A 41,253-nucleotide genomic window follows, 5' to 3' on the forward strand; every position below is an offset into this window, starting at 1 on the left:
TTAGGATCATTCGTGCGAAGCATAAAAACACCGCGCTTTCTATGGAATGGTTTCTACCCTCATTATACCATATTAACGCGGTGATTTATTGAAGTTTTTGAATTTCTCAACAGCCTGACAGATTGCATCATTTATTAAACGCAGGTCCGCGAAACGTACCTGCAGCGCGGAACGCGCACCCGCCAGCGCCTACTGGCGTATCTTTTTTTGCATGGGAAAAACCTTGGAATCAACTTCCAATTGTTGGTCGAAAATGGAATTAAAAATTGATGAATCTACCATGGCTGAATATGCTATATTAGTCTCAACGACAAGAAAACGGAGATTAACGTTTAGTCGAAGGGGAGTCAACCATGCTGCTCTTTTTCAAAGAATTTTTATTTAACATTGTCATTATTTCGTCTCCGTTTGTCATGTACCCCTATTTGCATCGGTTCAGGGAAAAGGTTGCTTTGTATCGCGCGTTTCTGCTCCTGCTATGCTCAATGGCGATTATGGCGACGATGAGCTTCCCTGTCAATCTAAACGGGCTTAACTATGATTTCCGTTCCGTTCCGCTGGTCATCGGATCGTTGTACGGCGGATGGGCCGTGGCTCTGGTCTTGTACGGGACCGTCATCATCGGCAGGTATATAACCGGCATGCCCGAGGTACTGCTGTACGTTTTTGCGATTATGCCGACTTATGTCATCACGTGGTTCGCGATCAAATATTTCGAGGTTTCATCGTTGCTCGGCCGAATGATTATCGCCGTTCTGGCCTGCGCGCTAATCAAGCTGATTACGTTCACGTTATTCTTGGCAAGCTTGGACGAGCTTCAAAAGTTTGCGATCAAGCCGCTGGAGACGATCGTCACTTATTTGCTCCAAAGCCTGATCGTCGCGATCGGCGTCTATCTGATCGAATTTTTAAGAAGGTACAATCGCATCCAGGATGAAGTCGTGAAGACGGAGAAGATGAAGCTCGTCAGCGAGATCGCGGCGTCCGTCGCCCACGAGATTCGCAATCCGCTAACCGCTGTAAGGGGATTCATCCACCTGCTCGGCACGACGGAGCTTACGGCGGAGAAGAAGGAGCAGTACAAAGGTATCTGTTTTGCGGAGCTCGACCGCGCGGAGCATATTATTTCGGACTACTTGTCGCTCGCTAGAACCGACCCGGATCACGTCGAGGAGATCAATCTGAACGCGGAGCTCGGCTATATGTCCAACTTGCTGCTCAATTACGCGAATTTCAACAATATCCAGCTGAACGTTGCGTTCGACGAAGAGCGCAGGCTGGTCACGATGGGGGACAAACATAAGTTCAGGCAGGCGCTGCTCAATATCGGGAAAAACGCGATCGAAGCGATGCCGGACGGCGGCGAGCTTGCGCTGGCAAGCGAGAAGCAGGGGGACGCGGTCGTCATCCGGATCTCGGATACGGGAGTAGGCATGACGGCCGAGCAGGTCAAGCGTCTCGGCACGCCTTACTACTCCACGAAGGATAAGGGTACGGGGTTAGGCACGATGGTATCGTTTAATATCATTAAAAAAATGGGCGGCACGATTCACATACATAGCGAGCTAAACAAAGGGACGACATTTACGATTCGGTTCTCTAGCAATTCGACGTAAAATGACATTTTCGTAAAAACTATTGACGACTCTATTTAAATCCGATAGGATTACTTGTATTAAAGAGATTCTATTTGGATTTAGGGAGAGAAACGTTTATGAGAAACAAGAAGCTGCAAGCATTGTTGATCCTGCTGCTTGTCATTGTTGTCGCGGCAACGGGCTGCGGAGTGGATACAGGCAAGAAAGGCGGGTCCGTGCAGGACGTCGAGAGCGTTCCGGCCTCGCTGAAGGACAAAGGCGAAATCAATATTAAAGTCATCCGCAAAATCGGCGGGGACGATCACACGGCCCAATTTTTGGCCGGTGCGAAGCAAGAAGGCGAAGCGCTGGGCTTCAACGTGGACACGTTCTCCGCGGACGGCGACACGGCGAAGTTCCTGGATGCGATCGACCAAGCGGCCGAAGGTGACGTGGACGCGGTTATTTTGTCGCACGGCGACGATCCCGCAACCGTCGAAGCGGCGCAGAAGCTGAGAGACAAAGGCATCGAAGTTGTGGCATTCGACTCCACCGGCGATCTGTCAGCGGTTGAAGGCGTAACGCTGACGGCGCAGAAGGACGAAGCGCTTGCGCAGTATGCGCTCGACCAGCTGGTCCAAGAGCAAGGACCGGACGCGAACATCGTATACTTATGGGTAGACGGCTTCCCGCCGATGGTTCGCCGCAACGCGGTTTACGAAGAAGTGCTGGGGAACAATCCCGGCATCAAAGAAGTGGAACGGTTCGGCGTAGCGAACGAGAACACGTCCGTCGAAACACAGAACGCGGTGGCGGCGATGTTGTCCAAGTATCCGAAGGGCGAGCTGGACGCGATCTTCGCGACATGGGACGCGTTCGCGATCGGCGCGGCGCGCGCGCTGATCGAGGCGGGACGCACCGAAGTGAAGATTTACGGGATCGACGTATCGAACGCCGACCTGCAAGTGATGCAAGAGAAAGATAGCCCATGGGCGGCAACTGCGGCCGTCGATCCGAAGCTGATCGGCGCGGTGACGGTTCGTCTCGCGGCGAAGAAGCTTGCAGGCGAAGAGACGCCGGCTACGTACGATCTGGATGCGGCGCTTATTACGCAGGAGTCGCTGGGCAAGTCCGACAAAGCCGTCAACATGCAGACGCTGGCCGACATCATTCCGGGCTGGGGCACGTCGGATGCTTTCGAAGAAGCTTGGATGAAGGACCTCAAGGCGGCGAACGGCAAATAATCGGCTGATTCTATGATATACTCATAGCATTGAAATTCGGCGCTCTTATCCGTTGGATAAGGGCGCTCTATCCTGTTCGGAGAGGAAGGTGCGCCCCGTGGCGAATAAGCAAGCAGGCCGGCTGGAGATGAAGGGGATCTCGATCTCCTTCCCGGGCGTCAACGCGCTCTCGAACGTGGATTTTACCGCGGGCGCGGGCAGGGCGCATGCCTTGATCGGAGCGAATGGCGCCGGCAAATCCACGCTTATGAAGGTATTGTCCGGCGCGTACGACCATTATACGGGCGAGATTCGGATTGACGGAACGGGGGCAAATATTCGCAGCCCGAAGGACGCGAAGGATTACGGCATCCAGATCGTTTACCAGGAAGTCGATACGGCTCTCATCCCGAATCTGAGCGTCGGCGAGAATATTATGTTGGAGCAGACCGTACACGGCATGAAGGGCAAGCACTTGATTCGCTGGAAGGAGCTTCATGCCGCCGCCCAAGCGGTCATGGACCGGCTGAACGTAAGCATTCCGACCCGCAAGCTGGTGCAGGAGCTGACGCTCGCGGAGAAGCAGATGGTGCTGATCGCCCGTTCGGTTTCCATGCAGTGCCGTTATCTGGTACTGGACGAGCCTACGGCTCCGCTTAGCAGCAGCGAGACGGAAGGTCTGTTCCGGCTCATTCGACTGCTGAAGTCGGAAGGGGTAGGCATTATATTTATCTCTCACCGGCTTCCGGAGCTCTACGAGATTTGCGACGACATCACGATCATGCGCGACGGGAGGCTGGTCGTCCGCGACGAAATCGCGAACCTGTCCCAGGAGCAAGTGGTGGAGCATATGCTCGGCGCGAAGCTGGAAGGGCAGTTCCCGAGCCGGGTTCGGAATGTCGGGGAGGTGCTGTTCGAAGCGATCGGCATTCAAGATGAAGGCAAGGTGGAGGACGTATCGATCCAAGTACGCCGCGGCGAGATCGTCGGCATCGCCGGGCTGGTCGGCGCCGGCAAGACGGAGCTGTGCCGGGCGCTCTTCGGCGCTTCCGAGTCGGCTCGAGGGGAGCTGCGGCTTGGCGGAGAGAAGATCGCGATGAACGATCCGCATCAAGCGGTCCGGAACGGCCTTGCGCTCGTTCCGGAGGAGCGGCGCAGGGAAGGCGTATTCGTCGATGAATCGGTAGGCGTCAATCTGACGGCCACAAGCTTGTCGCGGTACGTTAGGAAAGGAATCGGCTCGTGGCTTAGCGCGTCGAGGGAGAAGGAAGCCGCGGAAGGTATTATTCGAAGTCTCGGCGTCAAAACGCCGAATGCGGCGGCCAAGGTGCGGAACCTGTCCGGCGGCAATCAACAGAAGATCGCGATCGGCAAGTGGCTGCTGATGGATGCGGAGGTCTATCTGTTCGACGAACCGACCAAAGGCGTGGACGTCGGCGCGAAACGAGACATTTACGAATTGGTGGCCGAGCTTGCGGCTAGAGGCAAGTGCATCCTGTACGCCTCGAGCGAGCTGTCCGAGATCATGGGCATCACCGACCGGATGTACGTCATGTACGACGGCGCGATCATGAAGGAGCTGCGGACAAGCGATACGAACGAAGAAGAAATCATGCTGTACAGCACGGGAGGTCAACGAACATGAACGCGGCGGGAACGAAGCGGGGGGCGGGCAGCGCCTTCGAGGTTCTTTATAAATACGGAACGTTAATCACGATCTTGCTGCTTATCGTGGTATTCGGGACGATGACGGACAACTTCTTGAACTATACAAACATCATAAATATTTTGCGTTCGATCTCGATCGTGACGATTATCGCGACGGGGCTCACGGTATCGCTCGCGGTAGGCGGCTTCGATCTGTCCGTCGGCTCGACGGCGTCGCTCGCGAACGCGCTTGTCATCTCGATTTTCGTGTGGCATGGCGGCCAGATCGGCGTCAGCTTGATCGTCACGATTATTTTCTGCCTGCTCGTCGGGCTCGTGAACGCGTTCCTGGTCATTAATTTCAAAATCCAAGACATGCTGATGACGCTGGCGACCATGTTCGTCTTCCAAGGGATTGCGCTGACGTACACGCGCGGCGCCACCGTCTCGGAGAACATGATTCTGCCGAGCGGCGATTATGCCACGGGCGAAATTCCGGCCGTATTCGGCCAGCTCGGCAAAGTACCATGGATCATTGTCGTCATGCTGCTTGTCGTCCTTGCGGTGCATCTGTTCTTGACGTACACGAAGCATGGACGTTACATGTACATGATCGGAGGCAATCCGGAAGCGGCGAAGCTGTCGGGTATCGCGGTCAGCAAGTACCGGCTGGCGGCTTATCTGATCTCGGCGCTGTTCGCGGGCATCGGCGGGATCATCCTCGGCGCGCGAGTTATGACCGCGGAAGTGAACTCCGGCGCTCCCTATCTCATGGATGCAGTAGCCGCCGCGTTCATCGGCTATTCCGTCCTCGGCGCGGGCAAGCCGAACGCGTTCGGCACATTCGTCGGCGCGGTGCTCATCGGTATCTTGTCCAACGGGCTCATCATGTTGTCCGTGCCGTATTACGCAATGGATATCGTGAAGGGTTCGGTGCTCGCGCTGGCTCTCGCGATTACGTATTATAAGCGGAAACATTAACGCCGCAAACCAAAAAACTCCGGAAGGTCCGCGTAGGACTTTTCGGAGTTTTCAGCTTTTATCAGCTCTCGGCTTCCATCTCGACAAAATCGTTTTTGAACCGTTCGTAGTCGGCGAGGCTGCATTCGATCATCATGCGGGTGCCTTCGGCCTCGTAGCTGGTCGACATAACATGGGCATGTTCGTTGAAGTAGGAGACGAGACGGCCTTGGTTGAACGGGATCAGAATATCTTTCTTGACGTAGTTCCCGAAAATATGGGCGCGAACGACTTCCACAAGCTCGGCTAATCCTTGGCCTTCCTTGACCGACATATAGACCGAATTGCCCGATTTGACGGGATACGGATGATCGGTCAGGTCGCATTTGTTATAGGCGTAGATTGTCGGAATGCCATCGGCGCCTAACTCGCCGAGCGTCTCGTTCGTGACGGCGACCAATTGCTCGTAATCTTCATGGGCGTAGTCGACGACATGAATGAGCAGGTCGGCTTCCGTTACTTCCTCCAGCGTGGACCGGAACGCCTTGATCAAGTGGTGGGGCAGCTGGCTGACGAAACCGACGGTATCCGTCAACAGGAACGACTTGTTGTCCGGCAGATCGATGCTGCGCACCGACGTTTCGAGCGTGGCGAACAGCATATCCTTCGCGAATACCTGCTTCGTCGTCTCGGGGTCGTACGTCTCGAGCATTGCGTTCATGAGGCTGGACTTGCCGGTATTCGTGTATCCGACCAAACAGACGACGGGCATCTCGTTTTTCTTGCGTTTCTTCCGCTGGATCTGGCGCGTGGCTACCAGCTTCTCAAGCTCGGCTTGCAAAGCGGTAATCCGCTCCTCGATTCTCCGGCGGTCCAGCTCCAGCTTCGTCTCGCCCGCGCCTCTGTTCTTCAGGCCGGAGCCTCCGCCTTGGCGTCCGAGCGATGCGCGAAGGCCGACGAGCCGCGGCAGCGAATATTGCAGTCGCGCCACTTCCACTTGCAGCTGAGCTTCCCGCGTTTTCGCCCGTTCGGCGAAGATGTCGAGAATGAGGATCGTGCGGTCGATGACCGTGCAATCGAGGTCGGACTCCAGATTGCGAATTTGGGATGGGGACAGCTCGTCGTTGAAGATGACCAGCTCGCATTCATGCGCCTCCATTAAGGCGCGCAGCTCCTGGATTTTGCCCGTTCCGATATAATGCGACGGGTTGATGCGGTCGGCCTTCTGGCTCAGCTCGTCGACCACGTCGATATAACAGGCATCCGATAAATTGCGAAGCTCCATCATGGCGTATTCGAAGTCGGATCCGTTCTTGAGCTGAACGCCGACGATAATGGCTTTCTGTCTTGCTTGTTGAGGTTCCATCATGGTTATATCATCCTCCGGAATAGTATTGGGGTACAAAAAAACACAGGCATGCCTGCCCGTGCCCGACGATATACAACCTGAGGAGATAGGAAGGGTTCGGTCCCTGCAGCCGGCGGCCGCACATGGGCGAATACATCCGGAATGGATGGATTTCCGTATCGGCATGCGGCAAGCTCGCGCCGAACCCATGAAGAACGTTTCTTCATGCACCGGCTGCTGCAGCGAAATAAAGCTTCATGTGGACAGACCTATCCTGAGTCCTCTGCGTACGGGCAGAGCTTAAGCGTCGTTTGCAATTAGCCGCGCAAAGACCTAACTCGGATGAAATCTATCACACGAAACCCTCCGTTCCTTGGAATGAGAACAGTGTAGCACAATCGCGAGGGGAGGATCAACCAACCGTTCCCTTATAAGCAACTATTGGGCTTCGCCGGTACTTCGTCCGGATGAATCCATTGCTCGGCCCAGTCGGTGATGTCGGCGAACAGCGGGGACAAGGCGCGGCCTTTGTCGGTCAACGAATATTCGATGCGAACGGGCATCTCCGGGTAGACAACGCGGCGAATCAACCCTTCGGCTTCAAGCTCCTTCAGACGATCGGACAACACTTTGCCGCTTAAATTCGGCAACCCTTGTTCGATGTCGGAGAAGCGCTTGGGACCAGGCAATAAAATATAAACGATAAGCGCGACCCAACGTTTGCTGAGCAGCTCGACCGCTTTCTCGAACCTGACGCACATTCGTTTCTGTTCCATGCGGACTCATCCTCTCTTTGGTCTTATTATAGTACCATAGACGTATACAGAAAAGGGGAATATTGCCCGCTGTCTTTGCTCCGAAAATAGGCGGAACGAAGGGGCGCCGACGAAACTTTTCCTTGACGGGAATCGTCTAATTCCATGAGGGGATGAACGAAAAACGATGATGAAGGAGTGTGCGTCCATGCGTCTACTTCCCGGGGACGGAAGCGCGAAATGGTGGGGGATTGCCGGTATTTCGGCCGTATTGCTAAGCGCGGCGCTAATCGCCGTTCGATTCGGATTCATCGGCCAGGCTTGGAGCGCGACGCATGCCTTGCGATTCGTCATGCTTGCCGTCGTCGCGTCCTTGGTCGTGAGTGTGGCGGGGTGGTTTGGCGCCAAGTGGATCTGGTTATGCTCGAACATCGGACTGTTTGCCGGTCTCGTGCTCATGGCGGCTTATGGCCGCGATCTGACGGGATGGGGCGACTTGGTCGGCTTCATCATGTTCATGATGACGTCCGCCGCCGGTTTCGTCGCGGGGGTTGTCATCGAAGGGATTGCCGCATTAATGAGGCGGCTCAATCGATCATCTTAAGCTAATATTGGTATAGGGCAGCGCTCGGCGGGCAAGGAAGACGCCGAGGCTGCCTTTTTGTGTTTAGTGCAGTATACGGCCGAGCGGCGCTCGACTGCCGTTCAATAGCTAAGCATTTTGGCTTCCGCTTTGGCGATCGTATCGGCGATTCGTCCTTCGTAGGCGTGGATGTTGACCTTCTGGATCAGAATTTGACGCTGGTAGTCGATCATGCGGGTGAAGGAGCCGGCCGTAGCGGTCGCGTCGCCGCCCCGCACCGCGCTGCCGAGCACCTTGGCTTCCGTCGCAAACAGCTTCTTATAAGTGCCGGCGGCGCTTTTGGCTGCTTTGATTTTTGCTACCGTCGCATCATTCGCGCCCAGCATGTCCCGGATTTGCTTCATCTTGGCGGTTGCCGCGGACTTCGCCTGCTTGATCTCGGCCTCCTTGGCAGCGAGCTTCTTCTTGGCCGCTTGCACGGCAGCCTTCGTCGCTTCGACCTGCATGTTCATGATGGCGGTAAGCTCCTTGTTCTTAAACGATTTGGCTAAGCTGAGCTGCGTCTTCTGGGTGTCGTAAAGCTCGAATAACGGTTCGTATTGTTTCTTCAGCGCGGCGGAAGCCTCCGCGAGCGACGTGATCTTTGCTGCATCGATTTCCCGAATCCGTTTCTGCAGCTTGCCTTCGTTCTCTTCGTTCTGGTAGCGAAGGGAGGCGATCTCGGCATCCCATCCGAGATCCTGCTGCTGCAGGGTCTGCAGCTCGGCATGCTGTTTCTTAAGCCCGGCGGCGACCGATGCCGGTGAGGCTTCGATCATTCGATCGAAGGCGGCTTTGGCGGTAACCGAAAATTCGAACGGCGCCGCGAAAGCGGCCGTCGTTACGGTCAGCGACAGCGCGATCGCAAGACCGGCCATCCCGACTCGCAACCAGTTGTAATCCATTCTCATGTGTAGAACCTCCTAAGGATCGGCCGGACAAGAACGAAAAAAAGCACCTGCAAGGGCAGACGCTTCACGTCTATCCTTGCGGGTGCTTCCCGCGTGTCCGAGCCATATTTTTCCTAACTATATCGCATTTGTCTTGATTAGGTCAACACCTGCGAATGATGCGCTACTTGGTTTGGCCGCTGACCCCGGAGTAATCTTCCGGCGTCTTGCCGATCATTGTTTTGAACGACTTGATGAAATGGGATTGATCGTAGAAGCCGAGCTCCGCGCCCAGCGCCGCCGGGCTGCCGCCATACCCCTTATCCAGCGTTTCCGCGGCGTTCTGCAGCCGGTAGAGCTGGATGACCCACTTCGGACTGACGCCGACGTACTTGCTGAAGAGCCGCTGCAATGTGCGGACGCCGATCCCGAAGGTCTTGCTGGTTTGTTCCACGCTTGAGACTTCCCGGTTCGCCTGAATGTAGTCAATGATCGCGTTCAGCAGCTCGACGGCAGGATCCGGTTCGGGCAGCCGTTCGATCAGCAGTCGCTCGGTTAGTTGGATCAGGCGCTCCGGAGGTTCGCCCGACCGAAGGGCGTCCGTTAATTCGACGCTTCCCGAACGGAAGGCTTCCTCGAAGGACAGGGATCCGTCCGTCAGCCTTGACATCGGCGTCGACACGTACGGATAGAAGCCGCCCGGCCGGAACTTGACGCCGTACGCGCGTCCTCGGCCGGACAGACGCTTCGTGTATTTGCGGCTGGGGACGCCGTAAACGGCGCTGCCGGAGCTTTCCGCGACAAGGTTGACGCAAGGGTTCGGAATGACGTCCTGGCAGAAAAGCTCATGATCCGGCAAATCCCAACTGACGATCCAGTGGTGTTTGACGAACTGCACTAGACGATCGTCGGGAGGAAAACGGTGCAGTTGGAATTTTTTTAACGCCTCGGGGGCTTGAAGGACGCCCATGCTGGCGGTTTGCAGCGGAGATGGTTTCATGCGGGAAACTCCTTTCGGCGGCTGTCGCGTTTTTACAATACATGGATGATGTTTCTCTATTATACTTTTGCTAGGCTAACCAAATCCAGATTATAGGAGCGTGTAATGAACATGGAACATAAATTCATTACTTATATCGGAGCGGATCAAGAGAAGGTTTGGAATACCCTCATTCAGCCGGAAGGAACGCGTTCGATCTTCTTCGGCAGCGTGTTTCAAACCGATCTTCTTCCGGGCAGCAAGTTCGCCTACATAGGCCCCGGCAACGACGGCGAGGAGACGGTGCATGTGTATGGGGAAATCATCGAGATCGATCCGGGACGCATGATGCAGGTTATCGAGCATCCGGGGCCGTCGTATTACGAGAATCATGCCGAGCTCACTTCCCGCATAACTTACACCCTCGAACCTGCAGGGGAATGCACGAAGTTGACGCTGGTCAACGACCGGTTCACGGAGAACCATCCGAGCTTCGAGCGATCCGAGGATTCCTGGGCGATCATCCTTAGCAATTTGAAGACTTTGTGCGAAACTGGCCGAACGTTAAACTTTGGCTGGTAGAGAAGGCTGGCGGTACGCTCTCCTATTCTTTATACTTAAAAGAAAAATAGGATGGGAGAAACGCATAATGAGCTACAAAATCGTGTTTTTTGATATCGACGGCACGCTGGTTAACGAGCAGAAGGAAATTCCCGAGGATACGGTGTCGGCGATTCGGGAGCTGAAGGAGCAGGGAGTGGAGCCCGTAATCGCGACAGGGAGGGCGCCTTATTTTATTAAGCCGCTCGCCGAGAAGCTCGGCATCGATTCCTTCGTATGTATGAACGGCGGGTACGTCGTCTATAAGGGTCAGCCGTTATATCGGCGGGAAATTGGCCGGGAAGAGCTGGGACGGCTGGTAGAGTTGGCCGCGCGGCACGGGCATGGCCTCGTATTCGAGGGCGAGCACGCCTTCTGCGCGGACCGCGAGAATCATCCGTTTATCGAAGAAGCCGTGCTCTCGCTGAAGGTGGATTTGCCGGGCTTCAATCCGGAATTTTGGCGGACGGACGACATTTTCCAAGTGTTCCTGCATTGCGAGAGCCATGACGAGCATCTGTACGAAGAGCTGAAGTCCGACTTCACGCTGATCCGTTGGCATCGCACGGCGATGGATGTGCTGCCAGCCGGCGGCTCCAAAGCGCAAGGCATTGCGGCGCTGCTGGAGAAGCTTGGGTTAACGGCTGCCGAAGCGGCTGCTTTCGGAGACGGTCTGAACGACAAGGAAATGCTCGAATACGTCGGCTTCGGCGTCGCCATGGGCAATTCCCATCCGGAGCTGCTGCCGTTCGCGAACTTCGTCACGACGCATGTGGACGAGAAGGGCATCCGTAACGGGCTTATCAAGGCGGGTCTGCTGCCGGCCGGCGAGGTTGCGGTAGGGTAATTCCGGGTCACCAATCCGGATGCGTACACGTACTATAACCTAATCCATCATACTGGTTTGGGGGAAACAATCGTGATCGTAATTTCGGACGGAAGCAACCCGGGCTCGATCCCGCCTCGGATGCTGACGACGCTGGAGCGGAAAACGTTGGTCAAGAAAATGAACAGTCCGATGATGTACAGCTATCCGTCGCTTGAGGCGCTTATCTTCGAGCTGAAGATGCGTTCGCATATCGTGGAAGCGGCCAAGGCGATGTACGCGAGCGGGGTCAGCTTTGCGACCTTCAGAACTTCGCGCTGCAACGAGCAGTATTGGACCCGTACGCCGGAGGGCGGGTTTTTATTGAAACCGGGTGTGGCGCCTTCCGTCGCGGTTAACGATATTTTCGCGAACGGCCACTTGTACGGCTTCGAATGCGCGGGCGCCATCATTATTATCTTGTACAAAGCCGTACTCGATACGATCGGCGAAGCGGCGTTCAATCGGCATTTCCGCAATTTGTACTTGATCAGTTGGGAGACGGATCGCGATCTTCAGTTGAAAGCGACGTATAATTTGAACGAGACGTATTATGGCGACACGATGTATTTCAAAAATCCCGATTATGACCGCTCGACGCCGGAGTGGCAAGGCGAGAACGCCGTCCTGCTCGACGACAACTTGTTCTTCGGCCACGGCATCGGCATCGGCTCCGCTGGGGATATGATCGAAAAGCTGAACCGGGCGAGAATGCCGGGAAGCATGACGTCCGCCTACTTGGATAATCTGATTCTGACGCCGAATTTCGAATTCGTGCGCCAGCTCACCTACCGCGAAGAGGCAGGGGTGCTGTAAGGCGGCTGGGCGTTTCGCGAACCTTCAGGCAACAAAACAGAGCTGCACAGATTACTGTGCAGCTCTGTTTTGTTGTGCCGGGTTTTCTCGAGCGAGCATTATTCCGCCACTTTCACCGGAGGGTCGAAGGTCATGCCTTTGATGTCGACCGTTACCTTTTTCATGGAAAGCGGGGTGAGCGGTTTGTCGTTCGAGTCGCGTTCCTGGGCAACGATCTCGTCCACCGTCTCGATGCCTTCGATAACTTTGCCGAATGCGGCGTACAGGTTGTCCAGGGAAGGGTAGTCCTCCGCCATGATAAAAAATTGCGAGCCGGCAGAGTCAGGCATCTGGGAGCGCGCCATGGAGATGACGCCGCGCGTATGCTTCAGCTTGTTGTCGAAGCCGTTCTCCTTGAACTCGCCTGCGATGGAATAGCCGGGCCCGCCCATTCCCGTTCCATCGGGGTCGCCGCCCTGGATCATGAAGCCCGGGATGACGCGATGGAAGATGAGGCCGTCGTAGTAACCCGACTGAGCGAGCGCGATAAAGTTGTTCACCGTATTCGGCGCTACCTCGGGGTACAGCTCGATCTTGATTAGCTTGCCGTTGCTCATCTCGATCGTAACTTCGGGATGTTTCTCGGGCCCGAGCAGCTCGGGTCCTTCCTCGGCAGGCGCTTCCGTAGCCGTGGCCGTTGGAGAAGGAGAAGGTTCGCTGGTAGCTTGTCCGCCTCCCGCGGAGCCTTGTTCGTTCGTCGTTTTGCCTTGGTTGACGCCGCAGCCGGCGGCAACGATCAGGAGAACGGCGAGCGCAAGCATAAGCAGAGAATGGCGATAGTGGCGTTTCGTGCGATTCATTTCGTCAATAAACCTCCTTCGCGAATGTCCAGTTTCCATATTAACACAGTCGGATCGGACTTTGCGAATGCGAAAGGGGAGGGTGTTCTCGGCGCTACGACTCGTCCGCGTCGATCCTGCGAGAGCAGCTCTTCATGCGATCGAGCAGCATGTTCATTTGTCCTAACAGCGCTGCGCCTTCCTCTGGGGTGGCGTTCAGCTGGCAGACGATCTGCCCTGGAATGTCGAGTGCCTTCTCGCGCAGCGCTTCGCCGGCCTCCGTCAGCGTGACAAGCACGCTTCGCTCGTCGTTCCGATCGCGGGCACGAATCACCAGGCCGGCGGATTCGAGTTTCTTGAGCAGCGGGGTGAGCGTGCCGGAGTCCAAGTACAGTCTGTTCCCGAGCTCGCTCACGGTGACGTTATCCTTCTCCCACAGCGCCAGCATGGTGACATACTGGGTGTACGTCAGGCCGAGATCCTGCAGCAACGGGCGATAAAGCTTCGTAATCTCGCGCGAGCAGGCGTAGATGGCGAAGCAAATTTGGTTATCGAGCTTCAAGCTTTCGATCGGATTCATATAGAGGTCCTCCATAACGGGAATTGCCGTTTTGCTTGCAATTAAATTGCGCTAAATTAAATATAGGCTTCCGTCATGGAGGTGTCAAGTGAACCGGGAACTACACCGGGAACTACTTAAGTCAGCCTAACTCCGACGCCTAATTCCTCGCCCTTGCGGAGGTACCACTCCGCGATCGCCACATCGAACGCGGCCATTCCCATCGGGCAGAATAGCAATGGTTCCCGCGAATCGAAGCGGGCGATGGCATCGCGGCACACGACATCCGCGAGCGTCGTTGCCTGCTCTGAGTTAAGGCCGGCTTCGCGGTGCAACAGCTCGATGTCGGTGTTCTCCCGGCATACTTCCGTCCAATCGTCGACGACGACGGAGCGGATGCCTTGGATCGCTTCCAATCCGTAATCCCGCAGCGAGACGTCCAGCAGCAAGCTGCCTGGCGCGGGGGGAGTGTGAATGTAACGTTTGTCGCTGACGGTGCACGTAATAATGACATTGCAGGCTTGATAAAGCTCCTGCCAGCTTCCGGCGACGCGAATCGGAACGGATCTCCGTCTCGGACATTCCCCTTGTGGTCTTGCGCTGCCATCCGCCTGCCCTTGTCCTTGCGCCGCCGTCGCGACGTCTCCCGCGGCGCCTGAATGACCACGGCTCCCATCTAGGCGGACGCCGCGGATATCATAGAGCATCATATAATCGATATGCTCGTCGAATAGGCTTAGGCACATCGCCTTATGCATCTGCCCGATCGGACCGAAGCCGATGATGCCGATCCGCAGACCTTCCTCGGCGCTGTCTCGGTCATTATCGAGAAGTCGCTGCTTCAGCCATTCGCGAAGCATCAGCCCGCTCACGGCAGCCGTCCGAGCGGCGCTCACCAGAGCGGAATTGACGATGGCCAGCGGCTCTCCCGTATCCGCGTCGTTCAGCACCGTGACGCTGTGCGCTCTTGGCAGACCCACGGCGTAATTGCCAGGGAAGCTCGCGATCCACTTGAGTCCCGCGGTTCCGACGCTGCCGCCGATATAGGCAGGCATCGCAATGATGCGGTTGCGGGGGTCCCGATAACGCAGATATGGTTTCAAAGGCTGCGCGTAATCCCCCGAATCCATGATGCGCACCGTCTGCTGGATTCGATCGACCAGTCCTCGCCAGGAATAACCGATCGCGCGAAGATGTTCCTCTCCTAAATAAAGCATCGCCTTTTTAGTTCCTCTCCGTTCTTGATTTCAGCTTATCCTCTTCCCGGCCATAAGCGGTCAAAGAGGTCCAAAAGCCGTCTCCATCCATTCGTCGTTAAACACCGTGTCCATATAGCGCTCGCCCCGATCGTGCAGGATGGCGGCGCATACGCTTCCGTCCGGCAGCTCGCCGATGATCGACTGAAGCGCGGCGATGACCGCGCCGGACGACGGGCCGGCCAAGATCGACTCCGCGGCGGCTAGCTCACGGCAGGCGATGGCCATCTCCCGGTCGGTGACGGAGATGGCCATATCCATGAATCGTTCCATCGCGAATGGAGGAACGATGCCGGCCCCGAGTCCGGGGAACTTGCGTGGACCTTTCTCGCCGCCGAAAATGACGCTGCCGACGGCATCGACGGCGACGACCTTCGTGGGCAGGCCGCTCGCGTGGATATAAGCGGAGCAGCCGAACATCGTGCCGCAGGTGCTGACGCCGCCGATCACGTAATCGACGCGGCCAAGCTCGCGGACGATCTCCGGCATCGTACCTTCGCTATGGGCGAGATAGTTATGCGGATTGCCGTATTGGTTGGGCCAGAAGCCGTCCGGCGTTAAGGCGAGCAGTTCCTGCACGCGCTGCAGGCGGGCGGGGAGAAATTCCCCCGTCGCCGGATCGGGATCGGCCACATAGGACACTTCGGCGCCGTACGCTTTCATGATCTCGATGTTCTGCTTCGCGGTTCGCGGGTCGATGACGCAGATGAATTTCAAGCCGAGCAGACGGCAGATCGCCGCCATGCTGATGGCCATGTTGCCGGAGCTGGACTCGACGACGACCGAGCCCGGGCCGATTCGTCCATCCTTCCATGCATGCTCCAATATGCGCAGGGCGGGGCGATCCTTGGCGCTGCCGCTCGGGTTCATCAGCTCCAGCTTGGCGTACGCCCGGATGCCGCGTTGCTCCGGGAACAATCTGGACAGGCGGACGAGCGGAGTTCCGCCGATCTGGTTCAACCAACTATCCCTCATGGACAGCAGCACCTTTCCTTAAGAGGTAGTTCAAAAAGCCCGCTTTTGATCACGGAGTATACCATACAGCGTATTCGACATCGAATCTTGAATTCAGCCGGAACTTCCGTTGCTCACGTAGCTTCCACTAAGCGTATGCTTCCGATGTCGTTTTCTTCGAAAACGTTGACCGCTACTCATTTCCTAGCTTCTTTCAATTTTCTCGGTGCTGAAAACCGGGCTTTTTGAACTTGATCATCCGCATTAAGGGTATATTTTTTTGGCTTTCACGGAGCCGCTAGGCAGCGGATGATGTTCATCGGCGAGGATGATGTCGATGCCCTGGAGCAGCCTGCCCCGAATCATCATGCCGATATCCGGGATGCGATGCTCCACCTCGTATCGAACGGCTTCCAGCTTCTCCGGATGGCGCGCGAGCTCGCCGCTTCGGATATGGAGCTTCAGGCGGTTGCCGCTGACCGCGACGCGAACGGCCGCATCCCTCAGATGGCGGTGAACGGCTTCCTCTATATCGTAAAGGCTTATTTTCTCTCCGTGTTTCAATTCGGGGCCGATTCGCTTGACGATGCAGGAGAACGTGCCGCGAGGGACGCCGTCGATCTCGACCACTTCGAAATTCCGGACAACATCGTATGTTACGAATCGAATGACGGGAAATAACAGACGGTCAAAAGAAGTGAGCGCCAGCACGTGCTCGCCGTCCGCAAGAGGTTCATAACCATCGCCGATCGCGGCGACGGGCAGCGCTTCTCCGTGAACGCCATCGGCAAGTACGTAACGGCCGATCGCATGCGAATAGGCGGCAATCGCGCCCACCTCGATCGACCCGTACGTGTCTAGCAAGTGCTGCGGCGCGAGTCCAAGCCTGTCGGCCATGTTGGCTTGCCATTCCTTGGAAGCCATCTCGCCGACGAGAATGATCCTCTTCAGGCCTAGCGGTTCATTCGCGGGCCAAGCATCCGCGATCGCTTCCAATAAGGAGGGCATCGTATAGAGCAGATCCGGCCGGAAGCTCGCCAGCTTCGCGACATGGTCTTCGACTGGGGAGGAGAACGGGATCGCTTCTCCTTCCAGTCCCATGCGAGTGAAGATTCGAAGCGCGGTGCCGGCGGCATGGCCGGTTCCTAGGTCAGCTAATGCCCGCTTGACGGGCAGAGGCCCTGGAACGTCTCCTCCCGCTTGCAGCCAACGCTCGAAGCTGGCTAGTTTGGCCGCTATATAACGCGCATCGTCTTCAGGGGAATAGTAGATCGCTTTCCGTATGCCGGTGGAGGTGCCGGATGTGCGATACACGGATAGGCCCGGTTCGGTGCGCGGAGGCTGGGCGTAGTAGTGTTCCTCGAGCAGCTCGGCAGTCAGCAGAGGCAGGTCGCGGAGCGTCGAAGAACCGGCATGGTCAGACCCATTCATCCCGGAATTCTCGGATAACAGCCGGCCGTACCAAGGGTGAATTCGTGCAATGGCTTGCGCATGCTCGGAGAGCTTTCCCGGGTCGATGGACATGTCGATTAGCCCCCTTTGTTGGACGTTTAGACTTCCTCTTAAAGCATATGTGCCCGCAGGCCGAAGGTTCGGTTATGACGACAGCGGCCTAAGGCGCGTCCGCTAACGGCGCCGTATAGTAATAGCAGTAGGAGATTAGCAGAGACAACCGTCTAGGAGAGACAATAGAGGAGGCTTTGCAGAAGAGTGAAATCAGGCAAAAAAAGGAGAACCCGCATCTCCGACAAATGGGCGAAAACGAATGTGCTGATAAGGGACAAGGGCCTGCGCGGGTATGTGCCCCTCACAAAAAAACTAAGCAAATCCGCGATATCGTCCATGCTGGGCAAATATGGGATGGTATACGTGAAACCGGTGCACGGCTCGCTCGGCAAAGGGGTCATGAAGACAGAGAGGGAAGCGGGCGGCAAGTATGCCTATCAAGTAGGCGGCAAACGGAGAAGTTTCGGTAGTTTCAACGCTTTTTACGGGGCGATTAAGAGAGAAGCCGGGGGCAAGCGGTATCTCGTGCAGAAGGGCATTCATCTGCTAAAGTACGAGGGCAGGGCATTCGACCTCCGTGTCGTCGTGCAGAAGTCGCCTCGCGGCGGCTACGAAGCAACGGGTACGGTCGCTCGCGTCGCGTATCCGGGCAAGATCGTAACGAACGGAAGCCAGGGAGGCACGATTCTGCAGGTGGACCAAGTGTTGCAGCCCCATGCCCATTACGACCAGCGGGCGGCACTCATCTCTCATGTGGAGCGAATCGGTATCCAGACGATCAAAAGGTTGAAGAGAAGGTATCCGAGCTTGGTGGAGATTGGACTCGACGTTGCGATCGACGGCAATCTGAAGCCATGGATACTCGAAGTGAACACGACGCCGGACCATTGCCCGTTCGCGATTCTGCAGGACCAGACGATGATTAATCGGATCATCCACTATGGCAAGCATTACGGCGTTACGTATAAGCTGAAATGCAACAAAGCCAGAAGGGTGCTGTGAGGCTTGGCGGCATGCCGAGATTGTTCCCAAAAAAAATAATGAGCATCATCCAAAGGTGATTAACCTAAGGGTGATGCTCTTCTTGTTTGCCTAGGGTGATCACTTTTTGGCGGCGATCGTAAAGATGACCGTCTTCGTTTCGTTGTCGATAAGAATATTGACCGCATCGCTTCCGATCAAGCTGTACGTATTCGTAATAGCCTGACCCTTCGCTACTTTGTCGCAGACCGCGCCGAACAGCTCTTTGAAGGCGATGGCGTTATAGCCGAACAAGCCGTTCGCGAATTGCTCCACGACTTCGAGGTTGCGGGCGAGCGAGCCTTCTCTCAGTCGAATCGTGATGCCGTAAGTATTGTAGCCGGGATCCAGCCAAATCGCGGCCTCTTCCTGGAGCGCCGAAGCGCCGGAAGGGCGGTTCTGCACTTGCTCTTTCTCCGTTTGATCCTTGAACAGCCTGAGCGTCGTCCCCAATAGATCGTGGTTCGAGCCGCGGAGCTGGCCGATCGCGCCAAGCGATTCGTACGCGTCCCACATCCGCTTGTCGGGGAAAACGACGATCTTGTTCCCGCCGCCTTGGGTCGGTACGACACGCTCCAGGTTGTCCGGGGAGACGGCGATTTTGATGCGGGATTCTTTATTCGTAAGGCGGTTTAGAATGACCAGCGCTTGCGCGCGAGTGACCTTGTCGCCGACGCCGAAAAATCCGTTCGGATAACCTTCCATGATGCCTTTCACGAGCGATTCGGCGATGAAACGCTGTTCCCGCTCGGAGGCGCTCGTAATATCGCCATACGCTTGAGCCATTTTCTGCCCGAACTGTCCATCCTCTAAAAATTCGGTTTCCTGGAGCGTATAATATACGATTTCGGCGACGTTCTCCCTGGTCATGTCCGCTTGAAAATCGGCATAGCGGCTTTTGTTCAGGAAATGAAGATCGCTGGCGATATTGATAAACTCCTTCGCCCAATAGCCTACCGTGCTAGGTTGAAAGCTGAAGTAGCGATAGTCCTGCTTCAGGATGGCCTGGTTCTCCGGACTCAGCGCATTCAGGAAATCCGTGTTCCATGTGCGGGATCCGTTCTGATGAAGCTCCGAATACGACAAGATGAGCATCTTGACGAATTGGTCCACTTTTACCGGCTCCTCTGGTCGGAAAGTCCCGTCGGGGTAACCCTCGAGAATGCCTCTTGCGACCAGCTCCTGGATCGTGCTTCTGGCCCAATGGTCGTTAATATCGTTGAACGTAACGGCTGAGGCCGCCGCTGTCACCCGTTCGTATGCGGAAGCAGGCGCCAGGGTCGCCAGTATGAATGTTAGTCCGATCCATAATGAGGTAATCCGTTTCATGAGAGTAAAGTCCTCCTAAATCGATATATTCCGACATTATTTAGCTAACCATATCCATTCGTTATTTAGAATGGGCTGATTGATGCAACCTTGCTCCTCGAACGGCCCTGGAACGGCTGAATCTTTCAGCATGGAAAATAGAGGAAGGTAGTTCGCTCCGCCTGATCGGATCGGCATGGGCAGAGGGGTTCGGAGTATGGCAAAAAGACCGCCTCGTGAGCATAAACTCACAGGCGGTCCCGGCTAAGCGGCCTAGCTGTCCGGAGGACTAGTCCAGAACGGCGCCAATATGCGCTTTCGTCACGGACCAGTGCGAAGCGGTCCATACTTTGGCTTGTTTTTCTACGAAAATGATTTGCGGAGACTCGTGTTTCACGCCAGTGTCTTCCGCAATCTGGTTCGAGACGGGACGAGATTCGATCACCTTCACGAGCAGGTAATCGACATCGCTTCTCGGATTGCCCTGCAGATAGTTGTTGAACTCCTCGTAAGCGTTGGCGCTGACCGGGCAGGTCGTGCTGTGCTTGAATACGACGAGAGGGCGGGAATCGGATTGCTCGAAGGCTTGCGTCCATTGTTCGTTGGTCGTGATTTCTTGGTATGTCATCGCGAATCGCTCCTTATGGGTAAGATGGAATAGGGCTTAACATGTCATATGCCTGCCATTATTATACCGTTCTTGCGCGAACAAATCATCTATGTTAAGATGAACCCATTGAACGATTGACCGAAATTTGAATTTGGTCATTTAGTCAGAGATTATTCCGGAGGTGCTGTGTTTGGCAATGGATCGCAAGCAACTGATCGTGGATGCGGCAACCAAATCGTTTTCATTGTTCGGCTATAAGGCGACAACCATGGACGGCGTCGCGAAGATCGCAAACGTCGGCAAAGGCACGATTTATACCTTCTTCGTGAACAAAGAGGAATTGTTCCAAGACATCATGAACCGGCTCCTTGGCGAAATGAAACAAGTCGCGGAGACTGCCATCGACCCGGATCGGCCGTTCTTCGATAATTTGAATGCCGCGCTGGAGCGGGTGCTGGATTTCCGAGAGGAGCACGAGCTGGCGCTCAAGCTATCCCAGGAAGTGCGGGAGATCGGCACGCCGATGGCCGTCGAGGCGCTGAATCAGATCGAACGCGCGGTTGTCGGCTACATTGCCGACTGGGTTCGCATTTCGGTGGAGAAGGGCGAGATCAAGCCATGCGAGCCGGAGATGGCCGCGTTCGTCATGTTGAAGCTGTATATGGCGCTCACCGTCGATTGGAAAAAGACGCATGAGCCCCTTGGCAAGGAGAAGGTGGCGGAGCATCTGCGGTTTTTTTTGGAGAAGGGGCTGGCGAAATAAACGCAGGAAAATGGATCACAACGAAAGGCAGGTTCCGCAGGTTGGCGGGTTGCCTTTTTTTGCGGGATGAATTGACCGAATGATTATTTTGGTCAGTCGGTATTATAATTATGGAAGAGACAGAGAAGGAGTGGGAGAACATGAAAGTGAAAATGGCAGGCCTGAGGCAATTCGGCGCCGAGCTGGAAGCGATCGCGCGCAACAAAAAAGTGCTGATCCCGGTTATCGGCGTATTGACGATTCCTTTAATGTACACGGCGATGTTCTTGGGGGCGTTCTGGGATCCGTACGGCAAGCTGGAAGAGCTGCCGGTCGCGGTCGTCAATTCGGACGAAGGCACCGTGTTCGAAGGGAAAACGATGCATATCGGTCTGGATTTCACGGAAGAACTAAAGGATAACAAGAAATTCGATTGGGCTTTCGTCAGCAAGGATGAAGCGCTGCAAGGGATGAAAGACAAAACATATTATATGGCCATCGAAATTCCGGCGGACTTCTCCGAGCGGACGACGACGCTCACTTCCGAGCATCCGAATCCGGCCAAGCTGGTCTATCTCCGCAACGACAGCACGAACTTTCTGGCGGGGCAGATCGGCAATTCGGCGGTAGAGACCATGAAGAGCTCGTTGAACAAAGAAGTGACGGAAGCGTACACGCGCACCGTATTCGAGCAACTGGAGGAAGCGGCGGACGGAATCGCGGCGGCAAGCGAAGGCGCGGGCCGAATCGCCGATGGCACAAGCGAGGCGAAAACAGGCTCCGAGCTGCTGGCGCAAAACTTGGGCAAGCTCGTGACCGGGACGGCCGGCTTTCAGGACGGCGTCGCGAAGCTGAATGACGCCGGCAAGCAACTGTACGGCGGCAGCAAGGAGCTCGCGACCGGCGCCGAAGAGCTTGCCGGCGGCATCGGACAGTTGGCGGAGGCAGGCGGCAAGCTGGCGGGCGGAGCAGGGGACGCGAAGGCGGGAGCCGGGAAGTTGGCGGATGGCCTTGCGGCCTCTTCCGCGGGCACGGATAAGCTGAATGCCGGTGCCGCGGGGTTGGCCGAAGGTCTCGAAGGCTGGGCGAAGCAGCATCCGGAGCTGGCCGAGGATGCCGATTATCAAGCGCTGCTGGCGGCAAGCAAGCAGCTTGCGGCAGGCGCGGAGCAGTCGGCCGCCGGACAGAAGGAGCTGAAGGCGGGCGCCGATGGGCTGGAGCAAGGTTTTAACGGCTTGGCCGCCGGCGCCGAGACGCTGCAAGAGAAGCTGGGCGAGGCGGGAGCGGGAGCTCGCGAGCTGGCAGGCGGAGCTGACCAGTTGGAGGATGGCGCAGGCCAGCTCGCCGCGGGGCTATCGAAGCTGAACGGATCAGTAGGCGACTTGTCGTCCGGAACGAAGCAGCTGGAGAACGGAGCGTCGGAGATGGCGTCGGGGCTGACCGAGCTGGAAGACGGCACGCAGGAGCTGTCGTCGAAGCTGAGCGACGCTTCCTCGCAGACATCCGACTTGTCGATGTCGGAAGAGAAGGTGAGCATGTTCGCCGAGCCGATCCAGCTCGACGTGGAACGAATGACCGACGTGCCGAACTACGGCACGGGGCTTGCGCCTTATTTCTTGTCGCTGGGGCTGTACGTCGGCGCGCTTCTCATTACGATCGTTTATTCCGTTCGCGAGCCCGCGATCAAGCCGCAAAGCGGTTGGAGCTGGTTCTGGAGCAAAGCGCTGACGCTGATGGTCATCGGCGCCGCGCAGGCGCTGATCGTCGATTCGGTGCTGCTGTTCGCGCTGAAGCTCGAGGTGCAGAATATGTCCGGCTTCATTCTGTTCTCGATCGCGACGAGCATCACTTATATGATGATCATTCAGTTCCTGGTCGCGACGATGGGCAATCCGGGACGGTTTATCGTCATCATGATTCTGATCCTGCAGCTTACGACCTCGTCCGGTACGTATCCGGTCGAGCTCATTCCGGACTGGCTGCAGGCCGTTGCGCCTTGGCTGCCGATGACGTATTCCGTCGCGGGTTTCCGCGACGTCATCTCGAGCGGAGACGTCGGCCGCATGTGGGGCGATGCCGGCGTGCTGGCGATCTTCGCGGGAGCGTTCGCGCTGCTCAGCTTCGCGTTCTTCACGCTCCTTCGCCGGCGCGGTGAAGGCGGGGACGGCGGAGAACGCGGCGCGGCGCTCGATTCCCGCGAAGCGGGCGGGGAGCCGACGCTTGCGTAATCAGGAAGCAATCGCATAGAAGCAGAGGGGGCGCCGCGTTAAATCGCGGGGTCCCTTTTTTGCATTGCTGGTAACGACAAAATCGGCCCTGCGAGCCCCTCTCCGAGCTGTGTTCGGGCCCGAAGGAAGTTTTTTCTTGCCCTTTTGCGGGGATGCTGTATAATCACTATGGTTTTATCAATTTTGGATTAATAATGATCATTCGTATCCATGGAAAATAAGGAGGGTGAAGGATGGCAAGCCAGCCGATTATCCGGTTCGAGTCGGTAACCAAACAATATAGCGCAAACGATCCTGCGGTACTGAAGGAAGTCAGCTTCGAGATCGAGCGGGGCAAGTTTTATACGCTGCTGGGGCCGTCCGGCTGCGGCAAAACGACGATTCTCCGCCTCATCGCGGGATTCACGGAGCCGACTAGCGGCAACATCACGTTCGATGGCCGAATCATTAACCGCGTGCCCGCCAATGAACGTCAAGTGAACACGGTGTTCCAGGACTATGCGTTGTTCCCGCATCTGAACGTGTTCGAGAATGTCGCCTTCGGCCTCCGCGTCAAGCGCATGAAAGGGGGCGCCATCGCGGCCAAGGTGACGGAAGCGCTGAAGTTCGTGGGCCTGAGCGGCTACGAGAACCGCGAGATCAACGAAATGTCCGGCGGCCAGCGGCAGCGCGTCGCGATCGCACGGGCGATCGTGAACGAGCCGCAGATTCTGCTGCTGGACGAGCCGCTTTCCGCGCTGGACTTGAAGCTCCGCACGGAGATGCAGTACGAGCTTCGCGAGCTGCAGCGCAGGCTGGGCATCACGTTTATATTTGTCACGCACGACCAGGAGGAAGCGCTGGCAATGTCGGACGAGATCTTCGTATTAAGCGAAGGAACGATCCAGCAATCGGGCACGCCAACGGACATCTACGACGAGCCGATCAACCGGTTCGTGGCGGACTTCATCGGCGAGTCTAACATCGTAAAAGGGCGCATGCTGCGCGACTTCGAGGTGGAATTCGCGGGGCGCGAGTTCGAGTGCGTCGACCAAGGATTAAACGAAGGAGAGACGGTCGACATCGTCATCCGTCCCGAGGACCTCGAAATAACGACGCCGGAGAACGGCAAACTTCAAGTGCGGGTCGACACGCAGCTATTCCGCGGCGTGCATTACGAGATCAGCTGCTACGACGACGCTGGCAACGAATGGCTCGTCCACTCCACGCGAAAGGCGACGGTAGGCGAGCGGATCGGCCTCGATTTTGATCCGGAGGCGATCCACGTCATGCGGCTTGGCGAGACGGAGGAGGAGTTCGACCGGCGGCTGGAGTCGTACGAGGAAGAGGACGGCGAAGCAGTCGAGCCGTTCGGCGGACAAGCCGGACAAGCCGGACAAGCCGGACAAGCCGGACGCGGCGGTGCGCCCGGACAAGGCGGTGCGGACGAACATGGAAGCTAAAGCCCGCAATCTGTACCTCGTTCCGTATTTGCTCTGGATCGTGCTGTTCGTGGCAGCACCCATCCTACTGATCGTGTACTATTCCTTCTTCAACGTGGAGGGCGAGTTTACGTTCGGCAACTACGAGAAGTTTTTTACGCCCGTCTATTTGAAAATGACGCTCAGCTCCTTTTGGTACGCCTTCCTGATCACGTTTTTCTCGCTCGTGGTCGCGTATCCGACGGCCTACCTGCTGACGCGCACGAAACATAAAGGGCTCTGGCTGCTGCTCATCATCCTGCCCAGCTGGATCAACCTGCTGCTCAAAGCGTACGCGTTCATCGGTTTGTTCGGTACATACGGCTTCGTGAACGCCGTGCTGGAGCTGACCGGCATCGGGACGAAACAGCTGTTGTTCACCGACTTCAGCTTCGTGTTCGTGTCGGTGTACATCTTTATCCCGTTCATGGTGCTGCCCATCTTCAACGCGCTGGAGAAAATGAACCCGACCCTCGTCTACGCCGCGCGCGACCTCGGCGCTTCGGCTTGGATGACGTTCCGCCGGGTCATCTTCCCGCTTACGCTGGACGGCGTCAAAGCCGGCTGCATGGCCGTATTCATTCCCGCGCTGTCGCTGTTTATGATTACGCGCCTGATTGCGGGTAACCGGGTCATCACGCTTGGGACGGCGATCGAGCAGCATTTTCTCGTGACGCAGGATTGGGGCATGGGAGCGACGATCGCGGTATTCCTCATTATCGCCATGGCGCTTCTGATGCTGCTGACCGGGAACCGAAAGCGAGGGCTGATCGACATTGCCAAAAAGTAACTTCAAGCCGTCGAACCTGTACCTGATCGCCGTGTTCGCGATTCTGTACGCGCCGATCTTCTATTTGATGTTCTATTCGTTCAACAGCGGCGGATCGATGCGCGAGTTCGAAGGGTTTACGTGGGAGTTTTACGGTGAAGTGTTCCAGGATACCCGGCTGCTCATCATCGTGCTGAACACATTCGTCATCGCGCTGCTGTCTTCGGCGATCTCGACGATCATCGGCGTGTTCGGCGCCATCGCGATCCATTATATCCGAAGCAATCGCCCCAAAGGGACGCTGCTGACGCTGAACAACGTGCTGATCGTCAGTCCGGACGTCATCATCGGCGCGAGTTTTCTGATCCTGTTCACGATCGCGGGCATTCAGCTCGGCTTTGTATCGGTGCTGCTGTCGCATATCGCGTTCAGCATTCCGATCGTGGTCATCATGGTGCTGCCGAAGCTGCAGGAGATGAGCGCTTCGCTGCTTGACGCGGCGCGCGACCTCGGCGCAAGCTCCTGGCAGGTGCTGACGAAGGTCATCCTGCCGTATATCAAGCCGGGCATCTTCGCGGGATTTTTTATGGCGTTAACGTATTCCCTCGACGACTTCGCGGTCACTTTCTTCGTGACGGGCAACGGCTTCTCGACGCTGTCGGTGGAGATTTACTCGCGGGCGCGCCAAGGCGTGTCGCTTTCCATCAACGCGTTGTCCACGCTGATCTTCCTGTTCACCGTGCTGCTCGTCATCGGCTACTACTTCATTAACCGGCGCGCGAACCGCCCGGCAGGCAAGGAGGGACGCGCATGAACGGGTTGGTTCGCATGTTCCTGCTCGTGTTCGTTGCCGCCTTCGGCTTGATGTACGCGGTGTCGTACTTGAATTCCAGCGAAGGGTATTCCGGCGGCAATACGCTCACGATTTACAATTGGGGCGATTATATCGACCCCGAGCTGATCGAGCGGTTCGAGGAGGAGACGGGCATCAAGGTCATCTACCAGACGTTCGATTCGAACGAGGCGATGATGACAAAGATCAAACAGGGCGGCACGACGTTCGACGTGGCGATGCCGTCCGAATACGCCATTAGCAAAATGAAAGAAGAAAACCTGCTCCTGAAGCTCGATCATTCGAAGCTGCCGAATTTGAAACACATCGATCCGAGCTTCATGGATCTGTCCTTCGATCCGGGCAACGCCTATTCCGTTCCTTATTTTTGGGGGACGGTCGGCATTATTTATAATCCCGCGATGGTCGGAGACCTCACTTTCGAGAGCTGGGACGATCTGTGGAACGAGAGCTTGCGCAACAATGTGTTCTTGCTCGACGGGGCCCGCGAGGTGATGGGCATGGGGCTGAACAGCCTCGGCTATTCGCTCAACGATACGGACGAAAGCCATCTGCAAGAGGCGCTCGCCAAGCTGTCGAGTCTGACTCCGAACGTAAAGGCGATCGTCGGCGACGAGATCAAGATGCTGATCGCGAACGAAGAAGCCGCCGCCGGGCTCGTATGGTCCGGAGACGCCTCGGAGATCATGGACGAGAACGATGCCCTTGACTACGTCGTGCCGCAAGAGGGCTCCAACCTTTGGTTCGACAATATGGTCATTCCGAAGACGGCGAGCAATCTCGATGGGGCGCACCGGTTTATCGACTTTATGCTGGATCCGGAAGTGTCGGCGCAAAATACCGAATACGTCGGCTATTCGACGCCGAACAAGGAGGCGCTGGCGCTTCTCCCCGAGGAGATCTCCGGCGACAAGCGGTTCTACCCGGACCAGGAACTGACGGACCGGCTGGAAGTGTACGACAACCTCGGACCGCGCATGTTGTCTCATTACAATGAATTGTTCCTGGAGTTTAAAATGCACCGGAAATAGTCGTTCCCGTTCGTTGCCCGCGCGCGGCATTCTAACTCCATGACATGACAGTATAGAAAAAAATCCATCCTTTAGGGGATGGATTTTTGCTTTACTACGTAACAATGTTATGTTACGATGGTTCGTGAGCAGGAGGTGCTGAGATGGAGAGGGATCTCATATCGAAGAAGGAGCTTCTGGATGCGACGGGTATTTCGTACGGGCAACTGTACCGTTGGAAGAGGAAGGGACTCATTCCGGAGGAATGGTTTATTCGCAAGTCCGCTTTCACCGGACAAGAGACCTTTTTTCCGCGGGATCTCATACTGTCGCGAATCGACAAAGTGCTGAATTTGAAGGACGACTTGTCGCTCGACGAGTTAGCGGGCAAGCTTGCAATCGGCCCTGTAGATGTGGAATTGCGGCAAAAGGACATGATTTATCGAAACATTGTTACGAACATTGTGTCACAACGTTATATGGAGAGTGACGGCGAGGATACGCTGTACGCCTTTGACCGGATGCTCATGTTGTTTACGGTCGACGCGCTGCTTCGGACGGGCGAGATGAGCATGGAAGAGGGCGATACGCTCTTGGCCATGCTGGAAGAACAACTCCCCAAGTTCAAAGGAGAGGCTTGCGATCTCGTCTTTATCCGAAGAATGGGCATGGCTTCCTTCGCACTTGTGTCTTCGTCCGCGGTTCTGCATTTCGATCAGGGCGTCAAGGTCGTCAAGCGGCTTGGCATGAACGAAACGATGGAGCAACTGAAGGGAAAGCTGGAAGGATAAGCTGCATAGAAGAGGAGGGAGCGGCATGGAAGAGAAGGGCGCGGAACGCAAAGGGGATTTGCCCAATCTGACGATGAGCGGCTGGAGCAGGGCGAACGGCGGCGAATACGGGAACGTGCAGATCGACGGCGTCGCCAAGGTAGCGGGTAATCTCAGCGCGGCTTACGGGATTCGGGCGCAAGGCGTGGTGAATGTCGGCGGGAACGTCTACGCTCCCGAATTGCGGTGCGAAGGCAAGGTGACGGTCGACGGCGGCATGATCTCTAGGACCGTTTATCTGGATGGAATGCTCAAGGTAAGCGGGAGGATCGAGGCCGACAGTCTGAAGCTGGATGGTTTTCTGACGGCTGGAAGCGACATCGAAGCCGAGACGTTCATCGGCCGCGGCGTCGTGAAGACGGACGGGTTGCTTAACGCCGGGACGGTCGAGCTTGGCCTCGCGCATAAGACGAGCAAAGTTCGCGAGATCGGCGGCGAGACGGTCATCGTTAGAAGGCTGGGCGGCAGCAGGTGGAGCTGGCTTTGGAGCTGGGCGCTGCCGAGCAGCGAATCCAGGCTGGATGCCGAGTTGATCGAAGGCGACATCGTTCGCCTCGAGTATACGCATGCTGCCGTCGTGCGCGGCGGACAGATCGTCATCGGCAAAGGCTGCAAAATCGGAAAAGCGGAGTACAAGATGCGGCTCACGGTTCATCCCGAAGGGGTCGTCGACAAGGAGGAGAAAATCGGTGAGTGACCCATTAAACGATTTGAGGCTCGTCGGTACTTCCGAAATTGGCGGCGGACGTTTCCGAGGTCTACGCATTACGGGCGACGCGAAGCTGATGGGGCATATATACTGCAAGAGCTTTGCGCTTACCGGCACGGCGACGGTTCAGGGCGACCTTGAAGCGGGCAAGCTGAAGTTCACGGGCGAAGTGAAAGTGGAGGGCTCGCTGAAGGGCGGCATTTTCGGAGGCATGGGAGAGCTCCGTACGGAGACGGGGTTCCGGGGCAACGAGGTTCGCATGTCCGGATTGCTGCATTCCGGGGGCCAGATCGAGGCGGAGAAGCTGGATATCCGCGGAGTGATCGAGGCGGACGGCGTCGTTAACGCCGAAAACACGACAATCCGACTGTACGGGCCGTCCCAAGCGAAGGAGATCGTGGGCGGCACGATCACCGTGAGAAGAAGCAGAGGGCTTAGGCTCAAAGAATTGCTGCAGCCTTCCGCGAACACGGGGCTTACGGCCGGCTTGATCGAAGGGGACGAGGTATACATCGAATTCACGCGCGCGGATCTGGTGAGAGGCAACCGGGTCAAAGTAGGTTCGGGCTGCGAGATCGGAAGGATCGAATACCGCGACAGCTTGGATGTGCACGCGAAGTCGAAGACGGGAACCGCGGTAAAGTTATAATCGGTTCATGTCGATGGATACACTAAGAGGTAGAATAACTTGAATAAGGAAAGGTTGCGTTAAAGTGGCTGCAACGGCTAAAAACAAAAATATAGGCATCGTCATCGCCGGCTTGCTGCTCGGCATTTTGATGGCTTCGATGGACAACACGATCGTCGCCACGGCGATGGGCAACATCGTCGGCGAGCTTGGCGGGCTGGACAAATTCGTTTGGGTAACGTCGGCGTACATGGTCGCCGAGATGGCGGGCATGCCGATCTTCGGCAAGCTGTCCGACATGTACGGGCGCAAAAAGTTTTTCGTATTCGGCATTATTATTTTTATGATCGGCTCCGCGCTCTGCGGAACTGCTACATCTATTGAGGAATTGGCTCTCTACCGCGCCTTGCAGGGCATTGGCGCCGGAGCTATGGTACCAACGTCGTTCACGATCATGTTCGACGCCGTGCCACTGGAATCCCGGGGCAAGCTCGGCGGATTGTTCGGCGCCGTATTCGGCATGTCGAGCATCTTCGGCCCTCTGCTCGGGGCGTACATTACGGATCATATCGCCTGGGAGTGGGTATTCTACATCAACCTGCCGCTCGGATTGATTTCCGTCTGCATGATCGCGTTCTTCTACAAGGAGTCGCTGGAGCATTCCAAGCAGCCGATCGACTGGATCGGAGCCGTCACGCTGATCGGCTCTGTCGTCGCATTGATGTTCGCGCTTGAGCTGGGCGGCAAGACGTACGCATGGGATTCCTTCGAAATCATCGGCATGTTCGCGGCCTGCGCCGTGCTCCTGGCCATCTTCTTGTTCGTCGAGACGAAAGCGAAGGAACCGATCATTTCGTATTCGTTGTTCAAGAACCGCCTCTACTCGACGAGCATTCTCGTTTCGTTCTTCAGCGGAGCTGCTTTCATCGTGGCTTCGGTGTATATCCCGATCTTCATCCAGGGCGTCCTGGGCGGAACGGCGACGAATTCCGGCCTCGTGCTGCTGCCGATGATGCTCGGCTCGGTCGTGACGGCGACGATGGGCGGTGCGCTTATGACGAAAATGCCTTACCGCAACGTCATGGTCGCGACGCTTATCCTGCTGGTCATCGGTTCGGTGCTCGTCACGACGCTGTCGCCGGAATCGAGCAGGCTGCAGGTTACGCTGTACATGGTCCTGCTCGGCCTTGGCATCGGCGCATCCTTCTCTGTGCTAAGCAACGCGGCGATTCACGGCGTCTCCATCCGCCAGCGCGGAACGGCGAGCTCCACGCTTAACTTTATCCGCTCCTTAGGGATGACGGTGGGCATTACCGTATTCGGCATTATGCAGAGCAATGATTTCACGAACAAATTATCCGATGCTTTCGGCGGCGGCGCGTCCGGCGCCCCAAGCTTCGGCGATCCCCGCGAGCTGCTGGCACCGGAGAAACGCGCAGAAATGCCGGCAGATGTACTAGACAAAATCGTGGACGCCTTATCCTCCTCGATCACGTTTACGTTCGCCCTTGCGATCGTGCCGGCCGCGCTCGCGCTACTCGTTTCCTTCTTCATGGGAAGAAGCAAGCTGGATCCGACGGCCGAAGCGGATGGCGATTACGCCCATGCTGGCGGCCACTAACGCCTTAATCTAGAAGATGTTGATCGTTTCCGACTCCGCCTCGTCCGCGGGTCAGCCTTTCGAGGCGGCCCGCGGACGGGACGTTTTTTTGTAAATATAAGAAAGTATTAGTTTTCTCTATACTGTGCTTCTATTTTTCGGAATGAAACGCGCTGCGCCGCCAATGGAAGGCGACAGCCGTTTCACCTTGGTCCGGCCAAGAAACGGGCGTATTGGCGGAACGATTGAGACGAGCGCAATGGCGGACAGGTGGAGATATGAGTAATGGTGGGACGGTTGCGAAGAGCGTTAGGGCGGTGCGCGGGGAAGGCGGGCTTCGAGCTGGTACGGTGGATATGAGCGTTCCGGAATTCTGTATGGAATTTCGTATAGAATAGACGAGAAAAACGCTAAATGAGGAAATGTATTCGATTTTTCGTACACATTTGTCTATTTCGCCGAATTGGAGAGAATTCAATACGAAAATCCGTACAGAATCCTGCACATGATGAAAGTTCAAGTAAAACCTATTCATGAATCAAAAAGCAACGAGTATTGTTCCAGAAAACGGCGGCCGGTATTAAGAAGCATTGCCCTAGCCCGAAGAGATCCACTAACCCACAAAAAACGCATTTTCAGAAAAAAAAATTTCTGAAAAATGAAAACGGATTCGAGAATCGGCGTCCGGCCAGCGGGAGCAAGGGGTTTTGCGAATTTCCAAAGACTGGTGGACTAGCCTTCCCAAGCACGATGGGCGGGCTTTCCGCCTTGACGGGTCCTTTTTGTACGTGTTACGGTTTTGTTAACATAACTAACGCGAGCTACATGGAAAGGGGAAAAACAAATGATTAAGGCGATTATTTTCGACTTTGACGGCACGATAATCGATACGGAGACGGCTTGGTATTACGCGTTCAGGGATGCATACCTGGAGCATGGCGTCGAGCTTGGCGTGGAGCAATATTCGCAGTGCCTCGGCACCAGCTTGCAGCTGTTCAACCCTTACGAATATTTGATGACGGAGCTTGGGCTGCCGATCGATAAAGAGGTGTTCAAGGCGCGAATTCGCGCGGATCACACGGCGAGGATGGATCTCGAGGAGGTGCGTGACGGCGTTCGGGACTACTTGCGCCAGGCCAAGGAAGCAGGACTGCGGATCGGCCTTGCGACAAGTTCTGATCGGGCTTGGATCGACAAGTACATGGATCGGCTAGGCATCCGGGATTATTTCGAAGTCATTCGCTGCGCGGACGATGTTAGCAAGGTGAAGCCTGATCCGGAGCTGTACCTCAGCGCGCTGGAAGCGCTGGGCGTCCGGGCGGACGAAGCGGTTGCAATCGAGGATTCGCCGAACGGCGCGCGGGCGGCGGTCGCCGCGGGGATGCACTGCGTTATCGTGCCTAACACGCTGACCAAGCTGCTGTCGTTCGATCCGTCGGACCGCTGTTACCGCATGGAGTCGCTTTCGGACTTCGAGTTCGGCCGGCTGACAGCAGGCGCGTTCGTGTAAGCCGAATCCGGATGTGATCGGCTGCAGGCTGGCTAGTCGTTTGTTGACTCAGAAGCCGCCGCCGGTTAAACGCGCATGCGTTTGCCGCGATACGCAGCCGGCCGGCTTCGGCTGGCCGGCTGCCGCATCGCGGCAAGGTTGAGCGCGCATGCGTCCGACTGCCCGTGCAGCACAAAGCAAGGCGCGGCTACGGCGATCAGTTCGTACTGAGAGGCTCTCGGTGCGAGGCAGCTGCATTTTCACTAAAGTCAGAAAATTCTAACTATTTAAAGAGAAAGAGAGTGGATCAAACAGGAGGAGGAGTGGCCATGAAGGCGGTACATTTTGGCGCGGGTAATATCGGAAGAGGATTTATCGGGTTATTGCTGTCGCAATCCGGTTTCGAGGTCACATTCGTGGCGAGGAACGAGAAGCAGGTGCAGATGATTCGGCAGAAAGGGAAGTATCAAGTGATGCTCGCGAACGAAGCGGAGGATACGAGGCTGGTGCAGAACGTCACGGCCATTCATACAAAGAACAGGCAGGCGGTGGCGGGAAGGCGCTTTACGTCATTGCCTGCGAGAACGCGATCGACGGCAGCTCGCAGCTGAAGCGGTGCGTGCTCGGTTATTTGCCCGAGAAACATCGCGCGGGCTTCGGGGAGTATGTCGCATTTCCTAACACCGCGGTTGACCGCATCGTACCCGTGCAGGATCACGACGATCCTCTGAAGGTAACGGTTGAGCCTTATTTTGAATGGGTGATCGACCGTTCCGCTATGATTGCGGGCTTTCCGGATATTAAGGGCGTTAAGTACGTCGATGCGCTGGAGCCTTATATCGAGAGGAAACTGTTTACGGTGAATACAGGGCATTGCGTGGCCGCGTACCATGGCTATTTGGCAGGGTACGAAACGATTCAGGAGGCCATGCGTGACGAAGAGCTTCGGGACCAGGTCGTTCATGTCATGAATGAAACGGGCAGCTTGCTTACAGCCAAGTACGAATGGGACGAGGACAAACATACCCAGTATATCGAAAAGATCGTCACAAGGTTCGCCAACCCCAGATTGAAGGATGAAGTTACCCGCGTTGGCCGCTCTCCGCTCCGCAAACTTTCATTGAACGACCGCCTGGTTCGGCCGGCGCTGCAAGCGCACAAGCTGGGCCTCGCCATTCCGCATTTGACCTCGGCGATTGCCGCCGCTCTTCTGTTCGATTACGAAAAAGACCCCGAGGCGGTAACGCTTCAGACGGCTTTGCGCATGAAAGGGATCGACGAGGTCATCACCCAATTCATGGGCATTCCGCACAGGCATGCCATCCACCAAACGATTGCCCACAAGTATCGGGAAATGAAACAGCGTTACGATCCGATAATTGTGTGACAATTTCTCACGTGCATATTGTCATTTCTCCGCTAATCCATTAAAGTTATAATATATGTGTCACGTTATTTAACATTATAGATGGGATAGTGTGGTATCGAGATATATATAACATCTGTTGTTACTATATCTACGATGTGGGGAGTGTTCATCCATGAAGAGCAGACTCGTTCTAATTGGGAACGGTATGGCGGGCGTCCGATGCGTCGAGGAGATCATAGCGCTGTCGCCGGACCGTTTCGAGATTACGATCATAGGCAGCGAACCGTATACCAACTATAACCGAATCTTGTTATCCAAGGTTCTCCAAGGCAACACTTCGATTGACGATATTACCATCAATACGCAGCAATGGTACGACGAGCGCGGCATTACGCTGCATAAAGGCGAGGAAGCGGTGGCGATCAATACCGCCCTCCGGAAGGTGAAGACGTCCGCGGGCAGGGAAGTGAGCTACGACAAGCTGATTCTCGCCACGGGATCGAACCCGTTCATGCTGCCGCTGCCGGGCGCGGACAAACCGGGCGTGCTGGCGTTCCGCGATATTAAGGATTGCAACGCGCTGATGGAGGCGTCCAAAACGCACAAGCGAGCCGTCGTTATCGGGGGCGGATTGCTCGGTCTGGAAGCGGCGCGCGGTTTGCTGAACCTCGGGATGGACGTATCGGTCGTCCACATCCACGGCTATATCATGGAGCGCCAGCTGGATCGCACGGCTTCGGAAATGCTTCGCAAGGAGCTCGAGGGCCAAGGCATGCGATTCCTGCTGGAGAAACAATCCGAGCGTATCCTGGGCAGGAAGCGCGTGGAGGGGCTCCAATTCAGGGACGGCTCCCGGATCGAGACGGACCTGATCGTCTTCGCGGTCGGCATTCGGCCGAATATAAAGCTTGCCGCGGCAAGCGGCATCGAGATTAACCGCGCCATCGTCGTCAATGATTATATGGAAACGAACATCCCCGGCGTCTACGCGGTCGGGGAATGCGCGGAGCACCGGGGCATCGCCTACGGCCTCGTCGCCCCGCTGTACGAGCAAGGCAAAGTGCTCGCGAAGGCGATCTGCGGCCAGGAGACGGAAGGTTATGCCGGCTCCACGTTGTACTCCCAGCTGAAGGTATCCGGCGTCGACGTCTTCTCCGCGGGCGAGATCATGGAAACGGAGGAGACCGCGTCCCTCATGCGGTATGACGGGCTCCGCCGCACCTATAGCAAAATCACGGTCAAAGGCAACCGCATCGCGGGAGCGGTGCTGTTCGGCGATACGGCGGAAGGTACCAAGCTGCTTCGCCACATACAGGCGGGCGCCGACGTTTCGGTGCTGGAGCAAGACGCCGGCGGCGGATCCGCTTCTGGGGACGAATATGCGGCGGCCATGCCTAATGCGGAGACGGTCTGTTCCTGCAACGGCGTGACGAAAGGCGCGATCGTGTCGGCCGTCTGCGAGCAAGGTTTGCAGACGCTGCCGGAGGTGCGAGACTGCACGAGGGCTTCGAGCTCTTGCGGCGGCTGCAAGCCGATGGTGGAAGCGATCCTGGCCTATGCGCTCGCGAACGGAGCGGGCGAAGGCGAACGGAGTCAACCGATATGCGGCTGTACCGACATGGATCATGAAGAGCTGAAGTCCGCGATCCATGCAAAGGCGGGTAATCCGGCAGGCTTATCGCGAGCGGATTCGATACCCTCGGTATTGGCAAGCCTGGGCTGGAGCAAGCCGGAGGGCTGCGGCACTTGCGTGCCCGCTTTCCGATATTACGCATCATTGGCGGAATCGAGCTACGGCGCATCGCGGAAAGCGGCTTGGTTGTCCGGCCGCGAGCCGGGCGATGGCACTGCGTTTGTAGCGGCCAGCCCCGGCCTGCTGCTGGAGCGGTCCGCGCTGCGCGACTCGGCCGGGCTCGGCGAGGCGTTCGAGCGGGAGCTCGAGGGAATCGCTTTTCCCGCCAATATATCGGTCGCCGTGTCGGCAAGTCCGCTTCATCTCGCGGGGACGCTCGCCAAGGATCTCGGCCTGGCGGGCGCGCCCGGCGGCTGGGAGCTTTACATCGGCGGAAGCGACGGGCGCCGCACGGCCGGAACGGGTGGCGGATCGGGCGTCCGGCAAGGGGAGCTGCTGCTCTCCCAGCTTCAGGACGAGGAAGCGCTCGAGACCGGTCTCGCGCTGCTTCAGTGGTACCGGATGTCCGCGACTTACGGACAGTCCGTCGGCGACTGGCTCGCCGACACGGGGCTCGTCCAAATCCGGGAACGGCTGCTCCATTTGGCAAGCCGCCAGCTTCTGCTCGCGGAGCTTCGCGCGGGAGCGGCATTCGATTTTGCGGAAGACATTACGCCAGCGGGGGTGACCGGCGATGAATAATATATTGGATCAAGATCGGGCGAGCGGCTCGCCGTTCGTCATGAACACGCAATGCCCGTTCTGCAGCGTACAGTGCAAGATGCAGGTAATCGAAGAGAAAGACGACGCCGGAGCGGCTGCTTATTCGATTCGTGCCTTGCCGAACGCGGCTTCGGAAGGCCGGCTGTGCGTGAAGGGCATGAACGCTTACCAGCACGCGCTTACGGGCGAACGGCTTCTGCATCCGATGGCGAGGAAAGGCGACCGGATGGTGCAGATCTCTTGGGAAGAGGCGTACACGCTGATCGGTGAGCGGTTCAGAAGCTCGCAGCAGCTGCATGGCCGCGACAGCATCGGCGTATACGGCGGCGGCTCGCTGACGAACGAATCGGCGTATTTGCTCGGCAAGTTCGCCCGCGTGGCGCTGCAGTCCAAGTATATCGACTACAACGGGCGCTTCTGCATGTCGGCGGCGGCTTCCGCCGGCAACAAGGCGTTCGGCATCGACCGCGGCCTGACGAACGCGCTAGCGGATATTCCGCTCGCGAAGTGCATCATTCTGGCCGGCACGAATATCGCCGAATGCCAGCCGACGCTTATGCCGTATTTTACGAGGGCGAAGGAGAACGGCTCCTATCTGATCGTCATCGATCCGCGCGAGACGGCGACGGCTCAGCTTGCGGACCTTCATCTGAAGGTCAAGCCGGGCATGGATGCGGCACTGACGAACGGCATGCTGAAGGCGGTGCTGGAAGCCGGGCTGACGGACGAGGCGTTCCTCGCGAAGCGGACGAGAGGCTTTGATGACGTGAAACGCCATATCGAATCGCTCGACATGGCCGACATCGCGGAGATGACGGGCGTGAGCGAAGAGGAGATCCGGGCGGCGGGCAAAGCGTTCGGGGAAGCGGCGACCGGCATGGTGTTCACGGCGAGAGGCGTGGAGCAGCAGACCGACGGCTACATGTCCGTGCGCAATTTGCTGAATCTGACCCTGGCGACGGGCAAAATCGGCCGTCCCGGCTGCGGGTACGGAGCGGTGACCGGCCAGGCGAACGGTCAGGGCGGACGGGAGCACGGCCAGAAGGCCGACCAGCTTCCCGGCTATCGGATGATCGACAATCCGGAGCATCGCGCTTATGTAGCAGGCGTATGGGGCATCGAGCCGGAGGAGCTTCCGGGCAAAGGCGTCTCTGCTTATGAAATGATGGAGAAGGTGCATGCCGGCGAGATCAAGACGTTGTTCGTCATGGGCTCGAACCCGGTCGTCTCCAATCCGAACGCCAACTTCGTCGAGGAAGGGCTTCGGAAGCTGGATTTTCTCGTCGTGGCGGATATGTTCGTCTCGGAGACGGGCCGAATGGCGGATCTGCTGCTCCCTGTTACGGCTTATTTGGAAAACGAAGGCACGATGACGAATCTGGAAGGGCGCGTGCTGCTGCGCGAGGCCATGCGGCCGAGCCCAGGCGAGGCGCGCCATGATTGGCGGGTGTTGTGCGAGATCGCGGAGGAGCTGGGCCGAGGCCGTTGGTTCGACTATGGCAAGGCGGAAGATATTTTCGAGGAGCTGCGACTGGCGAGCAAAGGCGGGATAGCGGACTACTACGGCATTACGTACGATAGGCTGAGGCGGGAGGAAGGCATCTACTGGCCTTGCCCTTCCGTGGACCATCCGGGCGCCAAGCGGCTGTTCGAGGAACGATTCGCGCATGCGGACGGCAAAGCCGAGCTTATTCCGGTGGAGAACCACTTCCCGAAGGAAATGACGGACGGAGAGTATCCGCTGTTCTTGACGACGGGAAGGGTGCTGACGCATTATTTGACCGGCGTGCAGACCCGCCGGAGCCCGTCGCTCGCTTCACGGGACGTGGAATCGTTCGTCGAGCTGCATCCCGCGACCGCCCGCAAGCTGCGGATCGGCGACGGCGAGCTCGTGACGGTCGCTTCCCGCAGGGGCAGCATCGTCCTCCGCAGCCGCTATTCGGCGAAGATTCGCCAAGACACCGTCTTCGTCCCGATGCATTGGGGCGATACGCAGAGCGTCAACAAGCTGACGCACGAAGCGCTCGACCCAACCTGCCGCATGCCGGGCTTCAAGGTATGCGCGGTGCGCGTGGAGGCACTGTACTAACGCGGCATGCGCGGCGGCGAACTGCAGCACGATCAGGCAACAGCGGCTTCATTCGCGCAAGCTGCGCTATCCGAAAACGATCCTTTTGATAAATTCAAACCATTTGTTCCTCTTGCGGATTTGCGACCCGATGAGAACAAATGGTTTTTTGTTTTTTAGCGGATTGGAAGAGATTCACAAAATCATTACGTGACGATACTGAGAAAATCGCCTAAACTCAAGAAATAATGTCATTATTTCCAGATTCATGACGCATCCAAGATAAGTCACATCGTTTTAAAGCGAGCGATATTAAAGGAGGATGTAACATTGGTGAAGGGTAAACAGGCCGTTTGGAAGGACATTATCGATTGCGGTCGCGGCGGGTATCGTATCGTTGCCGTTCTCCGCTATGGCAGCGACGGAAGGCGGGGCCAAGGTACAGCTTCGGATTATGGAAACGACAGATTTGCATGTGAACATGGTGAATTACGATTATTTTGCGGACAAGCCTACCGACGAGTACGGCTTCGCCAAGACGGCGACGCTGATCAAGCAGGCGCGCCAAGAAGCGGCCAACAGCCTGTTATTCGACAACGGCGATCTGATTCAGGGTAACCCGCTCGGCGACTACGTTGCGACGGTCGATCCGCTTCAGCCGGGGGAGACGCATCCGGTTTACAAGGCGATGAACCTGCTTGACTACGACGCTGGCAACATCGGCAACCACGAGTTCAACTACGGTCTTGATTTCTTGAATCATTCGCTTGCGGGCGCCGATTTCCCATACGTGAACGCGAACGTCTACGTTGAGGACGGCGACGGGAACGAGTCGAACGACAAGAACCTGTTCACGCCTTACCTGATCCTCGACAAAGAAGTGAAGGACGAAGCGGGCAAGGCGCATCAACTGAAGGTTGGCGTCATCGGTTTCGTGCCGCCGCAGATCATGTTGTGGGACAAGGCGAAGCTCGAGGGCAAGGTCGTTGCGAAGGATATCGTGAGAACGGCCGAGAAATTCGTTCCCGAGATGAAGGAGAAAGGCGCGGACATCATTATCGCGATTCCGCATTCCGGCTTCGTGGACATACCGCAAGCGGACAACCTCGAAAACTCGGTCCTGTATTTGAGCAAGGTGAAGGATATTAACGCGATTCTGTTCGGCCATGCGCATAAAACGTTCCCGGACGCATCGTTCGAGGGCAAGCCGGGGGTTGACCTGGTCAAGGGAACGATCAACGGCGTGCCGGCGGTCGAGCCCGGTTATTGGGGCAACCAACTCGGCGTGATCGACTTGACGCTGGAGCAGGCGGACGGCGAATGGGCCGTGGTCGACTCGGCGGTCTCGGTGAAGCAGATCTACGACAAGGCGAACAAAAAGCCGCTCGTCGAAGCCGACCAAGACGTGCTGGACGCCGTGGCGGAGGATCACAAGCATACGCTTGACTACGTGCGCGGTCCGGTAGGCAAGACGACGGCTCCGATCAACAGCTGGTTCGCACTAGTACAGGATGACCCATCCATTCAAATCGTCACCAACGCGCAGAAGTGGTACGTCGAGCAGCATTTGAAAGGGACCGATTACGAGGGCATTCCGGTGCTGTCGGCCGGCGCTCCGTTCAAGGCGGGAGGCAGGCAAGGCCCGAGCTACTACACCGACATTCCGGCCGGCGATATCGCCATCAAGAACGTCGCGGACTTGTATCTGTACTCCAATACGGTTAACGCGGTGCTTATTAACGGCGCGGAGCTGAAGGAATGGCTGGAATGGTCGGCGGGACAGTTCAACCGGATCGATCCGGCCAAAAAGGAGAAGCAGGCTTTAATCAATTACGATTTCCCGACGTACAACTTCGACGTCATCGACGGCGTAACGTATCAAATCGACGTATCGAAGCCGGCCAAATACGATGCCGCCGGAGCGATCGCCAATGCGGGATCCAGCCGTATCGTAAACCTGAAGTTCGAAGGCAAGCCAATCGATCCGGCCCAAAAATTTGTCGTTGCGTCGAATAACTACCGCGCGACCTCCAGCAAGCTTGCGAATCCGGACGGCAAGCGCATCATTCTGGCGTCGCCGGATGAGAACCGCCAGGTCGTCATCGACTATATTCGTTCGTTCAAAACGATCAATCCGACGGCCGACGGCAACTGGTCGCTCGCGCCGCTGAACGACAAGGTCAACGTGACGTTCCAAACGTCGCCGGCCGCCAAAAATTCGGATGAGTCGCTTCAAATGTTGTCCTATATCGGGAACACGGCGGACGGTTATGCCGAGTTTAAGCTGAACTTGGCCGCGCCGACCGCGGTAAAGCCGAAGCCCGAGCCGAAGCCCGAACCGAAGCCCGAGCCGAAGCCAGAGCCAAAACCCGAGCCAAAGCCGGAGCCGAAGCCCGAGCCAAACCCCGAGCCAAAGCCCGAACCGGCCGCGGACATCGTCTACACGGTGAAAAAAGGCGACACGCTCTGGCACATCGCGAAGCGCTACGGCACGACATGGCAGAAGCTGGCCGAATACAACAAGCTCAAAAATCCGGATCTGATTTTCATCGGTCAAAAAATCCGCATCCCGGTTGGAAAATAGCTCTAAGCCCAAAAACGCTCCCTGCTTGAATGAGGTGCACCCCTTAGAATAGACATTGGAAAAACCCCTGGTTATTCCGATGAATTCTGAGGTGCACCCCTTAGAATAGACATTGGAAAAACCCCTGGTTATTCCGATGAATTCTAGGGGGTGTATTTTTTATGGCGAATAAAGGACAGAAGTTTAAGTCATATACAGAGGAAGAC

The 41,253-nt window shown here is 56.7% G+C and carries 34 protein-coding genes and 1 pseudogene; 24 read left to right on the forward strand and 11 right to left on the reverse strand.

Annotated elements, in window-relative coordinates; translation table 11 throughout:
- Window positions 1-353 precede the first annotated feature (353 nt).
- The 4 genes from RB620_RS28260 (at window position 354) to RB620_RS28275 (ending at window position 5,428) form a co-directional block, all read left to right on the forward strand.
- Window positions 354-1,616, forward strand: coding sequence for an ATP-binding protein (locus RB620_RS28260; protein ID WP_308100266.1), 1,263 nt, complete (start codon window positions 354-356; stop codon window positions 1,614-1,616).
- A gap of 98 nt (window positions 1,617-1,714) precedes the next feature.
- Window positions 1,715-2,821, forward strand: a complete 1,107-nt coding sequence (locus RB620_RS28265; protein WP_308100268.1) for a sugar ABC transporter substrate-binding protein — start codon at window positions 1,715-1,717, stop codon at window positions 2,819-2,821.
- Between the two features lie 127 nt (window positions 2,822-2,948).
- Entirely contained in the window at window positions 2,949-4,445 is a 1,497-nt protein-coding gene (locus RB620_RS28270; RefSeq protein WP_308100323.1) for a sugar ABC transporter ATP-binding protein, read from the forward strand.
- Window positions 4,442-5,428: an ABC transporter permease gene (locus RB620_RS28275; RefSeq protein ID WP_308100270.1), complete on the forward strand. Its 987-nt coding sequence runs from the start codon at window positions 4,442-4,444 to the stop codon at window positions 5,426-5,428. The genes RB620_RS28270 and RB620_RS28275 overlap by 4 nt, the downstream gene beginning before the upstream one ends.
- Before the next feature lie 61 nt (window positions 5,429-5,489).
- On the opposite strand, the gene hflX is transcribed toward RB620_RS28275, so the two are convergent.
- Both hflX and RB620_RS28285 read right to left on the reverse strand, forming a co-directional pair.
- Complete coding sequence (gene hflX / locus RB620_RS28280) at window positions 5,490-6,773, reverse strand: GTPase HflX (RefSeq protein WP_308100325.1); 1,284 nt, start codon at window positions 6,771-6,773, stop codon at window positions 5,490-5,492.
- A gap of 410 nt (window positions 6,774-7,183) precedes the next feature.
- A complete protein-coding gene (locus RB620_RS28285; RefSeq protein ID WP_308100272.1) occupies window positions 7,184-7,531 on the reverse strand; it encodes a winged helix-turn-helix transcriptional regulator in 348 nt (115 codons plus the stop codon).
- A 187-nt stretch (window positions 7,532-7,718) separates the two neighbouring features.
- Here RB620_RS28285 and RB620_RS28290 point away from each other — a divergent pair, with 187 nt between their 5' ends.
- Entirely contained in the window at window positions 7,719-8,114 is a 396-nt protein-coding gene (locus RB620_RS28290) for a hypothetical protein (protein ID WP_308100274.1), read from the forward strand.
- 101 nt (window positions 8,115-8,215) lie between these two features.
- Here the strand turns inward: RB620_RS28290 and RB620_RS28295 are convergent, their stop codons facing one another.
- Both RB620_RS28295 and RB620_RS28300 read right to left on the reverse strand, forming a co-directional pair.
- Complete coding sequence (locus RB620_RS28295) at window positions 8,216-9,043, reverse strand: hypothetical protein (RefSeq protein WP_308100276.1); 828 nt, start codon at window positions 9,041-9,043, stop codon at window positions 8,216-8,218.
- A gap of 163 nt (window positions 9,044-9,206) precedes the next feature.
- Window positions 9,207-10,022, reverse strand: coding sequence for a helix-turn-helix domain-containing protein (locus RB620_RS28300; RefSeq protein ID WP_308100278.1), 816 nt, complete (start codon window positions 10,020-10,022; stop codon window positions 9,207-9,209).
- Between the two features lie 111 nt (window positions 10,023-10,133).
- On the opposite strand from RB620_RS28300, the gene RB620_RS28305 reads away from it, so the two are divergent.
- The 3 genes from RB620_RS28305 (at window position 10,134) to RB620_RS28315 (ending at window position 12,282) form a co-directional block, all read left to right on the forward strand.
- Window positions 10,134-10,583, forward strand: a complete 450-nt coding sequence (locus RB620_RS28305) for an SRPBCC family protein (protein WP_308100280.1) — start codon at window positions 10,134-10,136, stop codon at window positions 10,581-10,583.
- Between the two features lie 67 nt (window positions 10,584-10,650).
- A complete protein-coding gene (locus RB620_RS28310; protein WP_308100282.1) occupies window positions 10,651-11,448 on the forward strand; it encodes a Cof-type HAD-IIB family hydrolase in 798 nt (265 codons plus the stop codon).
- A gap of 72 nt (window positions 11,449-11,520) precedes the next feature.
- The gene (locus RB620_RS28315; protein WP_308100284.1) at window positions 11,521-12,282 is read left to right on the forward strand and encodes a protein-glutamine gamma-glutamyltransferase; all 762 of its coding nucleotides are present in this window, start codon (window positions 11,521-11,523) and stop codon (window positions 12,280-12,282) included.
- A 98-nt stretch (window positions 12,283-12,380) separates the two neighbouring features.
- Here RB620_RS28315 and RB620_RS28320 read toward each other — a convergent pair whose 3' ends face one another.
- The 5 genes from RB620_RS28320 to RB620_RS28340 all read right to left on the reverse strand — a co-directional run bounded on the left by RB620_RS28320 (window position 12,381) and on the right by RB620_RS28340 (window position 17,393).
- Complete coding sequence (locus RB620_RS28320; RefSeq protein WP_308100286.1) at window positions 12,381-13,121, reverse strand: peptidylprolyl isomerase; 741 nt, start codon at window positions 13,119-13,121, stop codon at window positions 12,381-12,383.
- Window positions 13,122-13,215: 94 nt separating this feature from the next.
- Window positions 13,216-13,695, reverse strand: a complete 480-nt coding sequence (locus tag RB620_RS28325; RefSeq protein WP_308100288.1) for a MarR family winged helix-turn-helix transcriptional regulator — start codon at window positions 13,693-13,695, stop codon at window positions 13,216-13,218.
- Window positions 13,696-13,796: 101 nt separating this feature from the next.
- Window positions 13,797-14,876 carry a 2,3-diaminopropionate biosynthesis protein SbnB gene (locus tag RB620_RS28330; RefSeq protein WP_308100290.1) on the reverse strand — a complete coding sequence of 360 codons (1,080 nt, stop codon included), beginning with the start codon at window positions 14,874-14,876 and terminating at the stop codon, window positions 13,797-13,799.
- Between the two features lie 60 nt (window positions 14,877-14,936).
- Window positions 14,937-15,890: a 2,3-diaminopropionate biosynthesis protein SbnA gene (gene sbnA / locus RB620_RS28335; RefSeq protein ID WP_308100291.1), complete on the reverse strand. Its 954-nt coding sequence runs from the start codon at window positions 15,888-15,890 to the stop codon at window positions 14,937-14,939.
- A gap of 243 nt (window positions 15,891-16,133) precedes the next feature.
- Window positions 16,134-17,393 carry a phenylacetate--CoA ligase family protein gene (locus RB620_RS28340; RefSeq protein ID WP_308100293.1) on the reverse strand — a complete coding sequence of 420 codons (1,260 nt, stop codon included), beginning with the start codon at window positions 17,391-17,393 and terminating at the stop codon, window positions 16,134-16,136.
- A 186-nt stretch (window positions 17,394-17,579) separates the two neighbouring features.
- Here RB620_RS28340 and RB620_RS28345 point away from each other — a divergent pair, with 186 nt between their 5' ends.
- Window positions 17,580-18,377 (forward strand): YheC/YheD family protein, encoded by a 798-nt coding sequence (locus RB620_RS28345; RefSeq protein ID WP_308100295.1) that lies wholly within the window; start codon window positions 17,580-17,582, stop codon window positions 18,375-18,377.
- A 99-nt stretch (window positions 18,378-18,476) separates the two neighbouring features.
- Here the strand turns inward: RB620_RS28345 and RB620_RS28350 are convergent, their stop codons facing one another.
- On the reverse strand, window positions 18,477-19,724 hold the full coding sequence (locus tag RB620_RS28350) for an S-layer homology domain-containing protein (protein ID WP_308100297.1): 1,248 nt from the start codon (window positions 19,722-19,724) through the stop codon (window positions 18,477-18,479).
- Window positions 19,725-19,992: 268 nt separating this feature from the next.
- Entirely contained in the window at window positions 19,993-20,331 is a 339-nt protein-coding gene (ytxJ, locus tag RB620_RS28355) for a bacillithiol system redox-active protein YtxJ (RefSeq protein ID WP_308100298.1), read from the reverse strand.
- A gap of 172 nt (window positions 20,332-20,503) precedes the next feature.
- On the opposite strand from ytxJ, the gene RB620_RS28360 reads away from it, so the two are divergent.
- The 15 genes and pseudogenes from RB620_RS28360 (at window position 20,504) to RB620_RS28430 (ending at window position 41,047) form a co-directional block, all read left to right on the forward strand.
- The gene (locus RB620_RS28360; protein WP_308100299.1) at window positions 20,504-21,076 is read left to right on the forward strand and encodes a TetR/AcrR family transcriptional regulator; all 573 of its coding nucleotides are present in this window, start codon (window positions 20,504-20,506) and stop codon (window positions 21,074-21,076) included.
- Window positions 21,077-21,216: 140 nt separating this feature from the next.
- Window positions 21,217-23,283, forward strand: coding sequence for a YhgE/Pip family protein (locus tag RB620_RS28365; protein ID WP_308100301.1), 2,067 nt, complete (start codon window positions 21,217-21,219; stop codon window positions 23,281-23,283).
- A 233-nt stretch (window positions 23,284-23,516) separates the two neighbouring features.
- On the forward strand, window positions 23,517-24,725 hold the full coding sequence (locus RB620_RS28370; protein WP_308100303.1) for an ABC transporter ATP-binding protein: 1,209 nt from the start codon (window positions 23,517-23,519) through the stop codon (window positions 24,723-24,725).
- On the forward strand, window positions 24,715-25,533 hold the full coding sequence (locus RB620_RS28375) for an ABC transporter permease (protein WP_308100305.1): 819 nt from the start codon (window positions 24,715-24,717) through the stop codon (window positions 25,531-25,533). The genes RB620_RS28370 and RB620_RS28375 overlap by 11 nt, the downstream gene beginning before the upstream one ends.
- On the forward strand, window positions 25,520-26,326 hold the full coding sequence (locus tag RB620_RS28380) for an ABC transporter permease (protein WP_308100307.1): 807 nt from the start codon (window positions 25,520-25,522) through the stop codon (window positions 26,324-26,326). Before RB620_RS28375 ends, RB620_RS28380 begins: the two co-directional genes overlap by 14 nt.
- On the forward strand, window positions 26,323-27,396 hold the full coding sequence (locus RB620_RS28385; protein ID WP_308100309.1) for an ABC transporter substrate-binding protein: 1,074 nt from the start codon (window positions 26,323-26,325) through the stop codon (window positions 27,394-27,396). The genes RB620_RS28380 and RB620_RS28385 overlap by 4 nt, the downstream gene beginning before the upstream one ends.
- Window positions 27,397-27,539: 143 nt before the next feature.
- The gene (locus tag RB620_RS28390) at window positions 27,540-28,166 is read left to right on the forward strand and encodes a YhbD family protein (RefSeq protein WP_308100311.1); all 627 of its coding nucleotides are present in this window, start codon (window positions 27,540-27,542) and stop codon (window positions 28,164-28,166) included.
- Between the two features lie 25 nt (window positions 28,167-28,191).
- Window positions 28,192-28,902, forward strand: coding sequence for a FapA family protein (locus tag RB620_RS28395; RefSeq protein WP_308100313.1), 711 nt, complete (start codon window positions 28,192-28,194; stop codon window positions 28,900-28,902).
- Window positions 28,895-29,563, forward strand: a complete 669-nt coding sequence (locus RB620_RS28400) for a hypothetical protein (RefSeq protein WP_308100315.1) — start codon at window positions 28,895-28,897, stop codon at window positions 29,561-29,563. The genes RB620_RS28395 and RB620_RS28400 overlap by 8 nt, the downstream gene beginning before the upstream one ends.
- A 64-nt stretch (window positions 29,564-29,627) precedes the next feature.
- Complete coding sequence (locus RB620_RS28405) at window positions 29,628-31,163, forward strand: MDR family MFS transporter (RefSeq protein ID WP_308100316.1); 1,536 nt, start codon at window positions 29,628-29,630, stop codon at window positions 31,161-31,163.
- Window positions 31,164-31,986: 823 nt separating this feature from the next.
- Window positions 31,987-32,652 carry an HAD family hydrolase gene (locus RB620_RS28410; RefSeq protein ID WP_308100318.1) on the forward strand — a complete coding sequence of 222 codons (666 nt, stop codon included), beginning with the start codon at window positions 31,987-31,989 and terminating at the stop codon, window positions 32,650-32,652.
- A 308-nt stretch (window positions 32,653-32,960) separates the two neighbouring features.
- Window positions 32,961-34,018: pseudogene (locus RB620_RS28415) on the forward strand (mannitol-1-phosphate 5-dehydrogenase).
- A gap of 154 nt (window positions 34,019-34,172) precedes the next feature.
- Window positions 34,173-36,374, forward strand: coding sequence for a nitrite reductase large subunit NirB (gene nirB / locus RB620_RS28420; protein WP_308100320.1), 2,202 nt, complete (start codon window positions 34,173-34,175; stop codon window positions 36,372-36,374).
- Window positions 36,367-38,484: an assimilatory nitrate reductase catalytic subunit NasC gene (gene nasC, locus RB620_RS28425; RefSeq protein ID WP_308100321.1), complete on the forward strand. Its 2,118-nt coding sequence runs from the start codon at window positions 36,367-36,369 to the stop codon at window positions 38,482-38,484. The genes nirB and nasC overlap by 8 nt, the downstream gene beginning before the upstream one ends.
- A gap of 391 nt (window positions 38,485-38,875) precedes the next feature.
- On the forward strand, window positions 38,876-41,047 hold the full coding sequence (locus RB620_RS28430; RefSeq protein WP_308100327.1) for a bifunctional 2',3'-cyclic-nucleotide 2'-phosphodiesterase/3'-nucleotidase: 2,172 nt from the start codon (window positions 38,876-38,878) through the stop codon (window positions 41,045-41,047).
- Window positions 41,048-41,253 lie beyond the last annotated feature (206 nt).

This window comes from Paenibacillus sp. LHD-117 (assembly GCF_030929555.1).
Classification (GTDB): Bacteria; Bacillota; Bacilli; order Paenibacillales; family Paenibacillaceae; genus Pristimantibacillus.

Excerpts from the sequence above, each read along its gene's own strand:
- RB620_RS28295 (WP_308100276.1), bottom strand. The coding sequence starts at position 9,043 with ATGAGAATGGATTACAACTGGTTGCGAGTCGGGATGGCCGGTCTTGCG.
- RB620_RS28375 (WP_308100305.1), top strand. The coding sequence starts at position 24,715 with ATGGAAGCTAAAGCCCGCAATCTGTACCTCGTTCCGTATTTGCTCTGG.
- sbnA (WP_308100291.1), bottom strand. The coding sequence starts at position 15,890 with ATGAGGGATAGTTGGTTGAACCAGATCGGCGGAACTCCGCTCGTCCGC.
- RB620_RS28390 (WP_308100311.1), top strand. The coding sequence starts at position 27,540 with ATGGAGAGGGATCTCATATCGAAGAAGGAGCTTCTGGATGCGACGGGT.
- RB620_RS28285 (WP_308100272.1), bottom strand. The coding sequence starts at position 7,531 with ATGGAACAGAAACGAATGTGCGTCAGGTTCGAGAAAGCGGTCGAGCTG.
- RB620_RS28320 (WP_308100286.1), bottom strand. The coding sequence starts at position 13,121 with ATGAATCGCACGAAACGCCACTATCGCCATTCTCTGCTTATGCTTGCG.
- nirB (WP_308100320.1), top strand. The coding sequence starts at position 34,173 with ATGAAGAGCAGACTCGTTCTAATTGGGAACGGTATGGCGGGCGTCCGA.
- RB620_RS28385 (WP_308100309.1), top strand. The coding sequence starts at position 26,323 with ATGAACGGGTTGGTTCGCATGTTCCTGCTCGTGTTCGTTGCCGCCTTC.
- ytxJ (WP_308100298.1), bottom strand. The coding sequence starts at position 20,331 with ATGACATACCAAGAAATCACGACCAACGAACAATGGACGCAAGCCTTC.
- RB620_RS28310 (WP_308100282.1), top strand. The coding sequence starts at position 10,651 with ATGAGCTACAAAATCGTGTTTTTTGATATCGACGGCACGCTGGTTAAC.
- RB620_RS28365 (WP_308100301.1), top strand. The coding sequence starts at position 21,217 with ATGAAAGTGAAAATGGCAGGCCTGAGGCAATTCGGCGCCGAGCTGGAA.
- RB620_RS28395 (WP_308100313.1), top strand. The coding sequence starts at position 28,192 with ATGGAAGAGAAGGGCGCGGAACGCAAAGGGGATTTGCCCAATCTGACG.
- RB620_RS28340 (WP_308100293.1), bottom strand. The coding sequence starts at position 17,393 with ATGTCCATCGACCCGGGAAAGCTCTCCGAGCATGCGCAAGCCATTGCA.
- RB620_RS28305 (WP_308100280.1), top strand. The coding sequence starts at position 10,134 with ATGGAACATAAATTCATTACTTATATCGGAGCGGATCAAGAGAAGGTT.
- RB620_RS28350 (WP_308100297.1), bottom strand. The coding sequence starts at position 19,724 with ATGAAACGGATTACCTCATTATGGATCGGACTAACATTCATACTGGCG.
- RB620_RS28330 (WP_308100290.1), bottom strand. The coding sequence starts at position 14,876 with ATGCTTTATTTAGGAGAGGAACATCTTCGCGCGATCGGTTATTCCTGG.
- RB620_RS28265 (WP_308100268.1), top strand. The coding sequence starts at position 1,715 with ATGAGAAACAAGAAGCTGCAAGCATTGTTGATCCTGCTGCTTGTCATT.
- RB620_RS28275 (WP_308100270.1), top strand. The coding sequence starts at position 4,442 with ATGAACGCGGCGGGAACGAAGCGGGGGGCGGGCAGCGCCTTCGAGGTT.
- RB620_RS28270 (WP_308100323.1), top strand. The coding sequence starts at position 2,949 with ATGAAGGGGATCTCGATCTCCTTCCCGGGCGTCAACGCGCTCTCGAAC.
- RB620_RS28290 (WP_308100274.1), top strand. The coding sequence starts at position 7,719 with ATGCGTCTACTTCCCGGGGACGGAAGCGCGAAATGGTGGGGGATTGCC.
- RB620_RS28370 (WP_308100303.1), top strand. The coding sequence starts at position 23,517 with ATGGCAAGCCAGCCGATTATCCGGTTCGAGTCGGTAACCAAACAATAT.
- RB620_RS28430 (WP_308100327.1), top strand. The coding sequence starts at position 38,876 with ATGGCAGCGACGGAAGGCGGGGCCAAGGTACAGCTTCGGATTATGGAA.
- RB620_RS28410 (WP_308100318.1), top strand. The coding sequence starts at position 31,987 with ATGATTAAGGCGATTATTTTCGACTTTGACGGCACGATAATCGATACG.
- RB620_RS28300 (WP_308100278.1), bottom strand. The coding sequence starts at position 10,022 with ATGAAACCATCTCCGCTGCAAACCGCCAGCATGGGCGTCCTTCAAGCC.
- RB620_RS28260 (WP_308100266.1), top strand. The coding sequence starts at position 354 with ATGCTGCTCTTTTTCAAAGAATTTTTATTTAACATTGTCATTATTTCG.
- hflX (WP_308100325.1), bottom strand. The coding sequence starts at position 6,773 with ATGGAACCTCAACAAGCAAGACAGAAAGCCATTATCGTCGGCGTTCAG.
- RB620_RS28325 (WP_308100288.1), bottom strand. The coding sequence starts at position 13,695 with ATGGAGGACCTCTATATGAATCCGATCGAAAGCTTGAAGCTCGATAAC.
- nasC (WP_308100321.1), top strand. The coding sequence starts at position 36,367 with ATGAATAATATATTGGATCAAGATCGGGCGAGCGGCTCGCCGTTCGTC.